The 55404-nt window shown below is 71.9% G+C and carries 58 protein-coding genes (2 of these 58 only partly in view); 21 read left to right on the top strand and 37 right to left on the bottom strand.

Annotated features, from left to right (window positions below):
- Window positions 1–395, bottom strand: the 5' portion of a protein-coding gene (locus ACZ6S0_RS43075; protein WP_465925125.1) for a class E sortase. It extends 217 nt beyond the left edge of the window; 395 of the gene's 612 nt are visible here — the first part of the coding sequence; its start codon is at window positions 393–395; the stop codon falls past the left edge of the window.
- 144 nt (window positions 396–539) lie between these two features.
- Between ACZ6S0_RS43075 and ACZ6S0_RS43080 the strand changes: the two genes are divergently transcribed.
- On the top strand, window positions 540–785 hold the full coding sequence (locus tag ACZ6S0_RS43080) for a cell division protein CrgA (protein WP_344897037.1): 246 nt from the start codon (window positions 540–542) through the stop codon (window positions 783–785).
- Between the two features lie 34 nt (window positions 786–819).
- Here the strand turns inward: ACZ6S0_RS43080 and ACZ6S0_RS43085 are convergent, their stop codons facing one another.
- Window positions 820–1689 (bottom strand): rhomboid family intramembrane serine protease, encoded by an 870-nt coding sequence (locus ACZ6S0_RS43085; RefSeq protein WP_465925126.1) that lies wholly within the window; start codon window positions 1687–1689, stop codon window positions 820–822.
- Window positions 1690–1835: 146 nt separating this feature from the next.
- Window positions 1836–2372: a peptidylprolyl isomerase gene (locus ACZ6S0_RS43090; protein ID WP_465925127.1), complete on the bottom strand. Its 537-nt coding sequence runs from the start codon at window positions 2370–2372 to the stop codon at window positions 1836–1838.
- A gap of 183 nt (window positions 2373–2555) precedes the next feature.
- Between ACZ6S0_RS43090 and ACZ6S0_RS43095 the strand changes: the two genes are divergently transcribed.
- Both ACZ6S0_RS43095 and ACZ6S0_RS43100 read left to right on the top strand, forming a co-directional pair.
- Entirely contained in the window at window positions 2556–3029 is a 474-nt protein-coding gene (locus ACZ6S0_RS43095) for a YtxH domain-containing protein (RefSeq protein WP_465925128.1), read from the top strand.
- 125 nt (window positions 3030–3154) lie between these two features.
- Complete coding sequence (locus tag ACZ6S0_RS43100; protein WP_465925129.1) at window positions 3155–4231, top strand: Rv3169 family protein; 1077 nt, start codon at window positions 3155–3157, stop codon at window positions 4229–4231.
- 40 nt (window positions 4232–4271) lie between these two features.
- Here the strand turns inward: ACZ6S0_RS43100 and ACZ6S0_RS43105 are convergent, their stop codons facing one another.
- Window positions 4272–4685 carry a hypothetical protein gene (locus ACZ6S0_RS43105; protein WP_465925130.1) on the bottom strand — a complete coding sequence of 138 codons (414 nt, stop codon included), beginning with the start codon at window positions 4683–4685 and terminating at the stop codon, window positions 4272–4274.
- Window positions 4686–4824: 139 nt separating this feature from the next.
- Here ACZ6S0_RS43105 and ACZ6S0_RS43110 point away from each other — a divergent pair, with 139 nt between their 5' ends.
- Entirely contained in the window at window positions 4825–5496 is a 672-nt protein-coding gene (locus ACZ6S0_RS43110) for a response regulator transcription factor (RefSeq protein ID WP_465925131.1), read from the top strand.
- Window positions 5493–7016 (top strand): sensor histidine kinase, encoded by a 1524-nt coding sequence (locus tag ACZ6S0_RS43115; protein WP_465925132.1) that lies wholly within the window; start codon window positions 5493–5495, stop codon window positions 7014–7016. The genes ACZ6S0_RS43110 and ACZ6S0_RS43115 overlap by 4 nt, the downstream gene beginning before the upstream one ends.
- Here ACZ6S0_RS43115 and ACZ6S0_RS43120 read toward each other — a convergent pair.
- The 7 genes from ACZ6S0_RS43120 to ACZ6S0_RS43150 form a co-directional block, all read right to left on the bottom strand.
- A complete protein-coding gene (locus ACZ6S0_RS43120) occupies window positions 6995–7951 on the bottom strand; it encodes a GNAT family N-acetyltransferase (protein ID WP_465925133.1) in 957 nt (318 codons plus the stop codon). The genes ACZ6S0_RS43115 and ACZ6S0_RS43120 overlap by 22 nt on opposite strands.
- A gap of 10 nt (window positions 7952–7961) precedes the next feature.
- The gene (locus ACZ6S0_RS43125) at window positions 7962–8312 is read right to left on the bottom strand and encodes a hypothetical protein (protein WP_344897013.1); all 351 of its coding nucleotides are present in this window, start codon (window positions 8310–8312) and stop codon (window positions 7962–7964) included.
- Between the two features lie 165 nt (window positions 8313–8477).
- Window positions 8478–9050, bottom strand: coding sequence for a PadR family transcriptional regulator (locus ACZ6S0_RS43130; protein WP_465925134.1), 573 nt, complete (start codon window positions 9048–9050; stop codon window positions 8478–8480).
- 76 nt (window positions 9051–9126) lie between these two features.
- Window positions 9127–9921, bottom strand: a complete 795-nt coding sequence (locus tag ACZ6S0_RS43135) for an MBL fold metallo-hydrolase (RefSeq protein ID WP_465925135.1) — start codon at window positions 9919–9921, stop codon at window positions 9127–9129.
- Between the two features lie 49 nt (window positions 9922–9970).
- Window positions 9971–10612 carry a response regulator gene (locus ACZ6S0_RS43140; RefSeq protein WP_465925136.1) on the bottom strand — a complete coding sequence of 214 codons (642 nt, stop codon included), beginning with the start codon at window positions 10610–10612 and terminating at the stop codon, window positions 9971–9973.
- Window positions 10613–10625: 13 nt separating this feature from the next.
- Window positions 10626–11789 (bottom strand): sensor histidine kinase, encoded by a 1164-nt coding sequence (locus ACZ6S0_RS43145; RefSeq protein WP_465925137.1) that lies wholly within the window; start codon window positions 11787–11789, stop codon window positions 10626–10628.
- An 88-nt stretch (window positions 11790–11877) separates the two neighbouring features.
- A complete protein-coding gene (locus ACZ6S0_RS43150) occupies window positions 11878–13686 on the bottom strand; it encodes a flavin-containing monooxygenase (RefSeq protein WP_465925138.1) in 1809 nt (602 codons plus the stop codon).
- 165 nt (window positions 13687–13851) lie between these two features.
- Here ACZ6S0_RS43150 and ACZ6S0_RS43155 point away from each other — a divergent pair, with 165 nt between their 5' ends.
- From ACZ6S0_RS43155 to ACZ6S0_RS43165, 3 genes are all read left to right on the top strand, one after another.
- The gene (locus tag ACZ6S0_RS43155; RefSeq protein WP_465925139.1) at window positions 13852–15195 is read left to right on the top strand and encodes a hypothetical protein; all 1344 of its coding nucleotides are present in this window, start codon (window positions 13852–13854) and stop codon (window positions 15193–15195) included.
- A gap of 67 nt (window positions 15196–15262) precedes the next feature.
- Entirely contained in the window at window positions 15263–15595 is a 333-nt protein-coding gene (locus ACZ6S0_RS43160; protein WP_465925140.1) for an ArsR/SmtB family transcription factor, read from the top strand.
- Window positions 15595–15861, top strand: a complete 267-nt coding sequence (locus ACZ6S0_RS43165) for a hypothetical protein (protein WP_344896986.1) — start codon at window positions 15595–15597, stop codon at window positions 15859–15861. The genes ACZ6S0_RS43160 and ACZ6S0_RS43165 overlap by 1 nt, the downstream gene beginning before the upstream one ends.
- Here ACZ6S0_RS43165 and ACZ6S0_RS43170 read toward each other — a convergent pair.
- Window positions 15844–16290 carry a protein-tyrosine phosphatase family protein gene (locus ACZ6S0_RS43170; RefSeq protein WP_465925141.1) on the bottom strand — a complete coding sequence of 149 codons (447 nt, stop codon included), beginning with the start codon at window positions 16288–16290 and terminating at the stop codon, window positions 15844–15846. The two genes, ACZ6S0_RS43165 and ACZ6S0_RS43170, sit on opposite strands and share 18 nt — an antisense overlap.
- 19 nt (window positions 16291–16309) lie before the next feature.
- Window positions 16310–17740 carry a multicopper oxidase family protein gene (locus tag ACZ6S0_RS43175; RefSeq protein ID WP_465925142.1) on the bottom strand — a complete coding sequence of 477 codons (1431 nt, stop codon included), beginning with the start codon at window positions 17738–17740 and terminating at the stop codon, window positions 16310–16312.
- A 300-nt stretch (window positions 17741–18040) separates the two neighbouring features.
- On the opposite strand from ACZ6S0_RS43175, the gene ACZ6S0_RS43180 reads away from it, so the two are divergent.
- From ACZ6S0_RS43180 to ACZ6S0_RS43195, 4 genes are read left to right on the top strand one after another with little or no spacing between them, the layout of a single operon-like run.
- On the top strand, window positions 18041–19033 hold the full coding sequence (locus ACZ6S0_RS43180; protein WP_465925143.1) for a methyltransferase: 993 nt from the start codon (window positions 18041–18043) through the stop codon (window positions 19031–19033).
- Window positions 19030–19914 (top strand): hypothetical protein, encoded by an 885-nt coding sequence (locus tag ACZ6S0_RS43185; protein WP_465925144.1) that lies wholly within the window; start codon window positions 19030–19032, stop codon window positions 19912–19914. The genes ACZ6S0_RS43180 and ACZ6S0_RS43185 overlap by 4 nt, the downstream gene beginning before the upstream one ends.
- 14 nt (window positions 19915–19928) lie before the next feature.
- Complete coding sequence (locus ACZ6S0_RS43190; protein WP_465925145.1) at window positions 19929–20666, top strand: SDR family NAD(P)-dependent oxidoreductase; 738 nt, start codon at window positions 19929–19931, stop codon at window positions 20664–20666.
- Window positions 20666–21538 (top strand): NAD(P)-dependent oxidoreductase, encoded by an 873-nt coding sequence (locus tag ACZ6S0_RS43195; RefSeq protein ID WP_465925146.1) that lies wholly within the window; start codon window positions 20666–20668, stop codon window positions 21536–21538. The genes ACZ6S0_RS43190 and ACZ6S0_RS43195 overlap by 1 nt, the downstream gene beginning before the upstream one ends.
- Here ACZ6S0_RS43195 and ACZ6S0_RS43200 read toward each other — a convergent pair.
- Window positions 21525–22211, bottom strand: coding sequence for an SDR family NAD(P)-dependent oxidoreductase (locus tag ACZ6S0_RS43200; RefSeq protein WP_465925147.1), 687 nt, complete (start codon window positions 22209–22211; stop codon window positions 21525–21527). The two genes, ACZ6S0_RS43195 and ACZ6S0_RS43200, sit on opposite strands and share 14 nt — an antisense overlap.
- A 28-nt stretch (window positions 22212–22239) precedes the next feature.
- Window positions 22240–23100, bottom strand: a complete 861-nt coding sequence (locus ACZ6S0_RS43205) for an LLM class flavin-dependent oxidoreductase (RefSeq protein WP_465925148.1) — start codon at window positions 23098–23100, stop codon at window positions 22240–22242.
- Window positions 23101–23287: 187 nt separating this feature from the next.
- Here ACZ6S0_RS43205 and ACZ6S0_RS43210 point away from each other — a divergent pair, with 187 nt between their 5' ends.
- A complete protein-coding gene (locus tag ACZ6S0_RS43210) occupies window positions 23288–24469 on the top strand; it encodes a nucleotide disphospho-sugar-binding domain-containing protein (protein ID WP_465925149.1) in 1182 nt (393 codons plus the stop codon).
- Window positions 24470–24545: 76 nt separating this feature from the next.
- Here the strand turns inward: ACZ6S0_RS43210 and asnB are convergent, their stop codons facing one another.
- Genes asnB through ACZ6S0_RS43295 form a run of 17 tightly spaced genes read right to left on the bottom strand, consistent with a single transcriptional unit; the run spans window position 24546 to window position 38353 of the window.
- A complete protein-coding gene (gene asnB, locus ACZ6S0_RS43215; RefSeq protein WP_465925150.1) occupies window positions 24546–26405 on the bottom strand; it encodes an asparagine synthase (glutamine-hydrolyzing) in 1860 nt (619 codons plus the stop codon).
- A gap of 15 nt (window positions 26406–26420) precedes the next feature.
- Window positions 26421–27905 (bottom strand): peptide MFS transporter, encoded by a 1485-nt coding sequence (locus tag ACZ6S0_RS43220; RefSeq protein ID WP_465925151.1) that lies wholly within the window; start codon window positions 27903–27905, stop codon window positions 26421–26423.
- Entirely contained in the window at window positions 27902–28990 is a 1089-nt protein-coding gene (locus ACZ6S0_RS43225) for a ketoacyl-ACP synthase III family protein (RefSeq protein ID WP_465925152.1), read from the bottom strand. Before ACZ6S0_RS43225 ends, ACZ6S0_RS43220 begins: the two co-directional genes overlap by 4 nt.
- Window positions 28987–30336 carry an acetyl-CoA carboxylase biotin carboxylase subunit gene (locus tag ACZ6S0_RS43230; RefSeq protein ID WP_465925153.1) on the bottom strand — a complete coding sequence of 450 codons (1350 nt, stop codon included), beginning with the start codon at window positions 30334–30336 and terminating at the stop codon, window positions 28987–28989. The genes ACZ6S0_RS43225 and ACZ6S0_RS43230 overlap by 4 nt, the downstream gene beginning before the upstream one ends.
- Before the next feature lie 9 nt (window positions 30337–30345).
- Window positions 30346–30786 (bottom strand): acetyl-CoA carboxylase biotin carboxyl carrier protein, encoded by a 441-nt coding sequence (locus ACZ6S0_RS43235; protein ID WP_465925154.1) that lies wholly within the window; start codon window positions 30784–30786, stop codon window positions 30346–30348.
- A complete protein-coding gene (locus ACZ6S0_RS43240) occupies window positions 30773–32431 on the bottom strand; it encodes an acetyl-CoA carboxylase carboxyltransferase subunit alpha (RefSeq protein WP_465925155.1) in 1659 nt (552 codons plus the stop codon). The genes ACZ6S0_RS43235 and ACZ6S0_RS43240 overlap by 14 nt, the downstream gene beginning before the upstream one ends.
- Entirely contained in the window at window positions 32428–32565 is a 138-nt protein-coding gene (locus tag ACZ6S0_RS43245) for a hypothetical protein (RefSeq protein ID WP_344890946.1), read from the bottom strand. Before ACZ6S0_RS43245 ends, ACZ6S0_RS43240 begins: the two co-directional genes overlap by 4 nt.
- 13 nt (window positions 32566–32578) lie before the next feature.
- Complete coding sequence (locus tag ACZ6S0_RS43250) at window positions 32579–32872, bottom strand: antibiotic biosynthesis monooxygenase family protein (protein WP_465925156.1); 294 nt, start codon at window positions 32870–32872, stop codon at window positions 32579–32581.
- Complete coding sequence (locus ACZ6S0_RS43255; protein ID WP_465925157.1) at window positions 32869–33177, bottom strand: antibiotic biosynthesis monooxygenase family protein; 309 nt, start codon at window positions 33175–33177, stop codon at window positions 32869–32871. Before ACZ6S0_RS43255 ends, ACZ6S0_RS43250 begins: the two co-directional genes overlap by 4 nt.
- A 1-nt stretch (window position 33178) precedes the next feature.
- Entirely contained in the window at window positions 33179–33922 is a 744-nt protein-coding gene (locus tag ACZ6S0_RS43260) for an SDR family oxidoreductase (protein ID WP_344890935.1), read from the bottom strand.
- Window positions 33922–34389, bottom strand: coding sequence for an anthrone oxygenase family protein (locus ACZ6S0_RS43265; RefSeq protein WP_465925158.1), 468 nt, complete (start codon window positions 34387–34389; stop codon window positions 33922–33924). Before ACZ6S0_RS43265 ends, ACZ6S0_RS43260 begins: the two co-directional genes overlap by 1 nt.
- Complete coding sequence (locus tag ACZ6S0_RS43270; protein ID WP_344890928.1) at window positions 34386–34841, bottom strand: SRPBCC family protein; 456 nt, start codon at window positions 34839–34841, stop codon at window positions 34386–34388. Before ACZ6S0_RS43270 ends, ACZ6S0_RS43265 begins: the two co-directional genes overlap by 4 nt.
- A complete protein-coding gene (locus ACZ6S0_RS43275; RefSeq protein WP_465925159.1) occupies window positions 34838–35095 on the bottom strand; it encodes an acyl carrier protein in 258 nt (85 codons plus the stop codon). Before ACZ6S0_RS43275 ends, ACZ6S0_RS43270 begins: the two co-directional genes overlap by 4 nt.
- A gap of 34 nt (window positions 35096–35129) precedes the next feature.
- Window positions 35130–36341: a ketosynthase chain-length factor gene (locus ACZ6S0_RS43280; RefSeq protein ID WP_344890922.1), complete on the bottom strand. Its 1212-nt coding sequence runs from the start codon at window positions 36339–36341 to the stop codon at window positions 35130–35132.
- Window positions 36341–37606, bottom strand: a complete 1266-nt coding sequence (locus ACZ6S0_RS43285) for a beta-ketoacyl-[acyl-carrier-protein] synthase family protein (protein WP_465925160.1) — start codon at window positions 37604–37606, stop codon at window positions 36341–36343. Before ACZ6S0_RS43285 ends, ACZ6S0_RS43280 begins: the two co-directional genes overlap by 1 nt.
- Window positions 37596–38036, bottom strand: a complete 441-nt coding sequence (locus tag ACZ6S0_RS43290; RefSeq protein ID WP_344890916.1) for a cupin domain-containing protein — start codon at window positions 38034–38036, stop codon at window positions 37596–37598. Before ACZ6S0_RS43290 ends, ACZ6S0_RS43285 begins: the two co-directional genes overlap by 11 nt.
- Window positions 38033–38353, bottom strand: coding sequence for a TcmI family type II polyketide cyclase (locus ACZ6S0_RS43295; RefSeq protein WP_465925161.1), 321 nt, complete (start codon window positions 38351–38353; stop codon window positions 38033–38035). The genes ACZ6S0_RS43290 and ACZ6S0_RS43295 overlap by 4 nt, the downstream gene beginning before the upstream one ends.
- 191 nt (window positions 38354–38544) lie before the next feature.
- Here ACZ6S0_RS43295 and ACZ6S0_RS43300 point away from each other — a divergent pair, with 191 nt between their 5' ends.
- From ACZ6S0_RS43300 to ACZ6S0_RS43320, 5 genes are read left to right on the top strand one after another with little or no spacing between them, the layout of a single operon-like run.
- Window positions 38545–39003 carry an anthrone oxygenase family protein gene (locus ACZ6S0_RS43300; RefSeq protein ID WP_465925162.1) on the top strand — a complete coding sequence of 153 codons (459 nt, stop codon included), beginning with the start codon at window positions 38545–38547 and terminating at the stop codon, window positions 39001–39003.
- On the top strand, window positions 39000–41486 hold the full coding sequence (locus ACZ6S0_RS43305; protein ID WP_465925163.1) for an MFS transporter: 2487 nt from the start codon (window positions 39000–39002) through the stop codon (window positions 41484–41486). Before ACZ6S0_RS43300 ends, ACZ6S0_RS43305 begins: the two co-directional genes overlap by 4 nt.
- Window positions 41456–41839 carry a SchA/CurD-like domain-containing protein gene (locus tag ACZ6S0_RS43310; RefSeq protein WP_344890902.1) on the top strand — a complete coding sequence of 128 codons (384 nt, stop codon included), beginning with the start codon at window positions 41456–41458 and terminating at the stop codon, window positions 41837–41839. The genes ACZ6S0_RS43305 and ACZ6S0_RS43310 overlap by 31 nt, the downstream gene beginning before the upstream one ends.
- Window positions 41840–41848: 9 nt before the next feature.
- Complete coding sequence (locus ACZ6S0_RS43315) at window positions 41849–44029, top strand: multicopper oxidase family protein (RefSeq protein ID WP_465925164.1); 2181 nt, start codon at window positions 41849–41851, stop codon at window positions 44027–44029.
- A 12-nt stretch (window positions 44030–44041) separates the two neighbouring features.
- Window positions 44042–44962, top strand: a complete 921-nt coding sequence (locus ACZ6S0_RS43320; protein WP_465925165.1) for a DUF6410 domain-containing protein — start codon at window positions 44042–44044, stop codon at window positions 44960–44962.
- 46 nt (window positions 44963–45008) lie between these two features.
- Here the strand turns inward: ACZ6S0_RS43320 and ACZ6S0_RS43325 are convergent, their stop codons facing one another.
- The 5 genes from ACZ6S0_RS43325 to ACZ6S0_RS43345 all read right to left on the bottom strand — a co-directional run bounded on the left by ACZ6S0_RS43325 (window position 45009) and on the right by ACZ6S0_RS43345 (window position 49836).
- Window positions 45009–45452: a response regulator transcription factor gene (locus ACZ6S0_RS43325; protein WP_465925166.1), complete on the bottom strand. Its 444-nt coding sequence runs from the start codon at window positions 45450–45452 to the stop codon at window positions 45009–45011.
- Between the two features lie 801 nt (window positions 45453–46253).
- The gene (locus tag ACZ6S0_RS43330) at window positions 46254–47060 is read right to left on the bottom strand and encodes an AfsR/SARP family transcriptional regulator (RefSeq protein ID WP_465925167.1); all 807 of its coding nucleotides are present in this window, start codon (window positions 47058–47060) and stop codon (window positions 46254–46256) included.
- 371 nt (window positions 47061–47431) lie between these two features.
- The gene (locus tag ACZ6S0_RS43335) at window positions 47432–48370 is read right to left on the bottom strand and encodes a cytochrome d ubiquinol oxidase subunit II (protein WP_465925168.1); all 939 of its coding nucleotides are present in this window, start codon (window positions 48368–48370) and stop codon (window positions 47432–47434) included.
- Window positions 48370–49623: a cytochrome ubiquinol oxidase subunit I gene (locus tag ACZ6S0_RS43340; protein WP_465925169.1), complete on the bottom strand. Its 1254-nt coding sequence runs from the start codon at window positions 49621–49623 to the stop codon at window positions 48370–48372. The genes ACZ6S0_RS43335 and ACZ6S0_RS43340 overlap by 1 nt, the downstream gene beginning before the upstream one ends.
- Before the next feature lie 3 nt (window positions 49624–49626).
- Window positions 49627–49836, bottom strand: a complete 210-nt coding sequence (locus tag ACZ6S0_RS43345) for a hypothetical protein (RefSeq protein WP_465925170.1) — start codon at window positions 49834–49836, stop codon at window positions 49627–49629.
- 375 nt (window positions 49837–50211) lie between these two features.
- Between ACZ6S0_RS43345 and ACZ6S0_RS43350 the strand changes: the two genes are divergently transcribed.
- The 3 genes in view from ACZ6S0_RS43350 to ACZ6S0_RS43360 are tightly spaced (at most 9 nt apart) and all read left to right on the top strand, a layout consistent with a single transcriptional unit that may run on beyond the window.
- Window positions 50212–51234 (top strand): methyltransferase, encoded by a 1023-nt coding sequence (locus ACZ6S0_RS43350; protein WP_465925171.1) that lies wholly within the window; start codon window positions 50212–50214, stop codon window positions 51232–51234.
- A gap of 9 nt (window positions 51235–51243) precedes the next feature.
- Complete coding sequence (locus ACZ6S0_RS43355) at window positions 51244–52869, top strand: FAD-dependent monooxygenase (protein WP_465925172.1); 1626 nt, start codon at window positions 51244–51246, stop codon at window positions 52867–52869.
- Window positions 52866–55404, top strand: the 5' end (the start) of a protein-coding gene (locus ACZ6S0_RS43360) for a type I polyketide synthase (protein WP_465925173.1). The gene runs 6671 nt beyond the window's last position; only the first 2539 of its 9210 coding nucleotides appear in the window; its start codon is at window positions 52866–52868; its stop codon lies off the right edge, out of view. Before ACZ6S0_RS43355 ends, ACZ6S0_RS43360 begins: the two co-directional genes overlap by 4 nt.

The raw sequence follows: 55404 nt of genomic DNA on the forward strand, positions 1-55404 counted from the left end.
ATGATCTCGTCGTCGCGTTCCAGCTCGTCGATCTCGTTGAACGGGGCCGCGTAGGTGGTGCGGTGCCCCGACACCACGAAGTTGCCGATCTGGCCGGGCATGGCGCTGTCGGGGTAGTGCCCCGGCCCCTTCCTGAGCTGCTCGGCGCCGACGCCCTCGATCACGGCGTACTGGTAGTCGTGGCCCAGCCTGGGGATGCGCAGCAGCGCGAGCGCGGTGCCCGGCTCGATCTTGCCGGGGCGCGCCTGGTTCTTGGCGGCCAGCTCGCGCTGGAGCAGGAGCTGCTGGCTCTGGGTGTAGGCGCCGGTACCCCAGAGCAGGTAGGCGCAGAACAGCATGAGAACCAGGCCCGCGGTGATGCTGATCTCCCCGAGGGCCCGGAGCGTGGCCCGCATGCGATCAGGGTATTCCGCCACGATGCGGCCTCTGGGGATCGCCATGTCATGCGCGTGGCGACTATCCTGGGGCCGTTTCAACTACGCTTAACGAAGAGCCTGTGGACGATCCGGATGCCCCAGGCCCTCAGCAGGAGTTATCCAGTGCCCAAGTCCAAGGCTAGCAAGAAGGCGGTCTACACGCCGCCGCAGAGATCTCAGCAGGTCAAGGTCAGCCCGCGCTGGCTGGCCCCCACGATGGTCGCCACCTGGATCATCGGTATCCTGTGGATCGCGATCTATTACGTCGCCCCTCAGGCCCCCTTCTTCAGCGACCTCCAGAACTGGAACCTGCTGATCGGGTTCGTCTTCATCATCTTCGGTGTGGTTCTTTCCACCCGCTGGCGTTAGTTCTTTCCACAGTCTTTTCCACAGCCTGGGGAAGTCAGATCGCGCCGACGATGGCCGAGGTCCTGACCATCACGAGCACGGCCAGCACGGCCAGCGCTCCCACGATCGCCAGCCCCTGCCAGAGGGTCCTGCTGTTCTTGGGGGCGTAGGCCAGCGCCCCCGCCAGCAGCGATCCCGTGACCAGGCCGCCGACGTGGCCGGTCCAACTGATGGAGCTGGAGAAGACGAACGTGATCGCCAGGTTGAGCGCGATGAGCACGGCGATGCCGCGCACGTCGAGGTTGAGCCTGCGCCCGACCACGAACACCGCGCCGAACAGGCCGAAGATGGCCCCGGAGGCGCCGACCGTGGGCTGGTTGAGCGGGTCGAGCCAGAGCCCGAGCACCGAGCCGCCGAGTGCGCTGATGAGGTAGACGGCCACGTAGCGCACGTGACCGAAGGCGCGCTCGAGGTAGGGCCCGATCACGTAGAGCGCCCAGGAGTTGAACAGGATGTGGAAAAGCCCGCCGTGCACGAACGCGGCGGTGATCAGCCGGTAGTACTGGTCGCCCACGGCGACGCCGAGCGGCCACATCGCCAGGTCGCCGGTGATCGCCTCGTTCGTGAGGTATTGGCCGCCGAAGATCAGCACGTTGATGACCAGGATGGCGTACGTCACGAACGGCGTGCGTACGACGTTGCCGCCGAACGTGGACCTGGCCTGGCGGATGCCTCGGTTGCCGTCGGCCACGCACTCGGGGCACTGGAAGCCGACGGCGGCGTCACGCATGCAGTCGGGGCAGATGGGACGCTCACAGCGCTGGCAGCGCACCCAGGTCTCCCGGCCGGGGTGCCGGTAGCAGGTGGGCACCGCCTCAGCGGGCTGCTCGGGCTGCGGGGGCTGGCTGGGCGGCTGGCTGGTCATGACCGAAGCCTAAGGCTTACTTGGGCATGCCGCGTGGCCCCGATCGGCGGATCAGGGGGAATGGGCCGGGGGTGGATCGGTGGCTCAGGGAGGGGTACGGCCGGGGCCGGGGGTGGTGGTGCGCCCCCGGCGGCCGGTTGTCGTCGTCAGGCGGGGACGCGGTCGAAGGTGACCGATTCGAGGATGACGTCCTCCGCCGGGCGGTCGCGCTGGTCGGTGCGGGTCTTGGCGATGGCGTCGACGACGTCCTGGCCCTCGATCACCTCACCGAAGATGGTGTGCTTGCCGTTGAGGTGCGGCGTGGGCACGACCGTGATGAAGAACTGCGAGCCGTTGGTGCCCTTGCCGAACTGGATGCCGGCGTTGGCCATGGCGAGCAGGTAGGGGCGGTTGAAGTACAGCTCAGGGTGGATCTCGTCGTCGAACTCGTAGCCGGGGCCCCCGATGCCCTGGCCGAGCGGGTCGCCGCCCTGGATCATGAAGCCGGAGATGACCCGGTGGAAGATCGTGCCGTCGTAGTAACGGGCGGTGCTCTTCTCGCCGGTGCCCGGGTGCGTCCACTCGCGGGAGCCTTCGGCCAGCTCCACGAAGTTTCGTACGGTTTTCGGGGCCTTGGTGGGGAAGAGTTCTACCTTGATATTCCCGCGGTTGGTCTTCAGGTTGGCAATCAGCTTTTCAGCCACGGTACGGCTGCCCCCTCTATGTACAGGGTTGTTTGTCGTGTTTTGAGGACTATGGTGTTCCGCCCTCCTGGGGCCATCCTCCCACGGACCGCCATGATTGAGCCGCCTTGTCCAGGGAAGGTCAGGCTCGGGGCCCCAACGACAGGGGAGGTTGTCGTGTCCCTGACAATGAGAAGACGCCGCGTGACCGTGGAAATACCGGCCACGTGGATGGACCGGATGAAGACCCAGGCCGCACGGACCGGCCACCGGATGATGCCCATGGCGGGCCAGGCCAGGATGGCCGCCGCCCAGGGCATCGAAGGCGCCCGCTACTGGGCGGCGCCGCGGCTCGAGTCCGCGGCACACGGGTTCGAGGACCAGGTCGCACCCATGGTCAGCTCGATGCTGACGGCTGCGGCCAAGAAGATCGACCCCACGCCCGTGCAGTCGCGGCGGTGGCCGACCTTCATGCTGCTGACCGGCCTCGCGGTGGGGGCGATCGGCTATCTGTTCTACCGCCGCAACGCACAGCAGTGGACCGAGCACATGAAGGACTCCGCCTCCGATGCCTCACGTTGGGTCAATGAGCGGGCGGACAGGGTGCCGGAGTCCACGGACCGCATGGCGACCAGGATGTCGGACCAGGCGAACGAGGCGTCGCGCAAGATGCCGTGACACGCCGGTCCGCCGCCTTGGGAGCGCGCCCTCGTGATGACCTCACGGGGGCGCGCTGCCGTTGTCCCCTGGGGCGTGGTCGGCGACCGTTGACGTAGGACCAAGCGCTTGTTAGAAAGCCGGGCATGGCGCTGTCACCGCTCGACGACTACCCCGTGCACCAGGCCGCCCAGGTGATGCGGCACGTGACCACCGGCGACCGCAACTTCTACGACCGCTACTACTTCAACTGCCACCCCGCCTCCGACGAGCTGATGCTGATCGTCGGCCTGGGCCAGTACCCCAATCTGGGCGTCACCGACGCCTTCGCCTGCGTACGCACCCGCGACCTGCACCGCGTCGTCCGTGCCTCCCGCGAGCTGGGCGCGGACCGGATGGACACCCGGGTCGGCCCCTTCCGGGTGGAGGTGCTCGAAGGGCTCAGACGGCTCCGGGTGGTGCTGGAGCCGAACGAGCATGGCCTGTCCTTCGACCTCCTGTGGGAGGCGACGATCCCGGCCGTCCTGGAGCCACGGCATTTCCTGCGGTGGCAGGAGCGGGTGGTGTTCGACTCCGTACGCATGGCGCAGACCGGCCGCTGGTCCGGCGACCTCACGATCGGCGACCGCCGGGTGACGGTCACGCCCGACCGCTGGATGGGCACCAGGGACCGATCGTGGGGCATCCGGCCCGTCGGCGAGCCCGAGCCGCCCGGCATCCAGGCCAGGAACCCCGGGACGTTCTACTGGCTCTACGCCCCGATGCGCTTCGAGGACCACGCCATCCTCTGCATCGTCCAGGAGGACGAGCGGGGTCGCCGCCTGCTGGAGGAGGCCGTCCGCGTGTGGGCCGACGGACGCGAGGAGGAGTACCTCGGCAGACCGGAGTACCGGCCGGTCTACGCCCCCGGCACCCGCGACGTCGTCGAGGCCACGATCACGTTCGCGCCGCCCGGCGGCAAGCCGTTCGACGTGCGCTGCACGCCGCTCCTGCCGGTGCACCTCATGGTCGGCACCGGCTACGGGCTGGAGCAGGAGTGGCGCCATGGGATGTACCAGGGGGCGGGGCCCGTCGTGCAGGGCGTGACGTACCGGCTGCCCGACGACGCCGCCAGGATGTGGGGCATGGTGGACGCCGTCGGGCGCTTCGAGTACGACGGGCTCGTCGGCCACGGGCTCTTCGAGTACTGGGCGCTGGGGCCGCATCACTCGTTCGGCGGCTGAGCCGCGCCCCCACCCCCGTCCGACGACCGGGCCGAGGCCGCTACTCGGCCTTCTTGCAGGTGATCTTGACGGTCTTGGCGCCCTCGGTCGGAGCCGTGACGTCGTCGAGCGCGACCGCCTTGCCCGGCTCGGCCGGGAGCGCGGTCTTGTCCGGCTCCACCGAGAGTGCCGTCTTGCCCGGCTCGGCAGGGAGGGCCGGCGACCACTCGAGGGCCTCGTCCTGCGAGCCCGGCACGGCCTTGGTCACGTGGAGCGTCCCACCATCGGGGCCGACGTCCTCGATCTTGACCGGCATCGCCTTGGCCAGATGGACGGTCGCGCCGTCGCTGCTGGTGCACGTGACCTTGGCACCGGCGGCGGGGGCGGGGGGCTCGTCCGCCATGGCGGAGCCGGCCAGGCCGCCGAGAGCGAGTACGGCCGTCGCAGCGAGCACCGCGAGACGTCGCTTGAGCATGAATTCTCCTCACTGGAATCGATCGAAACCCGAATCGATCGAACGCCCCAAGGCTCGCGCGCCGCACCTGAAGCGATCCTGAAGAGGGCCAAAATGATCTTCAGGTTGGCTTTAGGTACGCTGAGGCACTCTTGAGAGCGTGCGAGTGTTATTGGTGGAGGACGAGGAGCGGCTGGCCGACCTGGTCAAGGGCGGGCTGGCAGGCGAGGGCTTCGCGGTGGACGTGGCCTACGACGGGCGCGACGGGCTGTGGATGGCCACCGAGAACACCTATGACGTGATCGTCCTGGACGTGATGCTGCCCAGGCTCAACGGGTACGCGGTCTGCGCCCGGCTGCGCGAGGCCGGCGACTGGACCCCGATCATGATGCTCACGGCCAAGGACGGCATCTACGACGAGGCCGAGGCGCTCGACAACGGGGCCGACGACTACCTGGCCAAGCCCTTCTCGTACGTGGTGCTGCTGGCCAGGCTGCGCGCGCTGGTACGGCGCGGCGGGCGGGAACGGCCCGTGACGATCACCGTCGGCGACCTGGTGATCGACCCGGCCGGGCTGCGCTGCCGCCGGGGCGAGGTGGGGATCGGGCTGACGCCGAAGGAGTTCGCGGTGCTGCACGCGCTCGCGCGCCGGCCAGGCGAGGTGGTCTCCAAGGGCGAGCTGCTGGCCCAGGCGTGGGACTTCTCCTACGACGGCGACCCGAACATCGTCGAGGTCTACATCAGCGCGCTGCGCCGCAAGATCGACCTGCCGTTCGGGAAGACGACGTTGATGACGGTCCGCGGGGCCGGGTACCGGCTGGAGGCGGCATGAGTGCGATGTTGGAGCGGCTGCACGGGGAGCTGTCGTCCGTACGGGTGCGGGCGACCGCGGCGGCCACGCTCGTCGTGGCGCTCGCCCTGGGCGTGTCGGCGCTGGTGCTGGTGGCGGTGCTGCGCGGCACGCTGGTGAACAGCGCCGACGCCGAGGCGGCCAGGAAGGCCACGGCCGCCGTGCCGTACGCGGAGACGCTGGACATCGTCAGCGCGCGCCGGGCCGGCGGCGCCTCGGCGCCACTGCTGCCCGCGCCGACCACCGGCTCGGACAGCGCCACGGCCAAGCCGAGCGTCGGTTCGGACAGCGCCACGGCCAAGTCGACCAAGCCGACCACCGGCTCGAACGACGGCAAGGCCCCGCCGCCCGCCCTGGACAGCGTCACGGTCGCGCCGATCACCGGCTCGGACGACGTCACGGCGTCGGGCCCGGCGACCGCGACGGTCGGCAAGGAGGGCGTGGTGCGCCTGAACGACGGCACCGAGGCGTGGATCGCCGACCCGGACATCTTGGTGACCAAGAGGCTGACGGCGGTCAAGGAGTGGGCCCAGCCCGACGAGTACGCGGTCGCCGGCGTCGAGGTGTCCACTGCCGTCGGGCCGGCCGTGCTGCTGTCGCGGGTCTCCCTGGCGGGCGCGGAGCAGGCGCTGCAGACGCTGTACAGCGCGCTGCTGCCCGGTGTGCCCGCCCTGCTGGTCGTGGTGGCCGGGATGACGTGGTTCTCGGTGGGACGGGCGCTCGGCCCCGTGGCCGCGATCCGGGCCAAGGTCGCCGACATCACGGCCCGCGATCTCAACCAGCGCGTCCCCGTACCGAGGTCGAAGGACGAGATCGCGGCCCTGGCCACCACCGTGAACGGCACGCTCGACCGGCTGGAGACGGCGGTGGAGCGGCACAAGCGGTTCGTCGCCGACGCCGCGCACGAGTTGCGCAGCCCGATCGCGACCCTGCGGGCCCGGCTGGAGCTGGCCCAGCCCAGCGAGCTGACCAAGGAGGCCCTGGCCGACGTCGAACGCCTGCAGTCGCTCGCCGCCGACCTGCTCATGCTGGCCAAACTGGACGCGGGCGAGCCGCTGCGGGCCGCGGAGCTGGACCTGGGCCAGGTGGCGGCCGAGGCGTCGCTGCGGGCCAGGCGGCGTCCTGAGGTGCGGGTGGAGCTGGACATCGAGCCCGACGTGGTGATGAAGGGATCGAACGCCCATCTCGACCGTCTCATCACGAACCTGGCCGACAACGCCGTACGGCACGCCGCCTCCTCCGTACGGGTCCGCGTCGCGGCCGAGGCCGGTGTGGCCCTGCTGGAGGTGCGCGACGACGGCCCGGGGATCCCGCCCGATCAGCGGGAGGCCGTGTTCGACCGCTTCACCCGGCTGGACGAGGCGCGGGCCAGGGACGCGGGCGGCGCCGGGCTGGGCCTGCCGATCGCCCGGGACATCGCCCACCTGCACGAAGGCTCACTCGTGTACGCCGGCTCGGGCTTCGTCGCCCGGTTCCCCCTCTACGACGCGGTCAGGGCGTAGGTCGTGCGGCGGTCGGTGATCCGGAATCCGGCGCGGCCGTACACGCTCACCGCCCCGGTGGGGTTCTCCGTGTCGACGCCCAGCCCGGCGCTCTCGTAGCCCTGGCGGGCGAAGGCGGCCAGGGCGTGCGCGATCAGCGCGCCGGCCACGCCCTTGCCGCGCCACTCCTTCAGCGTGCCGATGATCTGGATCCACGCCTCGCGCTCGCCCCGCCGCGCGCTGCGCTCGTCGAAGAAGTGCGTCATGAGCACGCCCACCACCCGGCCTTCCGCCAGGGCCACGAACGAGGACTCGGGGCGGAAGTTCCGCGTGCCGGTGATGGCGCCGGCCCAGCTCTCGGGGGTGTGCGACGCGGAGCCCCAGTGGTCGCGGAACGACTCGTTGCGTACGCGCCTGGCCCCGTCGTCCAGCTCCGGCGACCAGGTGGCGATGGAGATGCCCTGGAGCGTCCTGAGCGGCGGCAGGGCGTCCGACAGACTCCGCCTCATGTCGGCGAACGTGCGTACGGGGACGAACCCGGCACCCACCGCCAGCGCGGCGAGGCCCGGGTTGCCATGGTGGGCGCTGAGCTGGAGCTCCACCGGGACACCGGGGAACGCCCGGTGGCCCAGCCCCGGCGCCGTACGGACGGCCCAGTCGACGATCCGCCGGCCGAGCCCGTGACGGCGGTAGGCGGGGTGCACGCCGCCCCACAGGCTCATCACGTGCACCCCGTCCTCCGCGGACTGCCTGACCGGCAGGTAGCCCACGGCCGCGATCCGGCCGTCGTCCCTGGCCGCGAGGGTGCCCGCGGCCAGGTCGATGAGGTGATGGGAGAGTTGCTCCGCCACGTCGCCGGCGCCGAGGGCCTCGCCGGTGCGGTCTTCGGCCTCCATCGCGGCCCAGAGGTCGGCCAGCGGCTGGGCGTCGTCGTGTGTCAGCGGTCCCCAATCCATGGAGGGCAGACTAGACGAGCCTGGTCGTACAGCCCAATTCCCTCCCGATACGGGCCAGACCATCCGCGAACGCCGTACGCGTGCGCTCGCCGAACCCGATGAAGAACCGGTTGGCCAGCGGCACCCCCCAGCGCATCCACTCGGCGACGTTGTAGACCCGGTGGACCACGCGCGTGCCCTCCGGGTCGGGGTGGAGCGACCACTCGCCGCGGTACCACCAGCCGCCCTGGTAGGCGACGGTGTGGTCGCCGGTCTCGGTCGTCATCTCGTGCGCCGGACGTTCGCCCCGCAGGACCCGCCACACCTCCTCGATCGGCGCGGCGACCACGCCGGACACCTCGGTGATGAGCGTCTTCCTCATGGCCGGCACACTCCTGCGCCGGGGTGGATCTCTGTGGACATGGCACAGCTCCCTGTGTCGCGGCGCCTATCCTGTGACTGCGAGTTCGGGCAGGCAGGCGCCTTGTTCGGACCTACGGCCGCCGGGGTGTTGGCGCACTCCGGCGGCCCTTTCCCACCTCGTCCCCTATATCTCGACCGTGGGATCCCAGACGAGTTCGCCCTTGTCGAGGCGGTCGAACAGCCCCTTGATCCACTCCAGCTCCGCCGTGTGGAGCGCCAGCTCCACCTCGACCTCCAGCGTGAGGATCGCGGGCAGGCCGCTTTCCGCGAGTGCGCTCATGTTGGCCCGCATCCCGGCCAGCGTGCCCTCGATCGTGGCCGCCCGCGCCCGCAGCGCGGCGCGTGCCTCGTCCAGCGACAGGCAGCCGATGAGCGAGACGGCCGCGACGAACGCCCGCCGGTCGGGGTCGGGTCTCTCCAGCAGGTGGCGCAGCCGGGTGCGCAGCTCGTGGCGGCCCTCGTCGGTGATCTCGTAGACCGTGCGTTCCGGCCTGCGGCCCGCGCGGTCGGTGCCCACAGGAGTGATCAGCTCATCCGCCGCCAGGCGCTCGACCGCGTGGTAGAGGCTGCGCGGCAGGCCGGTGATGTAGTCCTTGTGGGTGTCGATGATGTAGCGGTGCAGCTCGTAGGGGTGGCTGGCACGCACCGTGAGCAGGGCCAGGACGGTCAACCCCACGAGGTCGTGGCGTCGTGCCAATATGGACTCCTTCTATATTGCAAAATGCACTATAGCGCGGCCGTGACGCGTTCGTCGAGCGTGGCGGAGCAGGCGGCTAGGCGTCGAGCTGCATGAAGGCACGGGCGACGGCCTGCCTGGAGACGTCCTCCGGGTACGGGAAGAGCCCGATCAGGTCGCGCAGCCCCTCCACGTGGGCGCGCTTGGCGAGGTCGGCCACCCGCGACAGCTCTTCGTGCTGGGCCAGGACGTACGCGTGGTCCACCACCGCGCCGTGCCCCGGGACGATCACCGGCTCGGGCCTCTCCGCCAGCATCGCGGCCACGGTGCCGGGCCAGTCGAGCGGGTACGAGTCGCCGAACGCCGGCGGCGCCCCCTCCTCCACCAGGTCACCGGCGAACAGCACGCCCGCGTCCGGGACGTGCGCCACCACGTCGTTGCTGCTGTGCCCGAGCCCGAAGTGGCGCAGATGGACGATCCGCCCGCCGATGTCGAGGGTGGCCGCGACGGTGAACGTGTGGTCGGGCGCGACGATGGTCACCTCCTCCAGCTCCTCGCGCCGCTCAGGCCGCTGCTCGATCATGCCGGCGCGGTGCTGCTCGCCGTACGTCTCGATCTCCTCGGCGCACCTGGCGTGGCCCCAGATCTCGGCGGGACGGAAGAGCGCGTTGCCGTAGTAGTGGTCGAAGTGGGAGTGGGTGTTGACGACCGTCCAGGGGTAGGCGGTGACCGTCCTGACCGCCTCGACCAGGTCGGCCGCCTCTCTGTGGGAGCCCCTGGTGTCGAGGACCAGGCAGTGTCCGTCGCCCACGATCAGCCCCGTGTTGAGGTCGTACGACCGATGACGCCGGACGTAGACCCGGTCGCCGACCTCCTGCCAGTTCTCGCTCATGCCAACGAACCCTACTTTTAGGATCAAGGATCGGCATACGACTTCCGGGTCAGGCCCGCAGGTACGCCAGCACCGCCAGCACCCTGCGGTGCCCGTCGGCGGCCGGGGGCAGGTCGAGCTTGGTGAAGATGTTGGCGATGTGCTTGGCCACGGCCGCCTCGGTGACGTGGAGCTCCTTGGCGATCGAGGCGTTCGAGCGGCCCTCGGCGATCAGGCCGAGCACCTCCTGCTCGCGCGGGGTGAGCCGGGAGATCGGGTCGCGGCGCCGCCGCAGGAGCTGGCGCACCACCTCCGGGTCCACGACCGTGCCGCCGCCGGCCACGCGGTCGAGGGCGTCGACGAACTCGCGTACGTCGCCGATGCGGTCTTTCAGCAGGTAGCCGACGCCCGCCCCGGCTCCCGACTCGAGCAGCTCGGCCGCGTACGTCTGCTCGACGTACTGGCTGAGCACCAGCACCGCCAGCTCCGGATGCCGGGCGCGCAGCTCCAGCGCCGCCCGCAGGCCCTCGTCGGAGAAGCCCGGCGGCATGCGCACGTCGGTCACCACGGCGTCGGGGCGGTGCTCGGTGACGGCCTCGACCAGGGCGGACGCGTCGCCGACGGAGGCGACGACGGTGTGGCCGAAGCGTTCGAGCAGCCCGGCCAGGCCCTCCCGGAGCAGGACGGCGTCTTCGGCGATCACCACGCGCACGGGATCTCCTCGGTCAGGAACACGGGATCTCCACCCGGACGAGCGTCGGGCCGCCGGCCGGGCTGGACAGCGACAGCCTCCCGCCCACCACCGACAGCCGGTCGGCGAGCCCGGTCAGCCCTGTCCCCTTTCCCTGGTCGGCGCCGCCGATGCCGTCGTCGCCGATCTCGACGACGAGTATGCCGCGCTCGACCCGCCCGGTGACGGCGGCCCTGGTGGCCCGGCTGTGCTTGGTCACGTTCGCCAGGGCCTCGCTGACGACGTAGTAGGCGGTCACCTCGATCGGGGGCGGCAGGCGGAGGGGCAGGTCGAGGTGGACGTCCACGGGCACGGGCGAGCGCCCCGCCACGTCGCGTACCGCGGCGCTCAGCCCTCGGTCGGTGAGCACCTGGGAGTGCACTCCCCTGATCAGCTCGCGCAGCTCGGCCAGGGCCTGCTTGGCCTCCTCGTGGGCCAGCCCGATCAGCCGCCCGGTCTGGGAGTCGTCCGGCAGGTCGAGCCTGGCCAGGCCGAGCGTCATGGCCAGGGCCACCAGCCGCTGCTGGGCGCCGTCGTGCAGGTCCCGCTCGATCCTGCGGCGCTCCATCTCGAACGCGTCCACCAACCGCGCCCGCGACCGCAGCACCTCGCTCAGCTCGGAGCCCGCCGGGGCGAGCAACGCGCGCACCATCGCGCCCCGGGCGCCGCCCCAGGCCGTGATCGTGTACGCGGCGACGGGCAGCAGCAGCACCCCCACGACCGAGCCGAAGACCTCGACCGGCCAGGCCACCGGCTGCAGGACCGGGGTGAGGATCAGCACCACCGGCCCCCCGATCGTGAACGCCAATATGATCAGGTCGATCCACCACATCGCGAGCACGGTCACGATCGCCAGCCCGGCCTCCCGCCTGCGCCGGTCCGGCGGCCCGGGCACCGGCACGAGGTCGACCAGGCGCAGCCTGAACCGTTCGAAGCGGGCGATGAGCGGGACGGACAGGGCCAGGGCGACCAGGCCCGCCAGGATGCCGAGCGCGGGCTCGACCTGCGCGATGCCCAGCCCGACGGTGGCGACGAGCCCGGCCGCCGCGCCGGGGACCAGGCTGGCCAGCAGGTACGCCACGCAGCGCCACGGCCAGCCCGAGGCGAGAAACGGCACGGGACGCCGGGTCAAGGCTTCCAGCGCGGTCCTGTGGAGCATTTTGTGACCGTATCCGCTGGTGGGAGGGTCGGGCAGTAGTGCTGGGTGTAGCTTTCGCCGTGGTGGCGCCGCGATCGCCGCGGTCGTCTCACGGGCGGCGGAACTCCAGGCCCTCGAAGTCGCCCGAGGCGCGCCACCGGTCGATGAAGGCGAAGTACGCCATCGCCCCGTGCGGGTGGCCGACGTTGAGCCGGTCCTTGCGGCCGCGGTCCTGGCCCTCGTTGTTGTAGTAGCCCGGCGTGCAGTCGGGCGAGCCCAGCAGCCGGCCGGCGCCCGACAGCAGCAGGGTCACCCAGCCCTCCTCGGCCTCCCTCGTGGCCTCGACCCGCGCGTAGCCGTGGTCGAGGGCGTGGCGCACGGTCGCGGCGATGGTCCTGCCCGCCTCGGTCAGGTTGTGCGGGATGTTGGAGATGAGGTTCGCGCCCTGCGTCGGCTGCACGAGGAAGGCGTTCGGGAAGCCGTGCACGTGGATGCCGTGCAGCGTGCGCATGCCCGCCGACCAGTGGTCCGACAGCCGGAGCCCGCCCCGTCCCACCGGGTCGTAGCCGGAGCGGCGGGTGTAGTCGGTGCCGACCTCGAAGCCCGAGGCGTAGATGACGCAGTCGACCTCGTACTCGCGGCCCGCCGCGACCACGCCCCGCCCGATGATCCGTTCGACGCCCTTGCCGTCGGTGTCGACCAGGTGGGTGCCGGGCAGGTTGTACGCCTGCAGGTACTCGTCGTGGAAGCAGGGCCGCTTGCAGAGCTGGCGGTACCACGCCTTCAGGCCGCGGGCGGTCTCCGGGTCGTCGACCACGGCGTCCACGCGGGCGCGGATCTCCTCCATCTTCTCGAAGTCGGAGTCCTCGAAGGCGGCCAGGATCGTGTCCTGGGTGAGCTGCCCGGACGGCACCGCGTTGATCCTGGTGCGATAACGGCGGGCGAGGTCGGTCCAGCCGTCCATCACCAGGTCCTCCTCGACCCGGCCGCCGCTCTGGTTGGCGGTGAAGTTCTCCAGCCAGCGCTGCTGCCAGCCGGGCGTGGCGATCGTGGCGAACCACTCGGGGTCGGTCGGCCGGTTGTCGCGCACGTCCACCGACGAGGGCGTGCGCTGGAAGACGTACAGCTCCCGGCAGGCCCGCGCCAGGTGCGGCACGCACTGCACGGCAGTCGCGCCGGTGCCGATGAGGGCCACCCGCCGGTCGGCCAGCCGGTCGAGAGGCGCGCCGGAGGGGTCGCCGCCGGTGTAGGCGTAGTCCCAGCGGCTCGTGTGGAACGCGTGGCCGCCGAAGTCCTCGATGCCGGGGATGCCGGGCAGTTTCGGCACGTTGAAGGGGCCGATGCCCATGGCGACGAACTGGGCGGTGAACGCGTCGCCGCGGTCGGTGCGCACGGTCCAGCGCGAGCGGGCCTCGTCCCACTCCAGGCCCACCACCTCGGTGTGGAACAGGGCGTGGTCGTACAGGCCGTAGTGCTTGCCGATGCGGCGGCAGTGTTCGAGGATCTCGGGGGCGTGCGCGTACTTCTCGGTCGGCATGTGGCCGGTCTCCTCCAGGAGCGGCATGTACACGAACGAGGCCGTGTCGCACTGCGCTCCCGGGTAGCGGTTCCAGTACCAGGTGCCGCCGAAGTCGCCGCCCTTCTCCACGATGCGCACGTCCTCGACCCCGGCCTCCTTCAGCCGCGCGCCCGTGACGAGACCGGCGAAGCCGCCGCCGACGATGGCGACCGTGACGTGGTCGGTCCTCGGCTCGCGCTCGGCCACGGGGAGGTACGGGTCGTCCAGGTAGGGGGCGAAGCGGCCGGTGAGGCGACGGTACTGGTCGTTGCCGTCCGGCCGGAGCCGCTTGTCGCGCTCCTCGCGGTATTTGCGGCGCAGGCCGTCCCTGTCGACGGCTGGGCGGTCGGCGGCGGTCATGCGTCCCTCCGGAGCGGCGGGTTCCCCTACGTAATTCCAGAATGTCATTCTGATACGGCCCCCACAAGCCCCGCGCCAGGGCCTGCGGCGTCCGGAACCGTCCGGCTCGGCGACCGGGATGTCCACTATTGTGGGGGCCCGGACTCACGAGGAAGCGGATCCGCCTTGGCCCATCGCGCACTGGTCATCGCCATGCTGCCGGCGGTCGGGCTGCGCCTGCTCGCGATGCTCGGCTTCCCCCCTGCGCTGCTGTTCTACGGCGACTCCTTCGCCTTCCTGGCCGAGGAGCTGGCCCCGGGCACCAGCAGGCCCTCCGGCTACTCGCTGCTGCTGGCGCTGCTGCGGCCCGCGCACAGCCTCACCCTGGTGACGGTCCTGCAGCACCTGCTGGTGCTGGCGCTCGCGGTCGCGGTGTACGCGCTGCTGCGCCGCCGCGGCCTGCCCGGCTGGGGCGCCACGCTGCTGGTCACCCCGCTGCTCTACGACGAGTTCATGGTGCTGCTCGAGCACATGATCATGGCGGACGCCGTCTTCGTCGCGCTCGTCACCGCGGCGATCACGCTGATCGTCTGGCGGGTCACCCCCACGACGGCCGCCGTGGGCGGGCTGCTGCTGGGCCTGGCCGGGATCACCAGGACCGTCGGCCTGCCGCTGCTGCTCCTGACCGCCGCGTACCTGCTGATCAGGCGGTACGGCTGGCGCCCCCTGGTGGCGCTGCTGGTGGCCGGGGCGATCCCGCTGGGCGCGTACGCGACCTGGACGAAGGCGGAGAAGGGCAAGTTCGCCCTGACCGAGGCCGACGGGAACTTCCTGTGGTCGCGGACCATGAGCTTCGCCGACTGCGCGGTGATCCGGCCGTCCGAACGGCTGTCCGTGCTCTGCCCGGACATGCCGGTGGAGCAGCGGCCCTACCCGCCCCACTGGTTGTGGGAGGACTTCTCGCCGCTGCTCAAGGTGCCGGGCACGGCCAACCGCAACCAGCTCGCCGGGGAGTTCGCCAGGGCCGCCATCCTGGCCCAGCCCGTGGAGTACCTGGGCGCGGTCGCGACCGATCTCGCGCAGTTGCTGCGCTGGGAGCGTACGGCGGTCGACGAGAAGACGCCCTACAAGTTCCCCGCGGCGGAACGGCCGATCAGCGAGTCGGTGCGGGGCGTGGCCGAGTCGTACGAGGGGGGGCCGGCGGCCACGCGGGTGGTGGAGCCGTTCGCCGGGTGGTTGCGGGCGTACCAGCGCTTCGGCTACGTGCCGTTCCCGCTGCTCTCCCTGGCGTTGGCGGGGACGCTGGTCGCCGCGCTGGTCCGGCGGCGGTGGGACGCGCTGCTGCCCGGGGTGGCCGCGCTCGCGCTGATCGTCTCGCCGCCGTTCCTGGCGGCCTTCGACGTGCGGTACGTGATCCCGGCGATCCCGCTGGTGTGCCTGGCGGCAGGGCTGACCCTCGGGACGGGGACCCCGTTCATGGGCGAACGGCCGCAGCCCCGGCACCGGCGCGAAGCCGTCGAGGTGGCCTAGGGCCGGTGCGCGACGGGCCGTGTTACGGTCGTACCCGTAAAAGCGTTCTTACACGTGATGGGAAGCCATGACGCAGGCCGGGCCGACGGGTGACGACCTGGTCGAGATGCTGGCGGCGCTGGCCAACCCGTTGCGGCTGCGCATCGTCGCGCAACTCGCGGCAGGGCGCGACTACGTGAGCCACCTGGCCCGCGTGATCGGGGTCAGCCGGCCGCTCCTCCACATGCACCTGCGCCGGCTGGAGGCCGCCGGGCTGATCACCGGCAGTCTGGAGCTGTCCGACGACGGCAAGGCCATGAAGTATTACGAGGTCACCGACTTCGACCTGCATCTGACCGCGGCGGCGCTGGCCGAGGCGGCCAAGACACTCACCGGGCCGGGCCCGGAGGAGGGCTCCTGATGGCGATGTCCTGGCCCGAGGTGATCTTCTATCTCGGGGTACTGGTTCTGGCCACGTTCCTGGGCAGCGTGGTGATCGTGGGGATGTTCGACGCCCGCAAGGCCAGGCGGCAGGCCGATCAGGCCGACGACCTGCGCCGGCTCGTGCAGAGGTTCGAGCAGCTCGCCGAGACCACCCTCGACGCGCAGCAGCGGGTCGCCGCCGACCTGGCGGAGCTGCGCTCGCGCACGGCCTCGATCGAGCAGATCCTACGCACGGTCGAGTGACTCGCGGAAACGGGTGACGTAGCGGCGCTGCCACGGCGTCTCCACAGCGTGTCTCGCGTAGTGCTCGCGCACGTAGGCGACCGCCCGGTCGCCGGGCACGCCGTCGAGGACGGCCAGGCAGGCCAGCGCGGTGCCGGTGCGTCCACGCCCGCCGCCGCAGGCGACCTCGACGCGCTCGTGCCCCGCGCGCTCCCACGCCTCACGCAGGACCTCGACGGCCGCCCGGCGGTCGGACGGCAGCCAGAAGTCGGGCCAGCGCAGCCACCGGTGCTCCCACTCGACCTCGGGTGGGCGGTCGCCCAGCAGGTAGAGGGCGAAGGCGGGCCGCAGGCCCTGCGGGAGCGGGTGTCTCAGGCCCCGGCCGCGCACGAGGCGGCCCGACGGCAGGCGCAGCACGCCCGCCGCGGCGGGCTCCCAGGTCGCGTTCATGCGGGCAGGATAGCGGGCCTCACATGACGTCGAGGTTGCCCATCATCATCATGTCCTCGTGTTCCAGGTTGTGGCAGTGGAAGACGTACCGGCCCCGGTAGCCGGTGAAGCGGACCAGCACCTCCACCAGCTCACTGTCCGGGATGTCCATGGTGTCCTTCCAGCCGGCGTCGCTGGGCCGGACTCTGCCCTCGCTCCCGCGGCTGAGCACCTGGAAGTGGGCCATGTGGATGTGGAGGGGATGGTGCACGTCGGTGACGACGCGCCAGATCTCCGTGGTGCCGAGTTTCGACTCGACGTCGGCGCGGTCGGGGTCGAAGACCTTGCCGTTGATCGTCCACATGACGCGGCCGTCGTTGGCTCCCTGGGTGAAGTTGACCTGGCGGGTGCGCGTGGCGGACGAGCGCGAAAGGCGTTCGAACTCGACCAGTCGGGCGGGCACGCGGCTGTCGTCCTTGGCCTTCCTGGCGACGCGGAAGCGCATGATGTCGGCGGTGCCGCCGTCGCCCAGCGTGTTCTTCAGCGTCACCTGCGTGCCGACCGGGTAGGCGGAGAAGTCGATGACGACCTCGAAGCGCTCGGCCGGGGCGATCGGCAGCTCGTCGTGCCTGACCGGGGCGCCCAGCAGGCCCACGTCGCTGCCCACCTGGACGAACTCCGCGGCGGGCGGATCGAGGGCGAGCTGGTAGCGGCGCGCGTTGGAGGCGTTGAGCAGACGGAAGCGGTAGCGGGTGTTGTCGACCTCCATGACCGGCCACGGGGCGCCGTTGACCAGGATCACGTCACCCAGCACCCCCTCCATGTACTCCTCCGTCACGCCGGGCTCGCCCTGGAGGTCGGGCGAGACGGACGGGTACAGGAACGAGCCGTCCTCGTCGAAGGCCCGGTCGCAGATCATCAGCGGCACGTCGTGGTCGCCCTGGGGCAGCGGCAGCGCATCGGCCTCGTCGTCGTGGACGAGGTGGAAGCCGGCCAGCCCGCGCCAGACCTGGGGACCCGTGAAGTCCATCCGGTGGTCGTGGTACCAGAGCGTGGCCGCGGGCTGGTCGAGGGGGTAGACGTAGTCCTTGGCCCCCTTGCTGACGCGGCCCGTCGCCCCGTGGTTCTGGTGCGAGGCCCCGCCGCCGCCCGGCAGGATCAGGTCGGTCGGGTAGCCGTCGCTCTCGGCGGGCGTCTTGCCGCCGTGCAGGTGGACGGCGACGGGCACGGGCAGCTCGTTGCGGTGGCGCACCTGTGTGCGGCGGCCGCTGCGCGAGACGATCGTGGGCCCGGGGAAGAGCCCGTTGTATCCCCAGACCTGGGTCGGAGACCCGGGTATGATCTCGGCCCGCGCCGGTTTCTGCACGATCTCGTAGAAGTCGGTGGTGCCGTCGGTCCGCGCGGGCTTGAGCACGGGCGGAATGGGCAGCGGAACCGTGAACGGCTTCGGCAGGGGCACCTTGCTGGTCAAGACCCTCCCCGTGCTCCCCTGCACGCCGGAGGAGCCACAGGAGGCGGCGAACGGTAAAAGAGCGATCCCCATCCCGGCACGGAGCACGTCTCTGCGACTCGGCTTCACGAACGGTCCTCCCCGATGCGATGCGGCTCTATATGTAGGCAGTCTACAGGTTGAGCACGCGCTTCGCGGGGACGCCGCCCAGAGTCCCGTCCACGATCGGGCGCGGCACTCGTACGGCGGCCGTGGCCCGCTCAAGGCGGCCCCCAACCGGCTTCGACCCATGCCCGAGTGCCCCGTGTCACGCTCGCGACCATGGCAGACATCGATCTCGTCCGGCTCGCGCGCTCCTACTTCGCCGCCAAGGCGCTGCTCAGCGCCGTCGAACTCGACCTGTTCAGCGCTCTCTCGGAGAAGGCGCTGAGTGAACCGGAGATCCGCGAGCGGCTCGGCCTGCACCCGCGTGCGTGCAAGGACTGGCTGGACGCGCTCACCGGCCTCGGCGTGCTCATCCGGGACGGCGACCGCTACGGCAACGGGCGCGACGCCGCAGCCTACCTGGACGCGGCCAGGCCCACGTACATCGGCGGGTTCCTGCACCTGCTGAACTACCACTACGGGAACTGGGCCGAGCTGACGAAACTGCTGCGCACCGGGGAGCCGGGCTCCAAGGGCGCGCAGAACTTCGACGCCTTCTACGCCGACCCGCGCCGGGTGGAGCAGTTCATGCGGGCCATGGACGGCGCCGCCGCCGCCGTCGGGCCCGCGCTGGCCAACGCCTTCGACTGGAGCCCGTACCGGTCGTTCGTGGACGTGGGCGGCGCCCGCGGCAACCTGGCGGCCGACATCGTCCGCGTGCACCCGCACCTGACCGGCATCACCTTCGACCTGCCGCAGGTCGAGCCCAGCTTCCAGGAGCACATGAACCGGCTCGGCATGAACGGCAAGGTCCGCTTCCAGGGCGGCGACTTCTTCGCCGACCCGATCCCGGACGCGGACGTCGCCGTCTTCGGGCACGTCCTGCACGACTGGGACGACGAGCGCCGCATCGCGCTGCTGGAGAAGGCCCACCGCGCGCTGCCCCCCGGCGGCCGGGTGGTCATCTACGACGCACTCAAGGACGAGATCCCCGGCGACCCCGAGACCTTCCTCATGAGCCTCAACATGCGGCTGATCACGCCGGGGGGCTCGGAGTACGCGGAGTCGGAATGCCGTTCCTGGCTGACCGCCGCCGGCTTCCGCGACATCGAGGTGGCCCCGCTGACCGGTCCCGACGTGCTCGTGTCCGGCCGTAAGGAGGACCGATGAGCAGGCTGCACGGACGGCGCGGCTTCCTGGCCGGCGCCGGGCTGCTGACCGCCGCCCACGTGGCGGGCGTGCCCCGCGCGGCCGTGGCGGACACGCGCAAGGCGGTCGAGGTCGTCATCGACGCGAACGGTCTGACCGCCCCCTCGACCCTGGCGGAAGGCTGCCTCACCCTGCGGGTGCGCGCCACGCGGACCACCGCGCTGCTGCTCGTACGCCTGCGCCCGGGGCGCACCCTCGACGCCTACCTCCGTGACCTCCTGCTGACGAACTCCGCGAACATCGAGGAGCGCAAGGCCGCCTGCCGGCGCGTGGAGCTGTCGGTCGACCAGTACGGCGGCGCCGTGCTGACCGCCGAGGCCGTCGTGGAGATCAGCTCGATCGTGACCCGCGGCGCCTACCACCTGATCGCCTACGACTACGCCGACAACGCCGCCAAGCCGGTGGTCAAGGCCGTCAAGGTCGAGGGCGCCGGGGCGGACAGGAAGCAGTTCCCCGGCGTGGACGGCACGATCATCCACCGGCAGGACGGGACGCGCACGCGCATCGACGTGGCCGGCGCCCCGCTGCCTCGCAACGGCCGCTTCCTCGTGGTCAACGCCTCCAACGGGCTGAACGAGGCGGTGTTCATCCCCGTCGCGCCCGGCACGACCGCGACCGGCCTGCAGGACGTGTTCGACGCGATCAAGAGCGGCAAGCAGCCGCCGAGCATCCCGTTCAGGGGGCAGCCGGTCGGCCTGGCCCCCCTGTCGCGGGGGCGCTCCGCGGCCGTGCAGATCGACCTGCCCGCAGGACCGTACGTGCTGCTCTCCCACATCGTCGATCCCGCGACCGGATACGCGCGCGCGTACGACGGCGCGTACCAGTTGCTGACCCTGACCTGAACGGAGCGGAGAAGATGAGCCTGGACCTGACCGGAAAGCGCTGCCTGGTCACCGGCGGCAGCCGGGGCTCCGGCCGCGCGATCGTGCTCGCCCTCGCCGCACGCGGCGCCCGGGTGGTCACCTGCTATCGCGCTGACCAGGAGGCCGCGGCGGAGCTGGAGCGGGAGCTGAAGGCGTTCGGCGTCGAGCACCGCGTCGTGCGGGCCGACGTCCGCCGCCCAGAGGACGCGACGATGCTGGCCAACACCTGCCGCGAGCTGTTCGGCGGCCTCGACGTGCTGGTCAACAACGCCGGCGTCGACGGGCACTCGTCGATCGACGACCTGGAGCCCGACGAGTGGCACCGCGTGCTGGACACCAACCTGACCGCGCTGCACCTGGTCACCCGTGCCGTGCTGCCGCTGCTGGCGGAGAACTCCTCGATCATCAACCTCGGCGCGTCGGCGGCCGAGCGCGGGCTGCCGTTCAAGAGCCACTACACCGCCTCCAAGGCCGCGGTGATCGGCTGGACCCGGTCGCTGGCCAAGGAGCTGGGCTCGCGCCGCATCCGGGTCAACGTCATCGCGCCGGGCATCATCGACGCGGGCGACGGCGACGGCCCGCCGCCGCAGGTGCTGGAGCGGATCAAGAAGGCGGCCGCGCTCGGACGGCTGGGCGGGCCGGGCGACGTGGCCGAGGCCGTGCTGTACCTGGCCGGTGACCAGTCCGCCTACGTCACCGGGGCCACGCTGACCGTGGACGGGGGAATCTGATGGCCGTACGGGACGTGGCCGTGCTCGGGCTCGGCACCATGGGCTCGGGCATGGCGGCCCGCCTCCTGGAGTCCGGCTACCGCATCACGGTCTGGAACCGGACGGCCGAGCGGGCCGAGCCGCTGGCCGAGAAGGGCGCCCACGTGGCCACCTCCGTCCAGGACGCGGCGGCCGGGGCCGAGGTCCTGCTGCTCAGCCTGGCCGACGAGAGCGCCGTGGACGAGGTGCTGTTCGGCGGCGCGCTGGCGGCGGCCGGGCCGGGCACGCTCGTCGTGGACACCAGCACCGTCTCCCCCGCCTACGCCCGCCGCGCCACGGAACGCGTGGCCGCGGCCGGGGCGCACCGGGTGGAGGCGTGCGTGCTGGGCAACCCGCTGCAGGCCCGCCGCGGCGAGCTGCGCGTGCTCGCGGCCGGGGACGAGCTGGACATCCGGCGGGCCAAGCCGGTACTCGAGACGATCGGCCACGAGGTGTACGAACTCGGCCCCGCCGGCCGGGGCGCGGCCATGAAGCTGGCCTTCAACCTGCTGCTCGGGGCCCAGCTCGCCTCCCTGGCCGAGGCCGTGAGCTACGGGGAGAGCGCGGGCCTCGACCGCGCCATGCTGCTGTCGGCCATCGCGGAGAGCGGCTTCAGCTCCAAGGTCATGAGCTTCCGTGCGGCGCTGATGCGCGACGGGCGCTTCACGCCGCCCGCCTTCCGCTCGCGGCTCATGGAGAAGGACCTGCGGCTCGTCCTGGCCGAGGCCGCCACGGCGGACCTGAGCCTGCCGGTCACCGAACGGGCCGCCGGCCAGTTCGCGGCGCTGGTGGACCAGGGCGACGGCGACCACGACGCGGCCGCCGTCTGCCGGTTGTTCTCTACCACTCCATGACCACACCGTCCGGACGGAAGAACGCGCCGCTGGGGCCGTCGTCGGCCAGCGTGGCCACGGCCACGATGGACCGGGCGGCGTCCCGCGGCGTACGTTCCGCGTCCGGCAGCATCCGGCTCCTGACCCGCCCCGGGTTGACGGCGTTGACCAGCACGCCGGTGCCCTCGGTGTCGCGGGCCAGGATGACGGTGACCGCGTTGAGCGCGGCCTTGGAGACCGTGTAGCCCGGCGTTCCCGGGAAGAGGCCGTGGGTGAACGACGCGGTGCCGCTCGACACGTTGACGATCCGCCCCCAGCCGCGGCGGATCATCTCCGGCAGCACGGCCTGCGCCATCCGCCACGCCCCGACCGTGTTCACCGCCAGCTCGCGCTCGACGAGTTCGAGGTCGGCCGCGGACGGGCGCTGCCGCGGGGTCAGCAGCACCCCGGCGTTGTTGATCAGCACGTCCACCGGCCCGATCTGGTCGAGCGCGGACTTGACCAGGTCGGGCTCTGTCACGTCGAGTACGACCGGGCGCGCGGACCCGCCGCACGCCCGCGCGACGGAGGCGGCCGTCTCCGCCTCACGCGCCGCCACGACCACGTCGAAGCCCTGCTCCAGCAGCCGGGCCGCCACCGGGCCGCCGAGGTCGCCGTTCGCGCCCGTGACGAGGGCGGTACGCGGGCCGCTCATCGCGACTCCTCCTTCAGCGCCGAGGGCATCACAGGACCGCCTTCGCGAGGAGGTCGACCTGCTCGGGGTCCGCGTGGCAGGGCACGAGGATCAGCTCGTCGCAGCCCGCGTCGCGGTAACCGGCGACGACCTCCGCCAGCCTGGCCTCGTCGGTGATCGCACCGGCCGCCGCCTTGCCCGCGTAGCCGGGGCCGAGGAAGGCGTAGTAGCCGCCGAGGAAGCCGGCGGCGTGGTCGCGGGCGTCGGGGCCGAGTGCGAAGTAGTTGAGCGCCAGTTTGCGCGGCTCCTCCGTCCGGCCCTCCTCCTGCCAGACACGGCGGGCGCGTTCGAGGTGCACCGCGTAGCCCGAGGGGGCGCCGCCGCCCGCGATCCAGCCCCAGCCGTGGCGGGCGGCGCGGCGCAGGGCCGCCTCCGAGTGGCCGCCGAACAGCAGCCGGGGAGCCCGTGGGAGCACCGGCCCGACGGGGTTGCCGAACCCGTCCTCCGGGCCCGACCAGATGCGCTGGAGCCGCTCGGTCATCGCGTCGAGCCGCCGCCCGCGACCGGCCAGCACGGTGCCGTTGGCCGTGTAGTCGTCCTCGCGCAGCCCGGCCGCCAGGCCGAGGATCAGCCTGCCGCCCGACAGCAGGTCGACGGTGGCGGCCTGTTTGGCCAGCACGGCCACGTCGGCTCGGTAGGGGGCGATCAGCACCGTGGTCGCCAGCTCGATTCGCTCGGTGACCGCGGCGGCGGCGGCGAGCGCGGTCAGGGATTCGAGCCCGTCGTAGACGAGCCGGTCGAGTGCCCCCAGCGTGGAGAACCCCAGCCGGTCGGCGCGCCTGGCCCACTCCAGCAACCGCCCCGCCCGCGCGCCCGGGATCAGCGAGGGAAGCGCTACACCAATGTCCATACCGCGATGATCCGGCTCGGGGCTCGACGATCGGTCGAGCCGTGTTCGACCGGGGCGGCCTAGCCTCGTCTTCCACACGTCATGTCACCGCATCCCGCCCGCCGTCCGCCGCAGCTCGGCTGAGGGCCCCTGGAGGATCCGTGGGGCGGAGTGGTGGCGGGGCGGGCGTACTGCGAGGAGGCACGTGATGCGGGTCCTGTTCAACACCTGGGGCTGGCCGACGCACTTCTACCCGATGGCGCCGCTCGCCTGGGCGCTGCGTGCCGCCGGTCACGAGGTGCTGGCGGCCGTACCACCGGCCCAGACCCACGTCGTACGGGCGACGGGCACCCCCGCCCAGGCCGTCGGGCCCGATCTGGACACCGTGGCCATGTTCCGCGACATCGTCGAGGGCACCGGCTCCCCCGGGCCGTCCGGGGTCCCCAGGGCCTCGGCGATCTGGCTGACCCTGGCCGAGTCGATGGCCGCGGACCTGGTGGCGCTCGCCCGCACGTGGCGTCCTGACCTGGTCGTGTTCGACCCGACCTCGTGGGCGGGGCCGATCGCGGCGGCGGCCGTGGGCGTGCCCGCCGTACGCCACCCGTGGGGGGCCGACATCGTGGGCGCGATGCGGGCGCGGCCGGGGGTCGCGGAGGCCGAGTCGGCGGCGGTCGCGTCGTTGTGCGCGCGACTGGACGTACGGGAAGAGGCCGAGCTGCTCGGCCGGCTGACCGTGGACCCCTGCCCGGCGGGCATGCAGCAGCCGGGGCTCACGCACGAGCGGGCCCCGGTCCGCTACGTCCCCTACAACGGCGACCGCGTACGGCACGTCCTGCCGCCGTCGGCCAGGCCGCGGATCTGCGTCACCTGGGGCACCACGGTCGGCAAGGTCGCGCCGGGCCGGATGGCCGCGGGCCGGATCGCCCGCACGCTGGCCGGCGCCGGGCTGGACGTGGTCGTGGCCGTGGACGCCGCCCAGCGTCACCTGCTCGGCGACCTCCCCGGCCATCTCTCCGGCCATCTCTCCGGCGCAGTGGAGGTGGTGGAGTCGGCGGCGCTGCACACGCTGCTGCCCGGCTGCCGGGCGGTGGTGGGCCACGGCGGGGCCGGGACGATCTTCACCGGCCTGGTGCACGGGCTGCCGCAGATGGTGCTGCCGCTCCTGCCCGACCACCGCTTCAACGCGCAACGGCTGGCCGCCTCGGGGGCGGGTGTCGTACTCGGGCTGGAGGAGGCGACGGACGAGCGGGTCAGGGAGGAGGCGCTGCGGTTGCTGGAGGAGCCCGCCTACGCCAAGGCGGCGGGCGCGCTGGGCGCCGACATCGCCGCCGCCCCCGCACCCGCCGCCCTCGTCCCCAGGCTGGCCCGGCTCGCCGCCCGGCCCGCCTGAACCCGTCTCTCAGCTCAATACCACGTGAACCGCCGACACCGCAGTGCCGGCGGTTCCGCGTGGACCGGCTGGAATCTCAGAGGTCCACCTGGACCCGGTACAGGTCCAGCCAGGCGTTGAGCTGCAGCACCATCTCGGCGTGCGTACGCGACACCCACGCCCGCGGCCCGGCGACCAGCTCGCCCGGCTCGGCGGCGAAGCGCTTGACCGCGTCGGCGTCGATGAGCGGGGCGACCGGCGCGGAGGTGTCGTTCACGATGTCCATCAGCTCCGAGCACAGGGCACGCGCGTAGACGTCGTCCTGCGGCGTCGGGTACGGCGTCTTGCGCCGCTCCAGGATCGACTCCGGCAGCAGCCCGCGCAGGGCGGCCCGCAGCAGGCTCTTCTCCCGCCCGTCGAAGCTCTTCATGGCCCAGGGCGCCCCGTAGACGTAGGACACCAGCCGGTGGTCACAGTACGGCAGCCGGAAGGCCAGCCCCGCCGCCTGCGAGATCGACTCGCCGTGCGGCAGCAGCGTGTGCAGCCAGTTGGTGACGCCGAGGTGCCACACCTCGCGCATGCGCTTCTCCTCGGGCGTGTCGTCCGGCAGCGCGGGCACCTCGGCGATGGCCTCCCGGTAGCGGGCGGCCGCGTAGCCGGGCACGTCGAGGGTGCCCAGCAGGCCGGGGTCGAGCAGGTCGGTGCCCATGCCGTGCTTGCCGCCGCCCCACTGGGCCATCGCGACCCACGGGAACGTCGGAGCCTTGATCAACTGCGGGATGGACATCCACATGTTCCCGCCGAAGACGCCGTCGGCGGCGTCGCCCAGCAGCGCCAGCGGGACGTGCTCGGCAATGGCGCGGCAGAGCGCGTAGAGGGAGGTGTTCATGTTGCCCAGCGGGCTGGGGACGTCCTTGGCCCGCAGGGAGTTGACCTTGACCACGGGGTCGAGCAGGTCAGCGGCGCTCAGCACGATGTCGGTGTGACTGGCCCCGGCCGACTCGACCATGGTGCGTACGAAGGGCGCGTCCGGCGTGCCCCACACCTCGTCGGCCTTGAAGTCCTCCTCGGGCCCGAACGTGACGGTGAACGTGCGCAGCGGCTCGTCACCGCGTTCGCGCAGCACCTGGGCGGCCAGGGCGGTCACGCCGCTGGAGTCGAGGCCGCCGGAGAGCATGACGCACAGCGGCACGTCGGCCCGCATCTGCTCGCGGACGGCGTTCTCCAACAGTTCCCTGATCGTGCGCGCGGTGGTGTCGAGGTCGTCCTCGTGCTCGCCCGCCTCCAGCCGCCAGTACCGCTCCTCCTTCACGCCGCCGTGCCGCACGCGTACGCGGTGGCCGGGACGGACCTCGGACATCCCGTGGAAGACGGCGTGGCCGGGGGACCCGGCGTAGGAGAGCACCTCGCGCAGCCCGTCGGCGGTGACCCTGGGCTGGACCTGCGGGTGGGCGAGGAGGGCCTTGCGCTCGGAGGCGAACACCAGGCCCGTGCCGACGGGGGCGTAGAACAGCGGCTTGGCGCCGAGCCGGTCGCGGATGAGGGTCAGCTCCCCGGCCGCGGGGTCCCAGACGGCGATGCCGTAGATGCCGGTGAGCCGGCTCGCCAGGCCCTCGCCCCACTCCAGGTGGCCGCGGGCGATCACCTCCGCGTCGCTGCCGGTGGCGAACCGGTGCCCGCGCGCCGCCAGCTCCGCGCGCAGCTCCCCGGCGTTGTAGAGGTCGCCCGAGTACGCCACGACGGCGCGTACGCGGCCGTCCACGTCCAGCACGTACGGCTGGGCGCCGTCGCCCTCGCCGAGCGTCCTGCGGCGGTGCCCGAAGGCGGCCCTCGGCGAGGTCCACACCGCCTCGCCGTCGGGACCGCGGCAGGCCATGGTGCCTGCCATCGCCCGCAGCGTGTTCCCTTCCCGCGACAGATCCCGTTGGTCGTCCACCCAGCCGGCGATGCCCGACATGACGATCTCCAATCCTCAGGTTCTCCTGGACGTCGCCTGGAGGCGCCGCCCCAGCGATTTCGCGCCCGCGGCCAGCGCGAGCGCCGTGCACACACCCAGCAGCGCGAGCACGAGGTAGTAGACGGGCAGCGGGAGCACGTTCGTCAGCTCCGCGAGCCTGCCTCCGAGTGCCGCGCCGATCGCGGCGAACATCCAGAACAGCCCGAGCACCTGGCTGGTGTGCCCGCGCGGGGCCACCTCGGCGGCGAGGCTGAGCCCCACCGGCCCCACCGTCAGCTCGCCGCAGACGATCAGCAGGTAGACCAGCAGCAGCCAGAACGGCGAGACGAGCCCAGACTCCGCCTGCGACGCGGCGAAGGCCATGACGGCGAAGGAGACGCCGCCGGCCAGCAGCCCGGCGGAGAACTTGGGCGGCGTTCCCACCCGCGCGCCCAGGCGCGTCCACAACAGCGCGAACAAGGGGGCGAGCAGCAGCAGGAACAGGGGTTGCGCCGACTGGAACCAGCTCGCGGGGACCTCGAACCCGGCGACGTCACGGTCCACCGACTCGAGGGCGAAGAGGTTGAGCAGGGCCGGCCCCTGGGCGAACATGAGCCAGAAGACGGACGAGGCGAGCAGCATCCACAGGAACGCGCGCAGCCTGGGCCGGTCCTCGGCCTCGACGCCGGGGCGGCGCAGCAGGCGGCGGAAGTACACGACCGGCACCACCAGCAGCACCAGGCCGATCAACATCAGCACCCGGTCCAGGGTGAGCGCGCCGAACGCGACGCCCGCGACGACCAGCAGCAGCGGGACGCCGCCCCACAGGGCCGTGCCGCGCAGCACGCGGGCGCGTTCCTCCGGGGTGGCCGGGTTGACCGGGCGGAGGCCGACGTCGCCGAAGTTGCGCAGGCCCATCCCGTACTGGATGAGACCGGCGAACATGCCGACCGCCGCGATGCCGAAGCCGAGGTGCCAGTCCACGCGCTCGGCCGCGTAGCCGGTGAGCAGCGGCGCGAACAGGGCGCTGACCTGGATGCTCATGTAGAAGATGGAGAAGACGGCCTCGCGCTTCTCGGGCCGCCCCGGGTACATCTCGCCGATCATCGCGGCCATGCTGGGCTTGACCAGGCCCGTTCCGGCGATGATGAGCCCGAGGCCCGGGTAGAGTGCCCCGTCCATCGGGATGGCCAGGCACAGGTGGCCCAAGGCGATCAGCACGCCGCCGGCGAAGACGGCGCGGCGCGCCCCGAGCAGCCGGTCGGCCACCCAGCCGCCGGGCAGCGCGGCCATGAACACCAGCGCCATGTAGATGCCGAACAGCGCGGAGGCCGTGTCGGGGGCCATCCCGAGCCCGCCGCGCTCGGCCGGGGCCACCAGGTAGAGGTAGAGGATGGCGAGCATGCCGTAGAAGCTGAACCGCTCCCACATGTCCACCACGAACAGCGTGCCGAACCAGCGCGGCCAGCCCAGGAACGTCCGGCGGGGCGCCTCGGCGGTGGTCTCGGTCTGCGACGTCATGATCCCTCCTCCAGCGGCCTGAGCATCTCGACGACCGCGCACGACCAGGTGAAGCCGGCGCCTACGCCGGCCAGCAGGCACAGTTGCCCGGGGCGGAGACGTCCGGAGACCGCCAGCTCGTCCAGCCCGGCGATCTGGTCTCCGGCCCCGAGGTGTCCGACGTTGCGGCCCCACGACCACAGCGTGCGGTCGACGTCGATGTCGAACTTGCCGAGGAAGTACTCGCGCAGCCGGGGCAGCCCGAGGTTCGGCAGCACGAACCAGGCGATCTCGTCGGCGTCGGCCCCGGCCTCCGACAGGGCCCGCTTGTACGCCTCGCGCCCGCCCGCGTCCAGCCGGTCGAGCACGGTGTCCAGCCCCGTCGCGGACACGAAGTGCCGGTGCGCGGGCTCGACGTCGATGGGCCGGCGCGCGTCGAGCGGCGTGACGCCGAACGGGTCGCCGCCCCGCTGCATGGCCTCCAGCGTCGGGTCCGACACGGTCACGATGCTGCGTAACCGGGCGTACCCGCCGGTGGTGGACAGCACGAGCGCGGTGCCGCCGTCGGCGAGCACCGTTCCAGGGTCGCTGCGCCAGCGGTCGATGCCGGGCAGGGCGAAGCGGTCGCCGGTGGTGATCAGGGCCCGCCGCCTGGTGCGGTCGGCGGCCAGGTAGCCGGCGGCCAGTTCGAGCGCGGCCATGCCGCCGTTGGACAACTGCCGCACCTCGATGGCCGGGCCCCGGCCGCTCGTGGCGGCCCGCTGCACGTACGAGGCCGGCGGCCACAGGTCGTGGCCCTGGTGGTAGATGTTCGCGTGCAGCACGAGGTCCACGTCGTCGTCCGGGTCACCGTGGTCGTCCGGGTCCACGTCGGTAGGGGCACCGTCCACGCCGCGGGCATGGCCGCCCGCGACGCGCAGCGCCGTACGGGCCGCGCGCACGGCCATCTCCGGCCCTGACTCGCCGTCGGAGACGCACACCGAGACGATGCCGTCGCGCCACACCGTCCGGCGCTCGACCAGCCCGTCGGCCACGGCCTGGTCCAGGGTCATGGCCGGGGGAAGGCGACGCCCGGTCCCGGCCACGAACAGGTCGGCGCCCCTCACGTCTCCCCCAGCATGCGGGTCAGCAGCAGCGTGTCGTGGCGGGCGGCGCGGAAGTCCGGCTCCCGCAGCACCTTCCTGAGCAGCGGGATCGTCGTGCTCACCCCGTGCCCCTCGACCACGAACTCCGCCAGCGCCCGGTCCATGCGCTCCAGCGCGGTCTCGCGGTCGGCGCCCCAGGTGATGACCTTGGCGAGCAGCGAGTCGTAGTCGGGCGTGATCGTCAGGCCGGGGAAGCCGTGCGTGTCGACGCGGGTGAAGGGCCCGCCCGGCGGGCGGAAGTCGGTCAGCGTGCCGGCCGTGGGGGCGAAGCCGCGTTCTGGCGCCTCGGTGTTGACCCGGCACTCGACGGCGTGGCCGGACGGGACGACGTCGTCCTGCGAGAGGTCGAGCGGCAGCCCGGCGGCCACCCTGATCTGCTGGCGGATCAGGTCGACGCCGGTGACCGCCTCGCTGACCGGGTGCTCGACCTGGATGCGGCAGTTGACCTCCATGAAGGTGAAGTCCGTGCCGTCCACCAGGAACTCGAACGTGCCCGCGCCGGTGAACCCGACGGCCGCCGCGGCCTTGACCGCCGCCTCGCACATGTGGGTGGTGAGCGACGGGTCCAGCCCGGGAGCGGGGGTCTCCTCGATCAGCTTCTGGTGGCGGCGCTGCACCGAGCAGTCACGCTCGCCCAGGTGCACCCCGTTGCCCCGGCTGTCCAGCAGCACCTGGACCTCCACGTGCCGGGCGGACTCGACGTAGCGCTCCAGGTAGAGCCGCCCGTCGCCGAAGACGGCCCGAGCGGAGGCGCGGGTGTCGTGGAAGGCGCGGATCAGGTCGCGCGGGTCGTGCACGACCCTCATGCCCCGGCCGCCGCCGCCCGCCACGGCCTTGAGGATCACCGGGTACCCGATCGCGTCGGCCGCCTCCTTGGCCTCGGCCGCGTCGTCCGGCGGGTGCTCGCCGCCGGGCAGCACCGGCAGGCCCGCCTCCGCCATCGTGGCCCTGGCCCGCGCCTTGTCGCCGAGACGGCCCATGATCTCGGGCGTGGGCCCGATGAACGTCAGCCCCTCCGCCGCGCAGATCTCCGCGAAGTCGGGGTCCTCCGACAGGAAGCCGTAGCCGGGGTGCACGGCCTGCGCCCCGGTACGGCGGGCCGCCTCGATGATCGCGGGGATGTTGAGGTAGCTGCGCCTGGCCGCGGGCGGGCCGATGCACACCACCTCGTCGGCCACGCGGGTGACCGCCGAGTCCAGGTCGGCCGTCGAGCAGACCGCCACGGACCTGATGCCCATTTCCCGGCACGTACGGGCCACGCGCAGCGCGATCTCGCCTCGGTTGGCGATGAGCACGGTGTCGAACATGCTGGCTCCTCACACCCCGGCGGGCTCTATGACGATGAGCGGCTGCTCGTACTCGACGGGGGTGCCGTCGGGGACCAGGACCTCGGTCACGCGGCCGGCGACGCCCGCCTCCACCGGGTTCATGATCTTCATGGCCTCCAGGACCCCTATCTGGCTGCCCAGCTCGATCAGGTCTCCGAGCCGGACGAAGGGGTCGGCGCCGGGCTCGGGGGCGTGGTAGAAGGTGCCGACCATGGGGGCGCGGACGTACAGGACCGAGGTGGCGCTCTCGACCGGCGCGGGCTCGGCCGCCACGATCGCCATCTCTACGGCGGACGGCCACTCCAGCTCGACGCAGACCGCCCCCGAGCGGACCACGATTCGCCGCAGCGGCCGGTCCGAGGCTCGCAGCAGCCGCTCCGCGCCTCTGACGACCTCGTCGACGACGATCTCCGATTCAGGATCTTGCATGACGACTCTCCCTACCGATGTCGCGGTACCGCGTACGGCGGGCGCGCAGCAGATCGTCCAGTGGCACGCCCGTCACCTCCTCCAGTGCGGCGGAGAGCCCGTGCCGCAGCAGCTCCGCGGCCAGCGCCGGATCCTTGTGCGCGCCTCCGGCCGGCTCGGGGACCACTCCGTCCACCACGCGCATGCTCAGCAGCTCCCGCGCCTCGATGCGCAGCGCCGACGCCGCGCGGGGGGCCAGCGCCCGGTCCCGCCACAGGATGGCCGCGCACCCCTCGGGGCTGATCACCGAGTACACGGCTCCGGCCAGGCAGAGCACGCGGTCGGCGACGCCCAGGGCGAGCGCGCCACCGCTGCCGCCCTCGCCCGTGATGACCGCGACCGTCGGGGTGCGCAGGCGCGACATGAGCCGTACGCTCTCGGCGATGGCGACCGCCTGCCCGCGCTCCTCCGCGGTCACGCCCGGGTACGCGCCCGGCGTGTCGATCAGCGTGATCAGCGGCAGCCGCCACTTCTCCGCCATCCGCATGAGCCGGGCCGCCTTGCGGTAGCCCTCGGGGCTGGCCATGCCGTGGTTGCGGGCGATCAGCTCGGCGGTCGTGTGGCCCTTCTGGTGCGCGATGATCATCACCGGTTCGCCGTCGAGGCGGCCCACCCCGCCCACGATCGCCGGGCAGTCGCCGGCCGCCCGGTCGCCGTGCAGCTCGCAGAAGCCGTCGACGAACTGGGCGATGTGGTCGAGCGCGGTCGGCCGTCCCGGGTCGCGGGCCAGGCGTACGGTCTGCCAGGCGTCGCGCGGCGGCAGCTCCTCCGCGCGGCGGATGAGCGCGCCCGTGGCCGCGCCGCGGCGGGGCGGCCGGCGGCGGCCGAGCAGCGCCGCCAGCGTGGCCCGCAGCTCGGCGCGCGGCCGGATGCCGTCGATCAGGCCGCAGCGCAGCAGCGCCTCGGCGGTCTGGAAGCCCTCGGGGAGCCGTTCGCCGATCGTCTCCTTGATGACCCGCGGCCCGGTGAAGCCCATCCTGGCCCCCGGCTCCGCGATGATCACGTCGGTGAGCGTGGCGAACGAGGCGGCGACCCCGGCGTACGTCGGATCCGTGATCACGGAGACCGTCGGCACGCCGAGCGCGTCCAGCTCGGCCAGCGCCTGGCTGGTCTTGGCCATCTGCAGCAGCGACCAGATGCCCTCGTACATGCGTGCCCCGCCGGAGGCCGTCACCAGCACCAGCGGCGTACGGTCGCGGGCGGCGGCGTCCGCGGCCCCGGCGATGGCCTCGCCGACGGCCACGCCCATGCTGCCGCCGAGGAAGCGGAAGTCCATGGCCGCCACGACGACGGGCACGCCGAGGATCTCGCCGCGGGCGCAGAGCACCGCGTCGTCCAGCCCGGTGCTCTGCCTGGCGGCGCCGAGCCGTGCCAGGTAGGGCCGGTCGTCGGAGAAGCCGAGCGGGTCCTCGATCGTCGGCTCGACCGGCAGGATCCGCGCCGTGCCCTCGTCGAGCAGTTGGTCCAGGCGCTGGGGGGCGCTCAGCCGGGTGTGATGCCCGCACTCGGGGCACACGCCCAGCTCGCGGGCCAGGCGGTTGCCGTACACCAGGGACCGGCAGCCGCCGCAGGCCAGCCAGGCCGCCGCGGGTGCGGTCGTCGTCATCGCCACGGGTCCTCCCACGTTTCCTCTTGGCCCGGCGGCGGCAGGGGCGGAACCCCGAACCACCACAGGCCCGTCGCCGCGAACGCGTCCAGGAGCGTGCGCAGCCAGCGGGCCCACAGGCGGCTGTCGTCCACGTGTTCCTCGGTGTCAGAAGGCGGATACCACTTCATAGATCTCGTACCGGTCGGCGTAGGGGCGCAGCGGGGACGTGGCGGGCCGGTGGTCGATCCCCTGCTCCCACTTCTGGAAGCTGGCCAGGCTCTCCCACTCGCTCATCACCATCACCCGCAGGGGGTCGTCGAGCCGCCTGAGCAGCTCGTTGCCGAGCAGTCCCGGGGTGCCGGCGAGGTCGCCGCTGATCTGGCCGTAGGCGCGTTCGACGGCGCCGGGATCGTCGCCGGGGGCGACGTACCACACCAGGACGCGTGCGCGACCGCTCACGCCGCGGCCCCGCGCAGCTCGTGGACGACGCTCATCGTGTTCATCGAGCCACCCCTGCGGAACGGGTGCAGCTTCTTGCGGTGCTCGACGTGCTCGTCGCTGTGCTCGAACTCGCGGAAGCGCTCCTCGTTCACCCAGTCGCTGATGACGTAGTAGATGCTCGACTCGTCGGAGCCCCGCAGCAGCCACTGCCCGATGTTGGCCGGGTGGCCGGTGATGACGGAGCCGATCGACAGCCAGGTGTCCTCGAACCCCTTCTCCATCCCGGGGTTGATCTCGAAACGCAGCAGTACGCGGAAGGTCATCTCAGATTCCTCCATCGACCCGGATGGTGGTGCCGGTGACATAGCGGGATTGGGGACCGGCCAGGAACAACACCACGTCGGCCACCTCGTCCGGGGTCCCCAGGCGGCCGAGTGAGGTCAGGGCGCGGTAGCGGGCCTGGAGCGCGGCGTACTGCTCCTCGCTCAGGCGGGCCGCGGCCTCGGTCTCGATCACGCCGGGCTCCACGACGTTGACGCGGATCCCGCGCCCGCCCAGCTCCTTGGCCAGCGAGCGGAAGAAGCCGACCAGGCCCAGCTTGGCCGCGGTGTAGTGGGTGCGCTGGGCGAGGCCGACGGTGGCCACCCGCGAGCCGATCCCGATGATGGACGAGCCCTCGGACAGCACCGGCAGCGCGGCGCGTACGAGCAGGTAGGCGGCGGTGAGGTTGGTGTCGACGACGCGGTGCCACTCGTCCGGCTCGATGTCCTCGGCGGACAGGTGGCTGATCACGCCCGCGTTGTGCACGACGACGTCCAGACCGCCCGGACGGAACTCGTCGACGAGCATCGCCACGTCGTCGGGCCTGCGGACGTCGGCCCGCAGCACCCGGTGGTCCCCGGGGATCTTCTTCAGCTCCCGCGCCAGGTCGTCGGCGGCCTCACCGCCGGAGACGTGGCAGGTCACCACGTTCGCCCCGGCGCGGGCCAGCCCCAGGGCGATGCCCCGGCCGATGCCCCGCGATCCTCCGGTGACCAGGGCGTTCTTTCCACTCAGTTGCAGATCCATCAGACTCCTCCGAGCACGACGGCGGCGGCCACGGCGTTGCCGACCAGTGCGGTCACGGCGAACGCGGTGCGCAGCAGGTTCCAGTTGCGCCAGCGGACCCTGGGGTCCGCCGCCGCCCAGTCCTCCGGCAGGGCCTGCGGGTCGAGCCCCGCCACGTAACGGTTGATCGGGACGTTCTTGCCGAGCGAGACGTAGATCGCCCCCAGCAGCGCGGCCAGCGCCACGGCCAGCGGGATCCTGGTCGCCTCTGGGGCGGTGAACAGGAGCAGCACGTCGCACACCGTCGCAGTGACCATGCAGATCGGCATGAACGGGTCAAAGCGGGTCACCAGGAACTGGTGCACCGGCACGTACTGCTCGCGCGGCAGCCTTTCCAGCAGCGGGGCGCCGCCGAGAGAGGCGATCATCAGCCCGCCGGCGGCGAGTCCGCCGCCGGCCAGCGCCAAGGGGAGGAGCAGCCAGGTCATCGGCCCGCCGCGGCCTCCTCGATCCGCTGCTTGATGGCGGCCATCTGGATGGCGGTGTTCTTCTTCAGGTGCGCGGCCATCTCCTCGTCGCCGTAGGACATCGCCTCGTTGACGTGGAACTCCTGCACCCAGCGCATCTGCACGCCGCCGTCGTGCTCCGTGTAGTCCCAGTAGATGTTCATGTAGTCGAAGGCGTGCGACTCCACCCGGCGGGCGCGCACCGTGCGCGTCTTCGGGTCGGCCGTGCGCTCCGACTCCCAGGCGTGCACGCTGCCGTTCTCGTCGGGGTGCATGGTCAGGCGGAACCGTACGGTGTCGCCGTCGCGTTCGAGCACCTCGACCTTGGCGTACTCGGTGAACAGGTTCGGCCAGTTCTCGAGGTCGTTGGTCATGTCCCAGACCACGTCCATGGACGCGTCGATGACGACCGTGGCCTCCGTGCGCCCGCTCATGAGGCGACCGCCCCTTCCTGGTTGACGAAGCCGATCAGCTTGCGAGGGGTCTCCAGCTCGACGATCAGGTCGTCGGGGATCGCGACCCCGAACTCCTTCTGGATCTTGTTCGCGATCTCCAGCACGGCCAGCGAGTCGTAACCCAGCTCCCCGAACGGCACATCCGCGATGTCGCCGTCCAGGTCGACCGAGTCGTCGACGCCGACCGTGCCGCGGATCACCCCGCGCAGGTCTTCGGCGGTGAACTCCGGCATTGCCTCTCCTTCCTGAGGTCCTTCGTTGGGCGGCTTAGGCGGCGCGCACCACGAGCGCCGAGTTGAAGCCCCCGTGGCCGCGGGCGAGCACGAGCGCCGTACGCACCTGCGACGGCCGCGGGCCCTCGCGGACGAGGTCGATGGAGCAGCCGGCCGCCAACCGGGTGACGTTGACGGTCGGGGGGATGAGCCCGTCCCTGATGGACAGCAGCGCGGCGGCCACGTCGAGCGCGCCCGCCCCGGCGTAGATGCGGCCGGTCATCGTCTTGGGCGCGGTGACCGGCACCCCGTACGGGCCGAAGACCGCGGAGATGGCCTCCGCCTCGACGAGGTCCAGCTCGGGCACTCCGTAGGCGTCGGCGAAGACGACGTCCACGTCGCGCGGGTCGGCCTGCGCGTCCGCCAGGGCCTGCCGCATGGCCCGTTGCAGGCCGGGCGGCCGGCCGGTGCCGGGGCGCGGGTCGAAGGTGGCGGCGTACCCGGCGATCTCGCCGTAGATCGTGGGCGCCCCGCGCTCGCGGGCCGAGTCCGCGTCCTCGACGACGAGGAGGGCGCCGCCCTCACCGCCCACGTAACCGTTCGCGTCGGCGTCGAAGGGCAGGTAAGCGCGGCTCGGCTCGGCCCGGGTGCTCAGGTTCCGCGTGGGGATCTGGGCGACCACACCGGCCGGCGACAGCGCCGACTCGGTGCCACCCGCCATGATCATGCGGTGGTCGGCGCGCAGCGCGCGGCGGGCCTGCCCGAGCGCGTCGAGGCCGCCGGCCTGCTCCGACAGCACCACGCCGCAGTGGCCGCGCAGCTTGTGCCGGATCGACAGTTGCCCCGTCGTCGCCGCGAAGAACCAGGCGATCGACATGTACGCGCTGACGTGGCTCGGCCCCTGGCTCCACAGGTTCTGCAGCTCCCGCTGGCCGAACTCGACGCCGCCGGTGGCGTTGGCGGTGATGACGCCCCGCTCGTACTCGGGCAGGTCGGCCGGGTCGAGCCGGGCGTCCGCCAGCGCCAGTTCGGCGGCGGCGAAGGCGATGTGGCTCATCATCGAGGTCTCCGGCCGCAACCGTCCCGGCACGTGCTCGGCCGCGTCGAACGAGGCCAGCTCGCCCGCCAGCGTCACCGGGTAGCCCGTGCAGTCGAAGCGCCGGATCCGGTCGATGCCGCTCTTGCCGTCGCAGACGGCCGACCAGTACTGCTCCGCCCCCATGCCGTTCGGGGCGACGACCCCGAGGCCGGTCACCACGGCGCTCATCACGCCACCCCCGCGAAGAGCACGGCGCTCTGGAACCCGCCGAACCCGCTGCCCACCGACAGCGCCACGTCCGTACGGTGCTCCCGCGCGGTCAGCGGCACGTAGTCGAGGTCGCACTCGGGATCCTTGGTGTGCAGGTTGGCCGTGGGCGGGACCACGTTCCTGTCGATGGCCAGCGCGCACGCCGCCGCCTCGATGGCGCCGATGGCGCCGAGCGAGTGGCCGACCATGGACTTGATCGAGCTCATGGGAACCTCGTGGGCGCGGGGGCCGAGGGCCCGTTTGACCGCGGCCGTCTCGTGGCGGTCGTTCTGCTTGGTGCCCGAGCCGTGCGCGTTGACGTAGTCGACCCGGTCGGGCGAGATCTTGGCGCGGTCCAGCGCGATCGTGATGGCCTCGGCCATCTCCCGCCCGTCCGGCTTGAGCCCGGTCATGTGGAAGCCGTTGGCCCGGGTCGCGTAGCCGGGGATCGAGCAGTAGACGCGCGCTCCCCTGCGACGGGCGCTGGCCAGCGTCTCCAGCACGAACATGGCCGACCCCTCGCCGAGCACGAGACCCTTGCGGTCGGCGTCGAACGGCCGGCACGCCTCCTCCGGCCGGTCGTTCAGCGTGGAGGTCGCCTTGATCGCGTCGAAGCAGGCCACGGTGATCGGCGACAGCGGCGCGTCCGTGGCGCCGGCCACGACCACGTCCGCCGCGCCCTCCTCCAGGAGGCCGACCGCGTAGCCGAGCGCGTCGATGCCGGACGTGCAGCCGGACGACACCACCGCCACGGGGCCCTCCGCGGCGCAGTCCCAGGCGACCTCGCGGCCCAGCGAGCTGGGGGCGAAGTAGTCGTACAGCTCGGGGACGGCGTACTCGTGGTCGACGACCCACTTGCGGCCGCCGTCGCTCACGACCGTGTACTCGCGCTCCAGGCCCATCGTGCAGCCCACGGCGTTGCCCACCGACACCGCCGTGCGCTCGGGCCGCAGCTCGGGGCTGCCCGCGTCGGCCAGCGCCTCCCGCGAGGCGACGACCGCGAGCTGCGCCGCGCGGTCCATCCTGCGGATCTCCTGGGGCGTCAGCCCCGCCGCGCGCGGGTCGAAGTCGCATTCCGCCGCCACCTGGCAGCGGAACCCCTCGGGGTCGAAGAACGTGATCCGCCGGGTCGCCGTCCTGCCTGACGTGATGCGCTCCCAGAACGCCTCACGCCCGAACCCGCCCGGCGCCACCACGCCGATGCCCGTCACCACGACGGTGCGCTCGTCTGCGCTACCGGCCACCGCCGACCCGCCCTTCTCCCGGAGCGCCCACCTGGAGCTGCGGCTGATGCTCGGCTCCAGGAAGGGTCTCCAGGTCCACGTGGCCCAGCTCCGGCCGCGGGGCCAGCGGGCCCAGGTGGAAGATCACGTACGCCTGCTCGTCTCCGTCGTTCTCCATGCGGTGCCGTACGCCGATGGGCACCATCAGCGCGTCACCCGGACCGAGCCGCTGGGGCTCCCCGTCGACCCGCATGATGAGCGAGCCGCGCACCACGTGGATGAACTCCTCCGAGTAGGGGTGATAGTGCTCGCAGATGTACTGGCCGGGCTCAAGAGTGAGCGCGCCGCCGAAGCCCGAGGTCGACTCGACGGTCCGCGGGCTGAGCAGCACCCTGACGTCTCCGCCCCGACGCCGGTTCGACACGACGTCGTCCCAGGTCACGACCTTCATTCGCGCGTCCAGGAGTAGAAGGGCTCGGCCATGGCGTCCTTCGGCTCGCGCCAGTTGGGGTCGTAGGGCGTCATGTACTCCGCGAGCTTGGTGTGGATGTCCTGGTACAGCGGGTGGCTGCGCGCGCGGTAGAGGTTCTCGGTGATGTCCTTGTCCGCCTCGATGAGCTGGAAGTAGAGCCCGTGGAAGCGGAAGAGGGTGCGCCGGTCGACGCCGATCATGTGGGGCAGTTCGGTCGCATCTGATTCCGTCCAGACCCGCGCGACCCGCTCGGTGTCGCTCGGGTCCATGCGCGCGACGATCAATGCACGGTGCACGGTTCCTCCCTCTCGCGGCCCGCGCCTCCCGGGCCAACGCTGAGCACGCTCGCACCCCCGCCTCGCGTCCCGGTCCAGCACCGCTGGAGACCCGCGTTCCAGCACGGCCCCACCCTCCCTCGAAGCGCGGGCGGCACCCTGGCGGCTGGTCCTCTGGCGAAACTCGGACAAGGCGAAGAGGTGACCGGCGCATGTTCACCGCGCTCTTGGAGGTCGTCGCGATCGTCGGCAGCGGCATCGTCGCCGGCGTCTTCCTCGCGATCGCCGTCAGCGTGCTGCCCGCACTGCGCGCGCTGCCCGCCGACCGCTACATCGACATGCACCGGCGACTGGGCAAGGGGTATCACCCGATCATGCCGCTGACGGTGAACGGCGGCATGTTCGCCGACCTCGTCCTGGTCTTCCTGGCGCCCGCCCCGGCCCGCTATCTGTTCGTCGCGGCGTTCGTCCTGATGCTCGGCACGCAGGGCGTCTCCCACCTGGCGAACGTCCCGATCAACAAGCGCATCCACGCGATGGACCCGGCGGCGCTCACCCCCGACTGGGACGACCCCCGCCCCCTGTGGCAGAACTGGCACCTGCTCAGGACCGCGCTGGCCGTCGCCGCGCTGGCCGTCAACGCCGCCGGCGCCGCCCTGGTGGCGTCATGAGGAGCCGCCTGGTGATGGCGGCCATGCTGCCGGTCGCCTTCCTGGGGTTCTTCGAGGTCAGCGTCATCTACGTGATCGCGCCCGCGATCCGGCACGACCTGGACGCCTCGCACACGGCCACCCAGATGGTCATCCTCGCCTACACGCTGCCCTTCGCCCTGCTGGTGGTGACCGGCGGCCGGCTGGGGGACCTGTGGGGGATCCGCCGGGTGTTCCTCACCGGGGTCAGCGGCTTCGCCGCCGCGTCCCTGCTGGCGGCGCTGGCCTGGGACGTCCCGTCGTTGCTCGCCGCCAGGGGGGCGCAGGGCATGTCGGCGGCCCTCATGACCCCGCAGGTGCTGGCCGCCATCCGGTATCTCGTGCCGGCCGCGAGCCGGGGGAAGTCGTTCGCCCTCTATGCGGTGGTGGCGTGCCTGGCGGGCGCGTGCGGGCCGCTGGCCGGCGGCTTCCTGTCCGGGACCGCGCTCGGCTGGCGGATCGTCTTCCTCATCAACGTGCCCATCGCCCTGATCGCGGTCGTCGTCGGCGCCCTGTGCCTGCCCGGCCCCGGCGAACGCACGGTGAAGCCGCAGATCGACCTGGTCGGGACGCTGCTCGCGGCGGCGACCGTGCTGCTGCTCATCTACCCGCTCACGACGGGCATGTCGTGGGAGTGGGCGCTGCTGCCGTTCGCGGCGGTCCCGCTGGCGCTCTTCGTCCGGCACGAGCGGCGCGTCGAACGGGCCGGCGGGCAGCCCCTGGTGTCGCTCGGGCTGTTCAGGGTGCGGGTCTTCACCGCGGGCCTGATCGTCTCCGTGCTGGTCGCGGCCATCATCAACGCGTTCTTCCTGCTCTTCGTCATCCTCCTGCAGGACGGCCTGCGCCTCGACGGGCCGAGCATCGGCCTGACCATCACCCCGTGGGCGATCGGCACGGCGCTCGGCGCGATGCTGGCCACGCCCCTGGTCCGCAGTTCAGGGCGCAAGGCACTGGTCGGCGGCGCCGTGCTGATGACGCTGGGCACGGCCGCCTTCGTCTACGTCGTGCCCGCCGCCTACACAGGGGGCGGCTCGCAGGTGCCGCTGGCGCTGGCGCTGCTGGCCACGGGCGTCGGCACCAGTCTCGTCACCACCCCGGTGCTCGACCTGGTCATGAGCGCGGTGCCGGTCACCGAGGCGGGCAGCGCGGCCGGCATGTTCACCACGTTCCGGCAGGTCGGCTCGGCCGTCGGGGTGGCCGTGGCGGGCGCGGTCTTCTACGTGCTGCTCGGCGACCCGGCCGTGGCCGGGCGGGAGGCGTACGTCGAGGCGCTCGCCATCACGGTCCTGCTCTACGTCGTCCTCTGTCTGATCACCCTGAGGTTGGTCTTCATGCTGCCACGTTCAGCGGCCACCACCGAACCTGCCGCCGAAACCACCGCAGAAACCGCCGGCGTCCCGGCCCCGCCCACGCCCGCCACCCCGTCCGCCCGGCCGGTCGCGCTGCTCTTCCCCGGCCAGGGCGCGCAGTCCGCCAGGATGGCCGCCGGGCTCTACGGGCACGTGCCGGTCTTCACCGACACCATGGACACGGCCTTCTCCCTGCTCGGCCGCGACGGCGAGCAGCTCCGCGCCGAGTGGCTGGGCGAACGGCCCAGCGCGCTGTTCGACGACGTCACCCGGGCCCAGCCGCTGCTGTACGCGATCAACTGTGCCCTGGGCAGGACCGTCATCGACTGGGGCGTACGCCCGGCCGCGCTGCTCGGCCACAGCGTGGGCGAGATGGCCGCCGCCACGCTGGCCGGTGTCTTCGACTTCGAAGAGGGCCTGCGCCTCATGCGCGACCGGGTGGACCAGATCAAGGACAGCCCGCCGGGCGGCATGCTGGCGGTGGCCGGCTCCCCCGGCGACCTCGAACCGTACCTGAGCGGGCACGTCGTCGTCGGCGCGGTCAACGCGCCCAGGCAGACCCTGCTCGCCGGCCCGGCCGAACCGCTCGACGAGGTCAGGAAGCGCCTGGTCGCCGACGGTTTCACCTGCCGCCCGACACGTGCGCTGCAGGCGTTCCACAGCCCCGCGCTCGCGGAGCAGGCCGCCGCCTCGGTGCCGGCCTGGCACGCGGCGCGGCTGTGCCCGCCCGCCCTGCCGCTCTACTCCGCCTACCGCCCCGGCCCGCTGGGGGAGGACGACGTCCTGGACCCCGAGTTCTGGGCGGCCCAACCGGCGCAGCCCGTGCTGTTCATGACCGCGCTCGACCGGCTGCTCGACGACGGCGACTTCCTGCTGGTGGAGGCCGGCCCGGGACAGGGACTGTGCGCGCTGGCCCGCCGCCATCCGGCGGTGCTCGCCAGGCGCAGCGCCGTGACCGGGCTGCTGCCCGCCCGCTCGGGCGACGACGCCAAGGACCGCGAGGCGGTCGCCGCCGCATTCGACCGAATCCACGCCGAAGGGCATCCGCTCGACCCGGCGTTCCTGGTGAATCTCGAAGGAGGATCATGCCGTACGCAGCAATCACCTACAGGGTAAAGCCCGGCAACGAGGACGAGATCGAGAAGATCTTCGCCGGTTTCCGGCGCGTGAGCACCCCGGTCATCCGCAACGAGGCCGGTGAGAAGGTCGGCGAACTGCTCGGCAGCGCCGTCTTCATCAAGGACGAGTTCATGGTCCGGGTCATCCACTACGAGGGCTCCATCATCGAGGTCGGCAAGCACATGGCGACCCAGTCGGGCGTGCACGACCTGGAGGAGAAGCTCGCCCCCTACCTCGCCCAGCAGCGTGACACCAAGACGCCCGAGGGGTTCAGGCAGCACTTCGCGAACTCGATCATGAGATCGATCGCGCAGCTCACGCCCGAGAACTACCCCGGCGAAAACGCGTAAGGACGGCACATGTACCGGGCCGACTACTTCGAGGAACTGCTCAACATCGACGTCGTGCTGTCGCTCGCGGTCCTGCTGCCGTGGTGGTGGGCCGCCCACGCCGCCTACCGCCTGGCGTACCGCGCGCCGGGGCGGCGGCTGCGGGTGGGCGCGTGGGTCCTCCTCGCGGTGCTCGCCCTCGCCACCCTGCTGGTCGCGGCCCGCGTGGTCACCAGTGTCCGGCTCCTCGGCTACGGCTGGGAGTTCGGCGCGGACCGGGTGCTGGTGGCCGGTCCGGTCGTGCTGCTCCCGCTCGTGGCGGTGGCCTGGTGGACGGTGCCGCGCCTGTGGCGGCTGCGCTCGCGTACGGACGGGGCGGACGCCCCCGCCACACCAGCCGCCGCGGACGACCCAGCGGACTCTCAGCAGGTATTGCCGGAGGAGGCGACGGTCCCGGGCAGCGTGCCCGACGGGCCGCGCCGGGCCGCCGCCGACCCCAGGCTCGCCTGGCCCGTGCAGACGACCGCGCTGGGTGCGGCCGTCGGGTTCATGCTGGCCTTCCCCTGGCCGATCACCCCGCCGTTCACGGGTGACGCGCTGATCGCCTACGCCGTGTTCGTCCTGGGCTCGGCGGTGTTGTGGACGCGGCTCGCGCGGCGCGTCCGCGACACCGTCCCCGACCGCCCCCGCCTGCGGGTACGCGCGCTGCGCCGCCTCCTCACCGGAACGCTGGTCGTGGCGCTCGTCGGCGGCTGCGGGGCGTTGTCGGCCCGCACCAGCGAGCACCCCTCGGTCATGGCCATGCACGGTCCCGAGCATTCGGCCGCCCACGGTTCCGCGCAGTCGCCGTTCTTCGGGGACGCGCCGGGATCCGCGGAGCGCGCCGAGGACGCGGCGAGCGTCACCGAGCTGACCGAGCCGGACACCGGCCCGCCGGACCGCCGGTTCCGGCTGGAGGCCGGCGAGATGACCGTCCGGCTCGCCTCCGGGGCGCTCGTCGACGCGTGGGCGTTCAACGGGCAGGTGCCCGGACCGGAGCTGCGGGTGCGCGAGGGCGAGCTGATCGAGGTCACGCTCGTGAACCGGCTGCCGTCGGCCGAGGTGACCGTGCACTGGCACGGCGTGGACGTGCCGAACGCGGCCGACGGCGTCCCCGGCGTCACCCAGGACGCGGTGAAACCCGGCGGGACCTACACCTACCGCTTCCGCGTGCCCATGGGAGACGTCGGCACCCACTGGTACCACTCCCACCAGGCGTCTTCGGAGCAGGTGCGCCGCGGCCTGTTCGGTTCGATGATCATCGAACCCGCCGCCGGGCTCGGCGACGAGGACATCGTGGACCGTACGGTGCTGCTGCACACGTGGCAGTCGCAGGGCCGCGACCACCGCGCGTTCGGGATCGCCGACCGGCTCGACCGCTGGGCCATCCCGGCAGGTCGCAAGGTGCGGCTGCGCCTGGTCGTCTCGGCGCCCACGCCGAGGTTCTTCACGATCGACGGAACCTCGTTCATGATTACGGCCGTGGACGGCAATCCGATCAACGGCCCCACCCCGTTGTCCGGCGTACGCCTGATGCTCGGCGCGGGCGGCCGCTACGACATCGAGTTCACGATGCCCGACGGCCCGCTGCGGATCACCGAGTCGGAGGCGATGGACGCCGGCCTGCTGATCAGCCCCGACGGCACCGGCGAGGTCACCCCGGGGCGCAACCTGCCCGAGTTCGACCTCACCACGTACGGCAAGCCCGCCGCGACGGAGTTCGACCACACGAGCCGCTTCGACCGGACCTTCGACTTCGTCTTCGACAACCGGCCCGGCTTCTACAACGGCTCGTTCACGTTCCTGTGGACGATCAACGGCAAGGTCTTCCCCGACGTGCCCACCCCGGTGGTGCGCGAGGGCGAGCTGATCAAACTGCGATTCTTCAACCGCAGCCGCCTGGACCACCCCATGCACCTGCACGGCCACCACGTGCAACTGCTCACCAGGAACGGGCGGCCGGTGACGGGCAGCCCGCTCCGGCGCGACGTCGTGGACGTCCAGCAGGGCGAGGTCTGGGAGGTCGGCTTCCGCGCCGACAACCCCGGCGCCTGGATGGACCACTGCCACAACTTCCTGCACGCGGTGGCCGGGCAGATGATGCACCTCATGTACGACAACGTGGAGTCTCCCTACAAGACAGGCAGCTCCACGCCCAACAACCCCCTATGACGGAGGCGTGCGGTGACGGCGACGGAGAGCTTCCCCCTGTTCATCATCGGCCGTGACACGGGTCCGGCGGGCCGGATCTTCCGACTGCTGGCCGGCCTGGCCGGGCTTGGGCTCCTCGCCCACCGCCTGACCGGGGCCACCCTCGGGTACATCGGTCTGGTGGTGGTGTTCTTCCTGCTGCTGGTCGCGGCGTACGCGGCGTTCTGGCGGCTGCTGGCGGACCGGTTCATCGCCCGGGTCAGCCCGTGGGTCACCAGCGCGCTGCTGCTCCTGCCGGTGATGGCGTACGCCACCGACCCGGGCGGCTCGGCGTTCTTCAACGGCATAGCCGGTTACCTGTCGACCTCGCTCATCGTCAACGCGGCCAGCGGCTACGGGGGCGTCGAGGCGGCCGCCATCCCGGCGGTGCTGTGGCGGCGCAGGTATCCCACCTACAGTCCCTTCAACACGGTCGACCTGCTGGAGCGGGCCTACCGTGAGCGGTCTCCCGGGGCCGCGTCCGCGGTCGCGACCGTGGTGTCCGCGACGATCTCGGCGCTGGTGTTCGCCGCCTACTGGCTGGTGCCGCTGCTGGCCTATCTTCCGTCGGTCGCCTCGTTCGGGGAGGACCTGCCGGGCGTGGCCGCGGCGGTGCTGCTCGTCCCGGCGGCGCTGTTCGGCTACGAGGCGCTGCGCCGGCGCTCGGCGGCGGCCAGGTTCGACCCCGTGCAGGGTACAGCCGCGGGCGCGGCGCTGCTGCTCACGCCCGCATTCGTCGTCCTGTCCGATCAGGGTGGCGGCCCTCAGGGCATCCTGTGGGGGTTGATCACGCTCGTCGGTCTGATCGTCGGCGTGGTCGCTCTGGTGCGGCGGCTGGTGTCGGGACGCGCGGTGGGCGAGAAGGCCGAGCCGTCTCCCAGCGCGGCTCCGTCCGCGGGCGGGCCATCGCAGTGACGTGCACACGTGCAGGCCGCCGGTGGTCGCGCCGGTGGCCTGCCGTTCAGGCTCCGGCGGTTCCCGTGGCTCCCGGCGACGCGGGCCGGTTGGTCACCACACCCCCTTTGATCACGGCGTCCATGCGTGAAACGGCTCCCAGCTTGCCGAAGATGTTGCGCAGGTGGCGCTTGACCGTTCCCTCGGTGATTCCCATGCGGTTGGCGACCTGCGCGTTGCTCAGCGCCTCCGCCACCAGCGACAGCACCTCGCGTTCGCGGGGTGAGAGCGCGCTCTGCAGCGGGTCTTCGTCCGGTTGGTCGGGGACCTCGTCGGCGAGTGCGCCCACGCCGACGATGATGACCGTGGAGTGCGCGGGCGCGGCCTGGCGCAGTGCCTGAACCGTCGTCGAGAACTCGTTCTCAAATGCAATGATTTCCGCAATCGCCTCCCGGGTGCGCTGATCTCCACCTAGAACCAGGACCGTGTCGTCGTTTACCTTCTGCTTCATTCAGATTTCCTCGCCAGACCTATGACCGCGTCGAGCAGGCTTAATCACATCCGGTGAAGAATGCCGTACGGGACCGACCGGATAATTCTCAGCACCTGTTGATCGCGGGCTTTTCCAGGCAAAGCTTCGGGAATATAAGTCATCCAGGACGCACGACGGGAAGACCGCGTACGCCGGAGACGCCGGCAGACCGTTCACGGGACCGGAGAACGGGCCGGGGCGAGGTGCGGGACCACCGGACGGCCGGCGCGGCACCTGTCGCGCGGATGGCCGTCGGGAACGACCGTACGCCTAGGGCGAGCGGACGGCATGAGCGACCGGAGAGGTGTTGCCATGAGGACGACTGGGAGTGACCGGTCGGTGGCCCCGTTCGCGGCGGTGGCGGGCGAACTGGAAGATGTGGGCGCCGACCTGGGCTTTCATGGCCCCGGCGAGCTTCAGGACGATGCTTGTCGCGACAGGCGCGGGCGGTGGGCGGTAGATGGGCGCGACGCGGTCGCCCTCTTCGGTGTCGGCTGGGTTGACGGGACGGGGACTGACGGTGAGCACAGGTGTGCCTTCCCGACCGACGCGGGCGCGCCGGTCACGCATGAGACCTAAGTGATCACCGGACAAGGCCAGTCCCTCCCCCGAAGATCTGCCAGGTTCTTTGCACATTCGTCGTCAAACAGGCTTGACAAAATTGCGCTCAGTTTCACAGAGATGCTATGTCGCCTCACGGGGCGTGTCTAGGCAATAACTACACATCCGATCCAGGAAAATCGATTTCCGAGGACGTTGAATTCACTTGGGCTTCTGCTCTTACTTCAGCCCCAGTGACCCCACTGGAGACACGAGCCCGTTACGCTCCGTGTCGTGGTCGAGCGCCGGCTCGGCGCCGTCGAGAATGGAACGCTGCAGACGCTGCAGCGGAGCGGCGGGTTCGAGCCCGAGTTCGTCACGCAGAGTCATCCGCATGTCCTGGTACGCCCGCAGCGCCTCCCCGCGGCGACCCGCGCGGTATAGCGCCTCGATGAGGCGGGCGTGGAACCACTCGTTGAGCGGGTGGAGAACGACCAGCGAACGCAGCTCGGCGATGAGCGTACGGGCCCGGCCGAGCCGCATGTCGGCCTCGATCCGGGTGGCCAGCGCGCGTATCCGCAGCTCTTCGAGGTGTACGGCGTGCGCCTGGAGCAGCACCCCGCACGGTGTGTTGGCCAGCGGCGGCCCCTTCCACAGGGCCAGCGCCTCGCTCAGCACGTCGGACGCCTCGCTCGGGCGCCCCTCCTCCAGCAATCGGTTACCCTTGTCGATCAGCTTCTCGCACGACCGCGCGTCGAGCTCGTCCCCGTCGAGTCTGAGCAGGTAGCCGGGTGGTTTCGTGATCAAGCGCTGGGTGTCGCGGTTGAGCTCCTTGCGGAGCTGGTAGATGTAGGTCTGCGTGGTCGTGACGGCGCTCATCGGCGGCCGGTCACCCCACAGTTCGGCAATGACCGACTGCATATCCACGACACTGTCGGCCCGAAGAAGCAGCAGACCTAAAACTCGGCGCAATTTCGGCGCGCTCGGTGTCCTGACACAGTCGTCGCGGTATACCTCGAGTGGACCAAGAACCTTGAATCGTAACATGACGCCCCCTGGCGACCGGCACGATCTTAATATGTCAGGAATTAGCGTAGGCGCAGCCTCATTGCCGGGCAAGGTTGGTGCCCATAAAGGGGGACGTATGCCTCGAAGGGCGCATGTGCATTCGAGCGGGCCTCGACCACTCCTCCATTACCCCTCAATACCCTCGCGCAAAACCCACACAGCCGAACAGGAAGTCTCATGCCGAATCGAATTCTGCGTGGCGGCTTCGCACCTGTTCAGAACGGGTCAAACGCCGTCGAGCTGCGAGTCGAGGGAGGTCCTGGGGTCGTTCCCGAGGCCCGAGCGCGGCACTCGCGCCGGCGTGCCGCCCAGGAGCGGCACGCCGGTCAGGAGAGGGATGGAGACATGGGTCAGAAGAACGTCACCGAGCGCTCGTTCAGCCGGTGCCGGTTGACCCACCACAGCACCGCCTGGGCGACGAGCAGGAACGGCAGGATCGGCATCGCCAGCAGCGTGAGCTGGTCGATCGCGGCCTCCCCCGCCACCCCGTCCAGCAACCGCTCGGCCATCAGCGCGCCGACGGTCAGCGGCAGGAAGACGGCCGCGACGGCGGTGGCGGCGAACGTCAGCCCGTCGCCGCCCCTCCGGACGCCCAGCCAGGCCACCGCGGCGGCGACCGGGCCGACCAGCCCGAGGACGAACGCGAAGGGCGTGACCCCGGTCGCCGTCACGAGCGGCGCCGTGCCGATCAGGGCCAGCAGGAGCACGACCACGACGGGCGCCAGCCGCCCGGCCGTGTGCCTGGCCCGCTCACGCAGCTCCCCCGTGGTACGCAGCGCGAGGAACGCCGTGCCGTGCAGGGCGAACAGCGCCGTCACCGCGAGCCCGCACAGCAGCGCGTACGGGTTGAGCAGCCACAGCAGACCGTCACCGGGAGCCTGGACGGCGCTGCCGAGGAAGAGCCCGGTCGCCGCCGCGAACACCACGCTCGCCACGGCCTGGGTCGTCTCCCACCGCGCCTGCCACCTGGCCTCGGGCCGGCGCGCGCGGAACCACATGCCCGCGTCGCGCACCAGCCACGCGGCGATCATCAGCACGAGCACCGGGTACAGCGAGATGAACAGCCCGGCCTTGGCCTCCGGGAACGTCACCGCCAGCACCCCGGCGAAGGCGATCAGCCAGACCTCGTTGGCCAGGAAGAACGGCCCGACGGCGGCGACCACCCGGCGCCTGGCCGGGGCGTCGCCCTTCAGCCTCGACAGGAACATGCCCGCGCCGAGGCTGAAGCCGTCGAGCCCGGACCAGCCGGCCAGCAGCAGGCCGACGATGACCAGCCAGACGATCTCCATCAGCGCTCCCCGGCTAGTTGGGCGGTGGGCTCGTCGGACTCGCCCAGGACGCTCCCGAGCACGAGCGACTCGGGGCCTCTCTTGGCAATCTTGGCGATCAGCACGTAACCGATGATCACCAGGGCGACGTAGAGAGTCGTGAAGATCACCAGCGAGGCCAGGATGCTCCCGGCGCTCACGTTCGAGACGGCCTCACTGGTGGGCAGGACGTCGTAGATGATCCAGGGCTGGCGGCCGATCTCCCTCACCGTCCAGCCGAGGATGACGGTCACGAAGGGCACCGGGATCGTCCAGACGCCTATCCCGAGCAGGAAGCGCCGCCGTTCGATCCGGCCCTTGCCGAGCATCACGATCGGGATGAGCGCGCCGACCACGTAGACGTAGGCGACCGCCAGCATCAGGCTGAGCGCGAGGGGGACCCAGGTGGGCGCCAGGTAGTCGCCCGGCCCGTGTTCGGCGACCATCTGCGCCACGACCTGATCGGCGCCGGCGCCGCCGCCCAGCTTCGTGGGCTGGTTGTTCACCACCCACAGCACCGAGGCGTCGCCGAACCCGATCGTGAAGAACGTGGCGACGTAGCCGACCACGAGCCCGAGCCGCATCGAGAAGCGGAAGAAGGGCACCTCGCCGGTGCCGCGGCGGAAGTGCCACGCGCTGACGCCGGCCATGAAGAACCCGGCGACCATGAAGGAGGCGGGCAGGATGTGGCCGACGGCGAGCAGGGCGGCCGGGTTGCTGAACACGGCGGCGATGTCGACGACCCGCAGGACCTCGCCCTCCTGGACGAAGCCCACCGGGTTCTGCAGGAAGCCGTTGGCGACCACGATCAGATAGGCCGAGCCGATCGCCGCGATCGTGACGACGTAGAACGTCAGCAGGTGCAGCACCTTCGGCAGCCGGCCCCAGCCGAAGATCCACAACCCGAGGAACGTCGACTCGATGAAGAACGCGTACAGGGTCTCCATCGCCATGGGAGCGCCGAACAGCTCACCGGCGAAGTGCGTCAGGCCGCTCCAGTTGAGACTGAACTGGAACTCCAGCAACAGGCCCGAGATGATGCCCAGGCCGTAGTTGACGATGTAGATCTGTCCCCAGAACTTCGTCAGCCGTTCGAACAGGGGATTCTTGCGCACGACCCAGGCGGTCTGCAGGAAGGCGATGAGCGGCGCCATGCCGAGCGTCAGGGCGACGAACAGGAAGTGCATGCTCGTCGTCAGCCCGAACTCGAGCCTGGCTAAGGTGAGCGCGTCCATGTCTCAGCGCCCGGCCCGCCGGAAGATCCCGAACTCGAGCAGCACGCCCAGCAACGCGCCACCGCCGAAGGCGAGCAGCTCGTCGAAGCCGAGACCGGTGTCCCGGTTCATCAACAGGGTGACCACCACGTTGCCGATGACGATCCCCACGACGATGAGGATGACCAGCCTCACCGTGGGTGCGACAGATCCTTTGGCCTGGTTGTCGCTCATCAAGAATGCCCCTTCCAGGTGAGCCGGAGACGCCTCAACAGTAGACAGCCTACATGTACAGCGCGGAGTCGCGATCATACTCGGGGATAAGTCACGCTCATACCCTCGATTAAGGGACGCGTCATATTCCGAGAGGCGGCGCGCCACTTCGCGCGGCCCAGCCTGGGCAACCCCCATGACTCTCCTCCCTCGTGGCGGCCATGTCACGATCTCGTGACGTGACCCTGTGACACGACTCCGTTACCCGGCCATCGTCCGCCCGCCACCTCGAACTCCGGTCGAGCACGCGTGGAAGGCCCCGCCCCAGTCACGGTCGACCCTCCCTCTAGAACGGCCGGTCACCCTTGCCCTCGGAACCGCTCACAGGAGGACGACGTGGACGAGATCACGGGCCCCCGGACGGCCGATCCCCCGGACCGGGCTTCCGTCGTCGCGGCGGCGCGCGCGTACTGGGCCGCGAAGGTCCTGCTCAGCGCCGTCGAACTCGGCCTGTTCAAGCGGCTGGGACGCGGCCCCGCGGCCGGCGCGGACGTCATGCGTGACTGCGGGATCCACCCCAGGACCGGCGGCGACTTCCTGGACGCGCTGGTCGGCCTGGGATACCTCGAGCGCGAGGGGGACGTCTACGCCAACGCGCCGGCCACCGCCCGGTTCTTCGCCGAGGGCCCCGACTCGCTCGACGGCCTGATGCGGCTGCTCAACTCGCACTTCCCCGTGTGGGCCGAGCTGACCGGGCAGCTCAGGGACGGCGGCCACCGGGCCGTCCAGAGCCGGGACTTCAAGAAGTTCTACGAGTACCCGGCCTCCGTCGAGCGGTTCATGGCCATGATGGACGCGGCCAGCGCCGAGATCGGCCCCGCGCTGGCCCTGGCCCACGACTGGGCCGCCCGCGGCTCGTTCGTGGACCTGGGCGGAGCGCGCGGCAACGTGGCCGCGGCCGTCGTCCGGGTCCACCCCCACCTCCAGGCGGGCGTGGCCGACCTGCCCGCGGTCGAGGACGCCTTCGGCCGGCACATGGACCGGCTGGGCCTGACGGGCAAGGTCCGATTCCACGCCCTCGACTTCTTCACCGACCCGCTGCCGGAGGCCGAGGTGATGGTCCTCGGGCACGTCCTGCACGACTGGAACGCCGAGCAGTGCGTGAAGCTGCTGCGCCGCGTCCACGAGGCGCTCCCTCCCGGCGGGCGAGTGCTGATCTACGACTCGATGATCGACGACGAGCGCCGCGACCCTGACCGCCTGCTGCTCAGCATCAACATGAGGCTGATCACCCCCGGGGGCACCGGTTACACCCCCGGGCAGGCGCGGTCGTGGCTGGCCGAGGCGGGGTTCGCGGAGAGCGCGGCCACGCCACTCACCGATTCAGACACCCTGGTCGAAGGCCGCAAGGCCGGTTGAGGAGCGAGCGTGCGTGAGGAAACCACACCCGTCCTGATCGTCGGAGGGGGCTCCGTCGGACTGTCGGCGTCGCTGTTCCTTTCGTGGCTGGGCGTACGGTCCGTCCTGGTCGAGCGGCACCCGACCACGTCCATCCACCCCCGGGCGTGGGGCTGGTACCCGCGCACGCTGGAGCTGTTCCGCCAGGTGGGCGCAGCGGACCGGGTGCTGCACGAGAGCCTGGGCTTCGTCGGGCACAACGCCAACGGCAAGGTCGAGTCGCTGGCGGGCAAGGAGATCCACGTCTCCCGCATCCCCGAGCCGGAGGAGGTCGGCGGCGTCAGCCCCATCCCCCGGATCATCTCGCTGCCGCAGGACCGCGTGGACCCGATCATCCGCGCCCGCGCCGAGGAACTGGGCGGCGACCTGCGCTTCGGCACCGAACTGAGCGACCTCGCCCAGGAGGGCGACGGGGTCGTCGCCACCGTCGTGAAGGACGGCGTCAAGCAGACCATCAGGGCCCAGTACGTGATCGCCGCCGACGGCGCCCGCGGCCGCCTGCGCGAGTCGCTCGGCATCGCCCGCCACGGCCGGGGCGTGCTGCGCCACCAGATCAGCATCCTGTTCCGCGCCGACCTGCGGCAGGCGCTGGGCGAGCGCCGCTTCGCGGTCTGCCAGGTGGAGAACGCCGAGGTCGACGGCGTGCTCGGCCACGACGACACGCTGCGGCAGGGCACCCTGATCATCACCTTCCACCCGGAGAAGGGCGAACAGGCCGAGGACTACACCCCCGAGCGCTGCGTCCACCTGGTCAGGGCCGCGGTCGGCGTGCCGGACCTCGACGTCGAGCTGCGTGACGTGTCCCCGTGGGAGATGGGCTCGCTGGCCGCCGAGACGTACGCGGCCGGCCGGGTGTTCCTGGCCGGCGACGCCGCCCACGTGATCCCGCCCATCGGCGGGTACGGCGCGGGCACCGGCATCCAGGACGTGCACAACCTGGCCTGGAAGCTCAAGGCGGTGCTGTCCGGCTACGCCTCCCCCAGCCTGCTGGACACCTACGACGCCGAGCGCCGCCCCGTCGGCGTCGCCACGATCGAGCAGGCGGGGCTCCGCCTGGCCGCCCGCGCCGGGTTCGCCACCCCCGAGCAGGCGGCGAAGGTCGCGGACACGATCTCGGTCACGTTCGGCTACGCCTACCGCTCGCCGTCGATCGTCCAGGAGGAGCCGTCGGCCGCCCCCGGCGGGGAGCCGGTCTTCGTGCACCCGCGCGAGCTGACCGGCCGCCCAGGGACGCGGGCGCCGCACCTTTGGGTGCGCCGCGACGGCGCCGTCAGCTCCGTGCTCGACCTGTTCGGCGCCCAGCCGGTCCTGCTGGCCGGAGAGGACGCCGCCGACTGGTACGCCGCCGCCGGCGAGGCCGCGGGGGCCCTCGGGGTGCCGCTGCGCGTGCACCGGTTCGGCCACGACCTGCTGCCCACGGACGGCGAGGACCGCTCCCCGTACGACGTGTACGGCATCACCCCATCGGGGGCGGTGCTGGTGCGGCCGGACGGGTTCGTGTGCTGGCGGTCGCCCTCGTCCGGTTCCTCCCCCGAGACCACCGTCGGCGAGGCCCTCGCCGCGATGCTGGGCCGACAGCCCGAGGAAGGCTCATGAGGTCATCCGAGACACCCATCGCGATCATCGGCATCTCCTGCCGGCTGCCCGGGGCCGCGGACCCCCGCGCGTACTGGCGGCTGCTCCACGAGGGTGCGAGCGCCGTGCGTGACACTCCGCCGCCCGGGAGGGAGGGCCCGCTCGGGCCGGGCGGGTACCTGGAGCGGGTGGAGGAGTTCGACGCGGACTTCTTCGGAATCGCGCCACGCGAGGTGGCCGCGATGGACCCGCAGCAGCGGCTCGTGCTGGAGCTGTGCTGGGAGGCCCTGGAGGACGCCCGGGTCGTGCCCGCGCGGCTGCGGGGCAGCAGGACCGGGATCGTCATGGGGGCGGCCTCCGACGACTACCTGGCCATGACGTACGGGCAGGCCGCCGAGATCGGCCCGCACACCCTCACCGGCCTGCAACGCGCCATGATCGCCAACCGGGTCTCCCATGTGCTGGGCCTGCGCGGCCCGAGCCTCACCGTGGACGCGGGCCAGTGCTCCTCGCTGGTCGCCGTGCACGAGGCGTGCGCCAAGCTGCGTGCCGGGGAGGCCGACCTGGTGCTGGCCGGCGGCGTCAACCTGATCCTGACCGAGGCCGGCAGCCTGAGCGCCCGCCGGTCGGGCGCCCTGTCGCCGGACGGCCGCTGCTTCACCTTCGACGCCCGCGCCAACGGCTACGTACGGGGCGAGGGCGGGGCCGCTCTCGTGCTCAAGCCGCTGCCCGCCGCGCAGGCCGACGGCGACCGCGTCTACTGCGTCATCCGGGGCAGCGCGGTGAACAACGACGGCCCGGCGGACGCGCTGACCGTGCCCAGCCGGCAGGCCCAGGAGGAGGTGCTGCGCGAGGCGTACCGGCGGGCGTGGGTGAACCCGGCCGAGGTCGGCTACATCGAGCTGCACGGCACGGGCACACCCGTCGGCGACCCGGTCGAGGCCGCCGCGCTCGGCGCGGTCCTGGGCGCGGCCCGCGCGGCGGGCGCCCCGCTGCCGGTCGGCTCGGTCAAGACCAACATCGGCCACCTGGAGGGCGGGGCGGGCATCGCCGGGCTGCTCAAGGCGGCGCTCAGCATCCACGAGGGCGTGATCCCGCCCAGCCTCAACTTCGCCTCGCCCAACCCCCGCATCCCCCTGGACGAGCTGCGGCTGCGCGTACCCGTCGAGCCGGAGCCGTGGGACGGCGGGCCGCGGGTGGCGGGCGTCTCCTCCTTCGGTCTCGGGGGCACGAACTGCCACGTCGTGCTCTCCCAGGCCCCCGCCGGGCCGGAAACCGTCGCGGGGAGCGCGCCCGCGGGCGTGCCCTGGCTGCTCTCGGGGCGCTCCGACGCGGCACTGCGGGCCCAGGCCGCGGCGCTCGTCCCCGTGGCGGACGCCGACCCGGGCGACGTGGGCTTCTCGCTGGCCACCACGCGAACCGCCTTCCCCCACAGGGCGGCCGTGGTCGGCGGCCACGCCACCGGCCTGGCGGCCCTCACCCAGGGCGAACCCGCCCAGAACGTGGTGACCGGTACGCCCGCCGAAGGCGGCCTGGCCTTCCTCTTCCCCGGCCAGGGCAGCCAGTACGCCGACATGGGCGCCGCCCTGTACGCGGCGTTCCCCGCGTACGCGGAGGCGTTCGACCTGGTCACGGCCGAGCTGGACCCCCTGCTGCCGCGCCCGCTGACCGAGGCGCTGCGCTCCGGCACGGCGCTGCGGGACACCCGCTACACCCAGGCCGGCCTGTTCGCCGTCGGCGTCGGGCTCTACCGGCTGTTCGAGAGCTGGGGCGTGCGCCCCGACTGGGTGGCCGGCCACTCCATCGGGGAGATCGCCGCCGTGCACGTGGCCGGCGCGCTGCCGCTGGCCGACGCGTGCAGGCTGGTCGCGGCCAGGGGAACGCTGATGTCCGAGATGGACGACAGCGGCGTCATGGTCTCGGTCCAGGCCGCGGAGTCCGACGTGCTGCCCCTCCTCGACGGGGACGACCGGGTCGCGATCGCCGCCGTCAACGGCCCCCGCTCGACCGTGATCTCCGGCGCCGAGGCCGAGGTGACACGGGTGGCCGAGCGGCTCGCGGCCATGGGCAGGCGTACCAGGAGGCTCGACACCGGCCGGGCCTTCCACTCCCCGCACATCGACCCCATCATGGAACGCCTCGCGGCCACGGCCGGCGAGCTGGGCTTCGGCGACCTCGACGGGATCCGGATCGTCTCCACGGTCACCGGCCGCCTCCTCACCGCCGCCGAGCTGGGCGAGCCCGGCTACTGGGCGCGTCAGGCCCGCCTGCCCGTCCGGTACGGCGACGCGGTGGCCGCCCTGCACGCGGCCGGGGTGCGTACGTTCTGCGAGCTGGGCCCCGGCGCGCAGCTCAGCACGATGGGCCGCGCCTGCCTCACCGACTCCGCGGCGGCCTTCGTGGCCTCCCTGCGCCGGGGGGACGAGGAGCACTCGGTCATGCGGGCGCTGGCGGGCCTGTGGGTGCGCGGCGTGGACGCCGACTGGGCCGCCGTGTTCGGCGCCGGGCGGCGGGTGGTGGACCTGCCGACGTACCGGTTCCAGCGCCGCCGCCACT

The organism is Nonomuraea sp. NPDC051298, from assembly GCF_055586305.1.

Coding starts and splice junctions, on each gene's coding strand:
- ACZ6S0_RS43085 (WP_465925126.1), bottom strand. CDS start 1,689: ATGACCAGCCAGCCGCCCAGCCAGCCCCCGCAGCCCGAGCAGCCCGCT.
- ACZ6S0_RS43100 (WP_465925129.1), top strand. CDS start 3,155: ATGGCGCTGTCACCGCTCGACGACTACCCCGTGCACCAGGCCGCCCAG.
- ACZ6S0_RS43105 (WP_465925130.1), bottom strand. CDS start 4,685: ATGCTCAAGCGACGTCTCGCGGTGCTCGCTGCGACGGCCGTACTCGCT.
- ACZ6S0_RS43115 (WP_465925132.1), top strand. CDS start 5,493: ATGAGTGCGATGTTGGAGCGGCTGCACGGGGAGCTGTCGTCCGTACGG.
- ACZ6S0_RS43120 (WP_465925133.1), bottom strand. CDS start 7,951: ATGGATTGGGGACCGCTGACACACGACGACGCCCAGCCGCTGGCCGAC.
- ACZ6S0_RS43125 (WP_344897013.1), bottom strand. CDS start 8,312: ATGAGGAAGACGCTCATCACCGAGGTGTCCGGCGTGGTCGCCGCGCCG.
- ACZ6S0_RS43135 (WP_465925135.1), bottom strand. CDS start 9,921: ATGAGCGAGAACTGGCAGGAGGTCGGCGACCGGGTCTACGTCCGGCGT.
- ACZ6S0_RS43145 (WP_465925137.1), bottom strand. CDS start 11,789: ATGCTCCACAGGACCGCGCTGGAAGCCTTGACCCGGCGTCCCGTGCCG.
- ACZ6S0_RS43150 (WP_465925138.1), bottom strand. CDS start 13,686: ATGACCGCCGCCGACCGCCCAGCCGTCGACAGGGACGGCCTGCGCCGC.
- ACZ6S0_RS43160 (WP_465925140.1), top strand. CDS start 15,263: ATGACGCAGGCCGGGCCGACGGGTGACGACCTGGTCGAGATGCTGGCG.
- ACZ6S0_RS43165 (WP_344896986.1), top strand. CDS start 15,595: ATGGCGATGTCCTGGCCCGAGGTGATCTTCTATCTCGGGGTACTGGTT.
- ACZ6S0_RS43170 (WP_465925141.1), bottom strand. CDS start 16,290: ATGAACGCGACCTGGGAGCCCGCCGCGGCGGGCGTGCTGCGCCTGCCG.
- ACZ6S0_RS43180 (WP_465925143.1), top strand. CDS start 18,041: ATGGCAGACATCGATCTCGTCCGGCTCGCGCGCTCCTACTTCGCCGCC.
- ACZ6S0_RS43185 (WP_465925144.1), top strand. CDS start 19,030: ATGAGCAGGCTGCACGGACGGCGCGGCTTCCTGGCCGGCGCCGGGCTG.
- ACZ6S0_RS43190 (WP_465925145.1), top strand. CDS start 19,929: ATGAGCCTGGACCTGACCGGAAAGCGCTGCCTGGTCACCGGCGGCAGC.
- ACZ6S0_RS43195 (WP_465925146.1), top strand. CDS start 20,666: ATGGCCGTACGGGACGTGGCCGTGCTCGGGCTCGGCACCATGGGCTCG.
- ACZ6S0_RS43200 (WP_465925147.1), bottom strand. CDS start 22,211: ATGAGCGGCCCGCGTACCGCCCTCGTCACGGGCGCGAACGGCGACCTC.
- ACZ6S0_RS43205 (WP_465925148.1), bottom strand. CDS start 23,100: ATGGACATTGGTGTAGCGCTTCCCTCGCTGATCCCGGGCGCGCGGGCG.
- ACZ6S0_RS43210 (WP_465925149.1), top strand. CDS start 23,288: ATGCGGGTCCTGTTCAACACCTGGGGCTGGCCGACGCACTTCTACCCG.
- asnB (WP_465925150.1), bottom strand. CDS start 26,405: ATGTCGGGCATCGCCGGCTGGGTGGACGACCAACGGGATCTGTCGCGG.
- ACZ6S0_RS43220 (WP_465925151.1), bottom strand. CDS start 27,905: ATGACGTCGCAGACCGAGACCACCGCCGAGGCGCCCCGCCGGACGTTC.
- ACZ6S0_RS43230 (WP_465925153.1), bottom strand. CDS start 30,336: ATGTTCGACACCGTGCTCATCGCCAACCGAGGCGAGATCGCGCTGCGC.
- ACZ6S0_RS43235 (WP_465925154.1), bottom strand. CDS start 30,786: ATGCAAGATCCTGAATCGGAGATCGTCGTCGACGAGGTCGTCAGAGGC.
- ACZ6S0_RS43240 (WP_465925155.1), bottom strand. CDS start 32,431: ATGACGACGACCGCACCCGCGGCGGCCTGGCTGGCCTGCGGCGGCTGC.
- ACZ6S0_RS43255 (WP_465925157.1), bottom strand. CDS start 33,177: ATGACCTTCCGCGTACTGCTGCGTTTCGAGATCAACCCCGGGATGGAG.
- ACZ6S0_RS43260 (WP_344890935.1), bottom strand. CDS start 33,922: ATGGATCTGCAACTGAGTGGAAAGAACGCCCTGGTCACCGGAGGATCG.
- ACZ6S0_RS43265 (WP_465925158.1), bottom strand. CDS start 34,389: ATGACCTGGCTGCTCCTCCCCTTGGCGCTGGCCGGCGGCGGACTCGCC.
- ACZ6S0_RS43270 (WP_344890928.1), bottom strand. CDS start 34,841: ATGAGCGGGCGCACGGAGGCCACGGTCGTCATCGACGCGTCCATGGAC.
- ACZ6S0_RS43275 (WP_465925159.1), bottom strand. CDS start 35,095: ATGCCGGAGTTCACCGCCGAAGACCTGCGCGGGGTGATCCGCGGCACG.
- ACZ6S0_RS43280 (WP_344890922.1), bottom strand. CDS start 36,341: ATGAGCGCCGTGGTGACCGGCCTCGGGGTCGTCGCCCCGAACGGCATG.
- ACZ6S0_RS43290 (WP_344890916.1), bottom strand. CDS start 38,036: ATGAAGGTCGTGACCTGGGACGACGTCGTGTCGAACCGGCGTCGGGGC.
- ACZ6S0_RS43300 (WP_465925162.1), top strand. CDS start 38,545: ATGTTCACCGCGCTCTTGGAGGTCGTCGCGATCGTCGGCAGCGGCATC.
- ACZ6S0_RS43305 (WP_465925163.1), top strand. CDS start 39,000: ATGAGGAGCCGCCTGGTGATGGCGGCCATGCTGCCGGTCGCCTTCCTG.
- ACZ6S0_RS43310 (WP_344890902.1), top strand. CDS start 41,456: ATGCCGTACGCAGCAATCACCTACAGGGTAAAGCCCGGCAACGAGGAC.
- ACZ6S0_RS43315 (WP_465925164.1), top strand. CDS start 41,849: ATGTACCGGGCCGACTACTTCGAGGAACTGCTCAACATCGACGTCGTG.
- ACZ6S0_RS43325 (WP_465925166.1), bottom strand. CDS start 45,452: ATGAAGCAGAAGGTAAACGACGACACGGTCCTGGTTCTAGGTGGAGAT.
- ACZ6S0_RS43330 (WP_465925167.1), bottom strand. CDS start 47,060: ATGTTACGATTCAAGGTTCTTGGTCCACTCGAGGTATACCGCGACGAC.
- ACZ6S0_RS43335 (WP_465925168.1), bottom strand. CDS start 48,370: ATGGAGATCGTCTGGCTGGTCATCGTCGGCCTGCTGCTGGCCGGCTGG.
- ACZ6S0_RS43340 (WP_465925169.1), bottom strand. CDS start 49,623: ATGGACGCGCTCACCTTAGCCAGGCTCGAGTTCGGGCTGACGACGAGC.
- ACZ6S0_RS43345 (WP_465925170.1), bottom strand. CDS start 49,836: ATGAGCGACAACCAGGCCAAAGGATCTGTCGCACCCACGGTGAGGCTG.